The organism is Clostridium sp. UBA7339 (assembly GCF_002470865.1).
GTDB classification, from domain to species: domain Bacteria; phylum Bacillota; class Clostridia; order Clostridiales; family Clostridiaceae; genus Clostridium_J; species Clostridium_J sulfidigenes.
The window spans coordinates 57,672-115,342 of sequence record NZ_DKPI01000003.1 but is presented as its reverse complement, the minus strand read 5'-3'; the positions used below and the strand labels follow the sequence as shown (position 1 = coordinate 115,342).

The 57,671-nt window shown below is 29.8% G+C and carries 49 protein-coding genes, 2 tRNA genes and 1 other annotated feature (2 of these 52 cut by a window edge); of the genes, 9 read left to right on the top strand and 42 right to left on the bottom strand.

Features of this window, described 5'->3' with window-relative positions; genetic code table 11:
* The 21 genes from nudC to B2S02_RS00715 all read right to left on the bottom strand — a co-directional run.
* Positions 1 to 748, bottom strand: the 5' portion of a protein-coding gene (nudC, locus tag B2S02_RS00815; RefSeq protein WP_346876171.1) for an NAD(+) diphosphatase. The gene continues 59 nt to the left of window position 1, outside the view; 748 of the gene's 807 nt are visible here — the first part of the coding sequence; it begins with the start codon at positions 746 to 748; its stop codon lies off the left edge, out of view.
* 126 nt (positions 749 to 874) lie between these two features.
* Positions 875 to 950: transfer RNA gene (locus B2S02_RS00810), tRNA-Lys, on the bottom strand.
* 221 nt (positions 951 to 1,171) lie between these two features.
* A tRNA-Lys gene (locus tag B2S02_RS00805) sits at positions 1,172 to 1,247 on the bottom strand.
* Positions 1,248 to 1,374: 127 nt separating this feature from the next.
* Positions 1,375 to 2,511: an alanine/ornithine racemase family PLP-dependent enzyme gene (locus B2S02_RS00800; RefSeq protein ID WP_346848071.1), complete on the bottom strand. Its 1,137-nt coding sequence runs from the start codon at positions 2,509 to 2,511 to the stop codon at positions 1,375 to 1,377.
* Between the two features lie 233 nt (positions 2,512 to 2,744).
* The gene (locus tag B2S02_RS00795; RefSeq protein WP_346848070.1) at positions 2,745 to 4,214 is read right to left on the bottom strand and encodes a PLP-dependent aminotransferase family protein; all 1,470 of its coding nucleotides are present in this window, start codon (positions 4,212 to 4,214) and stop codon (positions 2,745 to 2,747) included.
* Between the two features lie 137 nt (positions 4,215 to 4,351).
* Entirely contained in the window at positions 4,352 to 4,810 is a 459-nt protein-coding gene (locus tag B2S02_RS00790; protein ID WP_346848069.1) for a hypothetical protein, read from the bottom strand.
* 271 nt (positions 4,811 to 5,081) lie between these two features.
* Complete coding sequence (locus B2S02_RS00785) at positions 5,082 to 6,260, bottom strand: O-antigen ligase family protein (protein WP_346848068.1); 1,179 nt, start codon at positions 6,258 to 6,260, stop codon at positions 5,082 to 5,084.
* 572 nt (positions 6,261 to 6,832) lie between these two features.
* Positions 6,833 to 8,077, bottom strand: coding sequence for a phosphoribosylamine--glycine ligase (purD, locus tag B2S02_RS00780; RefSeq protein ID WP_346848067.1), 1,245 nt, complete (start codon positions 8,075 to 8,077; stop codon positions 6,833 to 6,835).
* Positions 8,078 to 8,107: 30 nt separating this feature from the next.
* A complete protein-coding gene (purH, locus tag B2S02_RS00775; protein WP_346848219.1) occupies positions 8,108 to 9,625 on the bottom strand; it encodes a bifunctional phosphoribosylaminoimidazolecarboxamide formyltransferase/IMP cyclohydrolase in 1,518 nt (505 codons plus the stop codon).
* Positions 9,626 to 9,629: 4 nt separating this feature from the next.
* Positions 9,630 to 10,244 carry a phosphoribosylglycinamide formyltransferase gene (gene purN, locus B2S02_RS00770; RefSeq protein ID WP_346880249.1) on the bottom strand — a complete coding sequence of 205 codons (615 nt, stop codon included), beginning with the start codon at positions 10,242 to 10,244 and terminating at the stop codon, positions 9,630 to 9,632.
* A complete protein-coding gene (purM, locus tag B2S02_RS00765) occupies positions 10,232 to 11,230 on the bottom strand; it encodes a phosphoribosylformylglycinamidine cyclo-ligase (protein WP_346880248.1) in 999 nt (332 codons plus the stop codon). Before purM ends, purN begins: the two co-directional genes overlap by 13 nt.
* Before the next feature lie 16 nt (positions 11,231 to 11,246).
* On the bottom strand, positions 11,247 to 12,671 hold the full coding sequence (gene purF / locus B2S02_RS00760) for an amidophosphoribosyltransferase (RefSeq protein WP_035132922.1): 1,425 nt from the start codon (positions 12,669 to 12,671) through the stop codon (positions 11,247 to 11,249).
* Between the two features lie 39 nt (positions 12,672 to 12,710).
* Positions 12,711 to 13,412: a phosphoribosylaminoimidazolesuccinocarboxamide synthase gene (gene purC / locus B2S02_RS00755; RefSeq protein WP_035132920.1), complete on the bottom strand. Its 702-nt coding sequence runs from the start codon at positions 13,410 to 13,412 to the stop codon at positions 12,711 to 12,713.
* Positions 13,412 to 13,891, bottom strand: a complete 480-nt coding sequence (purE, locus tag B2S02_RS00750) for a 5-(carboxyamino)imidazole ribonucleotide mutase (protein ID WP_346880247.1) — start codon at positions 13,889 to 13,891, stop codon at positions 13,412 to 13,414. The genes purC and purE overlap by 1 nt, the downstream gene beginning before the upstream one ends.
* A gap of 26 nt (positions 13,892 to 13,917) precedes the next feature.
* On the bottom strand, positions 13,918 to 17,688 hold the full coding sequence (locus B2S02_RS00745) for a phosphoribosylformylglycinamidine synthase (protein WP_346920138.1): 3,771 nt from the start codon (positions 17,686 to 17,688) through the stop codon (positions 13,918 to 13,920).
* 257 nt (positions 17,689 to 17,945) lie between these two features.
* A complete protein-coding gene (locus B2S02_RS00740; protein ID WP_346848061.1) occupies positions 17,946 to 18,893 on the bottom strand; it encodes an ROK family protein in 948 nt (315 codons plus the stop codon).
* Between the two features lie 95 nt (positions 18,894 to 18,988).
* Positions 18,989 to 19,747, bottom strand: a complete 759-nt coding sequence (locus B2S02_RS00735; RefSeq protein ID WP_346848060.1) for a YdcF family protein — start codon at positions 19,745 to 19,747, stop codon at positions 18,989 to 18,991.
* A complete protein-coding gene (locus B2S02_RS00730) occupies positions 19,740 to 20,195 on the bottom strand; it encodes a VanZ family protein (RefSeq protein WP_346877468.1) in 456 nt (151 codons plus the stop codon). The genes B2S02_RS00735 and B2S02_RS00730 overlap by 8 nt, the downstream gene beginning before the upstream one ends.
* A 21-nt stretch (positions 20,196 to 20,216) precedes the next feature.
* Positions 20,217 to 21,614 (bottom strand): Sapep family Mn(2+)-dependent dipeptidase, encoded by a 1,398-nt coding sequence (locus tag B2S02_RS00725; protein WP_346878793.1) that lies wholly within the window; start codon positions 21,612 to 21,614, stop codon positions 20,217 to 20,219.
* Between the two features lie 481 nt (positions 21,615 to 22,095).
* On the bottom strand, positions 22,096 to 23,745 hold the full coding sequence (locus tag B2S02_RS00720) for a carbon starvation protein A (protein WP_346920137.1): 1,650 nt from the start codon (positions 23,743 to 23,745) through the stop codon (positions 22,096 to 22,098).
* 94 nt (positions 23,746 to 23,839) lie between these two features.
* Complete coding sequence (locus tag B2S02_RS00715; RefSeq protein ID WP_346878792.1) at positions 23,840 to 24,352, bottom strand: hypothetical protein; 513 nt, start codon at positions 24,350 to 24,352, stop codon at positions 23,840 to 23,842.
* Positions 24,353 to 24,600: 248 nt separating this feature from the next.
* Here B2S02_RS00715 and B2S02_RS00710 point away from each other — a divergent pair, with 248 nt between their 5' ends.
* From B2S02_RS00710 to B2S02_RS00700, 3 genes are all read left to right on the top strand, one after another.
* Positions 24,601 to 25,836: an aminopeptidase gene (locus B2S02_RS00710; RefSeq protein ID WP_346848056.1), complete on the top strand. Its 1,236-nt coding sequence runs from the start codon at positions 24,601 to 24,603 to the stop codon at positions 25,834 to 25,836.
* 236 nt (positions 25,837 to 26,072) lie between these two features.
* Entirely contained in the window at positions 26,073 to 26,777 is a 705-nt protein-coding gene (locus tag B2S02_RS00705; protein ID WP_346848055.1) for a response regulator transcription factor, read from the top strand.
* Between the two features lie 14 nt (positions 26,778 to 26,791).
* Complete coding sequence (locus B2S02_RS00700; RefSeq protein ID WP_346848054.1) at positions 26,792 to 28,615, top strand: HAMP domain-containing sensor histidine kinase; 1,824 nt, start codon at positions 26,792 to 26,794, stop codon at positions 28,613 to 28,615.
* Between the two features lie 61 nt (positions 28,616 to 28,676).
* On the opposite strand, the gene B2S02_RS00695 is transcribed toward B2S02_RS00700, so the two are convergent.
* Positions 28,677 to 29,174, bottom strand: a complete 498-nt coding sequence (locus B2S02_RS00695; RefSeq protein ID WP_346848053.1) for a metal-dependent transcriptional regulator — start codon at positions 29,172 to 29,174, stop codon at positions 28,677 to 28,679.
* Positions 29,175 to 29,491: 317 nt separating this feature from the next.
* Here B2S02_RS00695 and B2S02_RS00690 point away from each other — a divergent pair, with 317 nt between their 5' ends.
* Positions 29,492 to 29,758, top strand: coding sequence for a FeoA family protein (locus B2S02_RS00690; protein ID WP_346848052.1), 267 nt, complete (start codon positions 29,492 to 29,494; stop codon positions 29,756 to 29,758).
* Between the two features lie 209 nt (positions 29,759 to 29,967).
* A complete protein-coding gene (feoB, locus tag B2S02_RS00685) occupies positions 29,968 to 32,127 on the top strand; it encodes a ferrous iron transport protein B (protein ID WP_346848051.1) in 2,160 nt (719 codons plus the stop codon).
* Between the two features lie 61 nt (positions 32,128 to 32,188).
* On the opposite strand, the gene B2S02_RS00680 is transcribed toward feoB, so the two are convergent.
* From B2S02_RS00680 to B2S02_RS00585, 20 genes are all read right to left on the bottom strand, one after another.
* Entirely contained in the window at positions 32,189 to 32,815 is a 627-nt protein-coding gene (locus B2S02_RS00680; RefSeq protein WP_346848050.1) for a DUF3793 family protein, read from the bottom strand.
* Between the two features lie 13 nt (positions 32,816 to 32,828).
* The gene (locus B2S02_RS00675; RefSeq protein WP_346848049.1) at positions 32,829 to 33,242 is read right to left on the bottom strand and encodes a flavodoxin; all 414 of its coding nucleotides are present in this window, start codon (positions 33,240 to 33,242) and stop codon (positions 32,829 to 32,831) included.
* A gap of 256 nt (positions 33,243 to 33,498) precedes the next feature.
* A complete protein-coding gene (locus B2S02_RS00670) occupies positions 33,499 to 35,109 on the bottom strand; it encodes a CTP synthase (RefSeq protein ID WP_346848048.1) in 1,611 nt (536 codons plus the stop codon).
* Positions 35,110 to 35,502: 393 nt separating this feature from the next.
* The gene (asnA, locus tag B2S02_RS00665) at positions 35,503 to 36,510 is read right to left on the bottom strand and encodes an aspartate--ammonia ligase (protein ID WP_346848217.1); all 1,008 of its coding nucleotides are present in this window, start codon (positions 36,508 to 36,510) and stop codon (positions 35,503 to 35,505) included.
* A 124-nt stretch (positions 36,511 to 36,634) separates the two neighbouring features.
* Positions 36,635 to 36,900: a binding site (T-box leader), on the bottom strand.
* Positions 36,901 to 37,019: 119 nt separating this feature from the next.
* Positions 37,020 to 38,711 carry a peptide ABC transporter substrate-binding protein gene (locus B2S02_RS00660; RefSeq protein ID WP_346848047.1) on the bottom strand — a complete coding sequence of 564 codons (1,692 nt, stop codon included), beginning with the start codon at positions 38,709 to 38,711 and terminating at the stop codon, positions 37,020 to 37,022.
* 34 nt (positions 38,712 to 38,745) lie between these two features.
* Positions 38,746 to 39,723 carry a dipeptide ABC transporter ATP-binding protein gene (locus tag B2S02_RS00655; protein WP_346848046.1) on the bottom strand — a complete coding sequence of 326 codons (978 nt, stop codon included), beginning with the start codon at positions 39,721 to 39,723 and terminating at the stop codon, positions 38,746 to 38,748.
* Positions 39,716 to 40,732 (bottom strand): ABC transporter ATP-binding protein, encoded by a 1,017-nt coding sequence (locus B2S02_RS00650; protein ID WP_346877460.1) that lies wholly within the window; start codon positions 40,730 to 40,732, stop codon positions 39,716 to 39,718. Before B2S02_RS00650 ends, B2S02_RS00655 begins: the two co-directional genes overlap by 8 nt.
* 11 nt (positions 40,733 to 40,743) lie before the next feature.
* Positions 40,744 to 41,682, bottom strand: a complete 939-nt coding sequence (locus tag B2S02_RS00645; RefSeq protein ID WP_346848044.1) for an ABC transporter permease — start codon at positions 41,680 to 41,682, stop codon at positions 40,744 to 40,746.
* Positions 41,683 to 41,693: 11 nt separating this feature from the next.
* Positions 41,694 to 42,623 (bottom strand): ABC transporter permease, encoded by a 930-nt coding sequence (locus B2S02_RS00640; protein WP_346920136.1) that lies wholly within the window; start codon positions 42,621 to 42,623, stop codon positions 41,694 to 41,696.
* Between the two features lie 313 nt (positions 42,624 to 42,936).
* Positions 42,937 to 44,181 (bottom strand): metal-dependent hydrolase family protein, encoded by a 1,245-nt coding sequence (locus tag B2S02_RS00635; protein ID WP_346920135.1) that lies wholly within the window; start codon positions 44,179 to 44,181, stop codon positions 42,937 to 42,939.
* 214 nt (positions 44,182 to 44,395) lie between these two features.
* Positions 44,396 to 45,262, bottom strand: coding sequence for an SDR family oxidoreductase (locus B2S02_RS00630; protein ID WP_346878789.1), 867 nt, complete (start codon positions 45,260 to 45,262; stop codon positions 44,396 to 44,398).
* Positions 45,263 to 45,328: 66 nt separating this feature from the next.
* On the bottom strand, positions 45,329 to 45,532 hold the full coding sequence (locus B2S02_RS00625; protein ID WP_346877457.1) for a heavy metal-associated domain-containing protein: 204 nt from the start codon (positions 45,530 to 45,532) through the stop codon (positions 45,329 to 45,331).
* 164 nt (positions 45,533 to 45,696) lie between these two features.
* Positions 45,697 to 45,885: a DUF1858 domain-containing protein gene (locus tag B2S02_RS00620; RefSeq protein WP_346920134.1), complete on the bottom strand. Its 189-nt coding sequence runs from the start codon at positions 45,883 to 45,885 to the stop codon at positions 45,697 to 45,699.
* Between the two features lie 102 nt (positions 45,886 to 45,987).
* Entirely contained in the window at positions 45,988 to 46,887 is a 900-nt protein-coding gene (gene rocF, locus B2S02_RS00615) for an arginase (RefSeq protein ID WP_346878788.1), read from the bottom strand.
* A gap of 449 nt (positions 46,888 to 47,336) precedes the next feature.
* Entirely contained in the window at positions 47,337 to 47,621 is a 285-nt protein-coding gene (locus tag B2S02_RS00610; protein WP_346848037.1) for a putative quinol monooxygenase, read from the bottom strand.
* Between the two features lie 246 nt (positions 47,622 to 47,867).
* Positions 47,868 to 48,803, bottom strand: coding sequence for a carbamate kinase (gene arcC, locus B2S02_RS00605; protein WP_346848036.1), 936 nt, complete (start codon positions 48,801 to 48,803; stop codon positions 47,868 to 47,870).
* 148 nt (positions 48,804 to 48,951) lie between these two features.
* Entirely contained in the window at positions 48,952 to 49,947 is a 996-nt protein-coding gene (argF, locus tag B2S02_RS00600) for an ornithine carbamoyltransferase (RefSeq protein WP_346877456.1), read from the bottom strand.
* Between the two features lie 159 nt (positions 49,948 to 50,106).
* The gene (gene arcA, locus B2S02_RS00595) at positions 50,107 to 51,339 is read right to left on the bottom strand and encodes an arginine deiminase (RefSeq protein WP_346848216.1); all 1,233 of its coding nucleotides are present in this window, start codon (positions 51,337 to 51,339) and stop codon (positions 50,107 to 50,109) included.
* A gap of 128 nt (positions 51,340 to 51,467) precedes the next feature.
* On the bottom strand, positions 51,468 to 52,658 hold the full coding sequence (locus tag B2S02_RS00590) for a MerR family transcriptional regulator (protein ID WP_346848034.1): 1,191 nt from the start codon (positions 52,656 to 52,658) through the stop codon (positions 51,468 to 51,470).
* Between the two features lie 262 nt (positions 52,659 to 52,920).
* Positions 52,921 to 53,946: a low specificity L-threonine aldolase gene (locus tag B2S02_RS00585; RefSeq protein WP_346920133.1), complete on the bottom strand. Its 1,026-nt coding sequence runs from the start codon at positions 53,944 to 53,946 to the stop codon at positions 52,921 to 52,923.
* 238 nt (positions 53,947 to 54,184) lie between these two features.
* On the opposite strand from B2S02_RS00585, the gene B2S02_RS00580 reads away from it, so the two are divergent.
* The 4 genes from B2S02_RS00580 to B2S02_RS00565 form a co-directional block, all read left to right on the top strand.
* A complete protein-coding gene (locus B2S02_RS00580; RefSeq protein ID WP_346920132.1) occupies positions 54,185 to 55,045 on the top strand; it encodes a metallophosphoesterase in 861 nt (286 codons plus the stop codon).
* A gap of 141 nt (positions 55,046 to 55,186) precedes the next feature.
* Positions 55,187 to 56,650: a UDP-N-acetylmuramoyl-L-alanyl-D-glutamate--2,6-diaminopimelate ligase gene (locus B2S02_RS00575; protein WP_346920131.1), complete on the top strand. Its 1,464-nt coding sequence runs from the start codon at positions 55,187 to 55,189 to the stop codon at positions 56,648 to 56,650.
* 109 nt (positions 56,651 to 56,759) lie between these two features.
* Positions 56,760 to 57,551, top strand: coding sequence for an SDR family NAD(P)-dependent oxidoreductase (locus B2S02_RS00570; protein ID WP_346920130.1), 792 nt, complete (start codon positions 56,760 to 56,762; stop codon positions 57,549 to 57,551).
* A gap of 17 nt (positions 57,552 to 57,568) precedes the next feature.
* Positions 57,569 to 57,671, top strand: the 5' end (the start) of a protein-coding gene (locus B2S02_RS00565) for a hypothetical protein (RefSeq protein WP_346920129.1). The gene runs 203 nt beyond the window's last position; 103 of the gene's 306 nt are visible here — the first part of the coding sequence; the start codon lies at positions 57,569 to 57,571; its stop codon lies off the right edge, out of view.

The window sequence follows — 57,671 nt, the reverse complement described above, 5'->3', positions numbered from 1 at the left end:
TTCCAGGAATACTAGGTAAGTTATTTACCTCAAACCAGTTTGCCTCTTCAATTTCAACTCCATCAACCTTTATTTCACCCTTATCATATTCTGCTGTGAACCCTACCATAAGAGAATTAGGAAATGGCCATGGTTGATTACCAAAATATTTTATATTTTTAACTTCTATTCCCACTTCCTCCATTACTTCCCTCTCTACACATTCCTCTAATGTTTCACCAGGTTCCAAAAACCCTGCTAAAACACTATAAAAATTATGTTTTGACTTAGCATTTTTAGCAAGAAGTAATTTACCATCTTTAACTATAGCAACTATTATAGCAGGACTTATTCTAGGGTAGCTTATAAAACCACACTGTGGACATATTTTCCCATATTCATTTAGTATAGTATTAGTACTATTACCACAAACACCACAATATTGATGGGTTCTATCCCAATTCATGATTTGAATAGCACGTCCTGCTTCTATATATATTTCATCAGAAACTTGTCCATATAAGTTTCTTAAGGTTATAAATTTCATACCCAAAGGTTCTGTATACTCTTTTGATACCTCTACAGAGTAACATTTACCACAACTTCTAGTTCCTAGATCTTGAACTCTTACTGGATTAATATTAACTGATTCTAAATCTTTAAATCTTGGTATAAAAATTTTATCCTCTTTTTCTTCTACTAATAATTCATTTTGTCTAAATATAAACCAAATAGGAGCATTAGTTTTTTCTGTTGATAAATGATTCATTATTTTTCCTTCTTTCATTTTGTATAAAATCTATATTAACCTTAATATATTTTATTAATTAAGTCTATACTATTTTTTAGTTTAAAATGTAAAATACCTCGTAATACTTATTAGTACTACGAGGTATGGTGCGCCATCAGGGGTTCGAACCCTGGACCCCTTGATTAAGAGTCAAGTGCTCTGCCAGCTGAGCTAATGGCACATGTCCTTGTCACAAATATTATTATACAACCCACTGTAAGTTTTGTAAAGTATTTTATTAAAATACATTAAATAAATATTTATCATTTAATGTAAAAAAATATAAACCAATTCAGTTTATACTTAAATAGATTAATTTAATCATATTAATTATTTTACGAGCTACTTTTTTCAAAAAAATTTTTATTAAAAAGAAACAACACTCTACAGTGTTGTTTCCCTTGGTGCGCCATCAGGGGTTCGAACCCTGGACCCCCTGATTAAGAGTCAGGTGCTCTGCCAACTGAGCTAATGGCACATGTCCTTGTCACAAATATTATTATATTAATATTATTTAATTTTGTAAATAATTATAGGTATATACAATAGATTTCAAAATATCTATTGTATATACCTATATTGTATTTAAACATCCTTTATCTTCATTATATAAATTTCTTATTTACATCCCTTGATCCACTTAGATATAATAAGTGTGGATAATATATATTGAATTCTATAACATCACCAACTTTATAATTTGTCTTACAGTCTTCTATATCTATAATTAAATGGTCACTACTAGCACCAATTACCTCTATATTTTTATCTATAGGTATTAAAGTATCTACAGAAACAAAATCCTGCTTACCTATTGCCAATAATGCACGTCTTCTTTCACCTCTATCTTCATAGGTGGGCTTATTCCCAAATGCATCTATAAATATTTCACCAATTGGATGAGATGGCTTATTTTTAACTTCCACTACCTGAGCTTTTAGCACAAAGGCATCTTGATGTAACATGGACATATCATACTCCCAAAAATCATCTAAATCCTTAGCAACTAATATTCCTTCTCCAATTCTTAAATTATTAATTTTACTTGGTATTTTTCCATCCCAAATTAAAGTTAACGAAGAAGTAGCTCCTCCTGAAACCACATCCAATTCTCTTCCAATCAAAGCTTCTATTTTTTCTGCCACATTACATAATTTACCTAAATTCTCTTCTGTAGGTTTCACAGAACCATAGCATCCTAAATTTGTCCCTATACCATAAAGTTTTACATTAGTTAATTCTTTCTCTACATATAAGGCTAAGTTTATGAACTCTTTTTCATCTACAATACCTTCCCTTAAATCACCTAAATCCATCATTAAAATAACTTTGTGATTCTTGTTTTTGTATTTACACTCTTCGTTTATTTTCTTTAAAGTTTCAATTTCAGAGTTTAAACTTATATCCACATATTCCACTAATTGTTTTATTTCATTATGCATAGGTATTCTTATAAGCATAACAGGTTTTTTTATACCTTGTTTTTTCATCTCTATAACTTGATTTATTCTAGATGTAGCAAGATACTCACATCCTGCCTTATCCATCTCTGAAACTATCTGTGGCATAGCATGTACAACTTTAACTACTCCTGCTACAGAAATTCCTTGATTCTTACATAAATCCACTACATATTTAGTATTATCATATACCTTTTTTAAATCTATCTCTAGTAGCGGAAATTCTTCCAGCTCCTCTATTTCTTTTATATGGATATCATTAATCAAAGTGTTTTCTAACATAGTATCCTCTCCAGTCCCCTAATATAAAGATACCTAATTTAAATTAGTTTTATTTAACAGCTGCTATCTTGTTTATATTATAAGAAAATTCACTCAATACTTCTCCATCCATATTAATTAAAATAAACCCAACCAAAAACTACTCATAACACAACCATATAATTATGTTATGAGTAATTAAACAAATACAATTCTAAATTTAGTTGATTGCTTAATCGCTCTAAACAGAGTTCTTACCTTCTAACTAATTCTTTAATAAGCAATGATAGTTTTAATAAACCTTCCTCTAGCTCTTCTATAGGTGCATATGAAAAAGATATTCTCAAAGAATTGTTAAAATTAGCATCATATATATATCCAGGATACAATAAAATTCCCATTTTACATGCTTCATCAAAAAGCTTATACATACCTATTTTATACTTTAAAGTAATCCAAACATAATAACCCCCTGAGGGTATTTCCCAAGTAGCTATATCCTTGAAGTATCTATTTAAAGCATTTATTGTTACATCTCTTCTTATAGTTAATTGACTTCTTATCTCTTTTAAATGATTTTCATACAACCCCGTTTCTAGCCACTTACCCACAGTAAGTTGTGATAAAGAGCTAGAACCATAATCAGTTTGCATCTTTATATCACCTAATCGTTCAATTACTGGTTCTGGTCCCACAATCCACCCAATTCTTAATCCTGGACATAATGTCTTTGATACACTCCCTACATATAATACCAATCCATTAGTGTCTATACTCTTAATAGGGTCCGGTGGTGGAGCGTCAATCCAAAGCTCCCTATATACATCATCTTCAATAATAGGTAACTTCTCTTTCTGACAAACCTTTATCAACTCTTTTCTTCTTTTTTCTGACATGACTATAGAAGTAGGATTTTGAAAATTTGGTATAGTATATAGTATAGATGGAACATGTTTTTTTATGTAATCTGGAATTAAATTAGCCATAACTCCTTCATTATCCATAGGTATCCCACTTCTTCTCATATCTAATGACTGAAATATTTGAAGTGAGTACATATAAGAAGGATTTTCTAACAATACAGTAGAACCCTTTTGCAATAATCCCATAGAAATTAGCTGCATTGCTTGCAAAGCTCCAGAAACAATAAGTATAGAACCTGGTGATGCATATATGCCAATTGTCTTTAAATAATTACTTACTTGCTGCCTAAGATACATAGTTCCACTGGGACTTTCATATCCTAAATTATCCATATCCCTTGCTACTTCATTTAATATTATTTTCATATCTTCTTTTGGAAATAATTCTGATGATGGTTCTCCAGTGCTCAATCGTATATAATCTTCTCTAAACTCAAGGGTATTGATTTTCTTAATAGTCTTAACATTAGGGATATGAATGCCTTCATCAATATAGGACTTCCAATCTGGTTGTATATTAGATAATAAAGGTGATACATTATTTACTATTTTAGTTCCACCCTTTCCCTTACCCTCTAAGATTCCTTCTGCCTTTAACTCATCTATAGCTGAAACAATAGTACTTCTATTTACATTAAAAATTTTAGCTAATTCTCGTTGCGTAGGAATCATGAATCCGACTTGCCATTCTCCTCCATTTATTTTCTCCTTAAAGTACTCTACAATTTGAATATATAGAGGCTTATTTATGTTTTTATCCGGCTTCCAATCTATATTTATTATATTTATCTCTCCCTTCAAGATAATAATATACTATTAAATATATTTGCTTATCTATTTAATATATTAACCTAAATATTTCTTCTTTTATAGTCCTTTATAAAAATAGAGCTTAATTATCAGATGATAACTAAGCTCTTATAAATTTAATTTTTCTATTAGGATTGCATTTCTATCTCTTTCTCCTCTAAGTAAGTACATATGGCTCTGAAATCATCTATCCAATGAATTTTTGCAAGTTCTCGCAAATCTAGAATTATACCTGTACTTTTATGTTTGATATACTCCATATTATAGATTTCCGTTTCTACAAAATTATTTATATAACTATATATACATGGAACAAATTTATCCCAATTCTGTTCAAAATATTTAGTTTTTGCATAACATAATCTATTTATATGAAATATTATCCCTATAGGCGTACTCTTCGTGGCTAGTTTATGACTAAAATATTCTTGATTAGGGTATTTTGGCTCTACTCTTTCCCAATATAAGTTTTCATTGGGATGTAAATTGAATTTATCAATTATTTTGCACTTTTCTTCCCCCAACTCTTCTCTCATCAACTTTTCTCTAATAGGCTGTTCCAGCTCTTTTAAATACTTTAGATTCATAATGTAATGCCCCCTATTAAAACCTTGTTATAAATTTCTTAATTTCATTTTATTGCTTTATATAGCAATTTACCAATACTAATTATTGATAAGTATAATAATACTTATTGGTAATATTAATACAACAATATAAATTAATCTATTATACTAATTACATATATAATTTTAATAAATGAAAATCCTGTACTTAGCCTTTACTTAAGCTCTAATATATAAAAAAAGCTTTTATGAGAATAAACTTCTTCATAAAAGCTTTTACAAAACTTAATAACTATACAGCTATACTTCTTCTTTTTGAAAACACACTAACACTTTCTTTTGCTAGAGCCGTGACTATAGATGATGATCCAATAAATAGTATTCCTATTTGTGGAGTTATTATTGTAAAATCAATTACTCCATGAACTAAAACAACTACTTGTATTGCCATAAGTAAAGCTACACTACTATATCCAGATTTATAAAGATATATTAAATCTTTATAGATATTTGCTCTTATATATAAGTAAATTAAAAGTCCGATTACTCCTAAAGAAGTTAATAATGATAGCCATATATTATGAGAATGATTAATAACAGAACTATATCTTGAATATTCATTACCATGCTCTATAGTTCCTAACATTCCCCAACCAATCAATGGTTTCTCATCTATCATCTTTAAAGATCCTAACCATATTTCTTCTCTAGTGTCAAAAGACCTCTCCATCTGATGACCAGTAATCTCTTGAGAAATATCAGATACTTTTGGAGGAGTAAAACCTACTATACCTATAACTAATAAAATAGATATAACAATTATTATATCACTCTTATTTCTTTTTACTTTCAATAGTAATAGGGAAACTAATCCAAATATTAATCCAATAAAAACCCCTCTTGAGCCAGTTAAACAAAGATTTATTAAAAATAGAGCTGTAGCACTATAATATGCCAACTTCACCTTAACACTTTTACTATTAGAAGCATAGTATATGGCCATTATCATCATAATAGCAAACCAATCTCCAGCTATGTTCGGATTTCCAAAAGTACTAAAAATTCTATGATTAGTTGAAACCTCCAATGGTACACCTAAAAATTTTTTCCACAGTTCCATTGGGAAATATGCAAAAGTAACCTTTTCTATAATTCCAACAATTCCCGAAAAAATTGAAAACTTAATTAAATAATTACATATTATTTCCAATTTTTCTTCTGTCTTGCAATAGTTTTGTAATACTACACTTATAGTAAAATATAAGAAAAAAACTATTGAAACAGCGGCAGACATAATACTTTTATTAAGAAGTCCAGCTAATAGAGACCAAAGAAACAAAAGAACCAATCCCATATTCCAACTATTTTTCTGTATTTCCTCTCTCATCTTTATAACTCTATAAGTAGTATATACTCCGGTAAATAATGCAGTATATGGAGACATAATAATTAATAATATTAAATTAAACATAATCTTCACCTTTATTTTTCTATTCTTCCATATATAATATGTTATTATCATCATGGAAATTATTTTATAGTTTTACATAATAATGTGTTCTTAAAATCCTCTATATATATCTTACACATTTTTACTAATTTTGTTAATACTTTTTACATATTTTGGTATATATTTTTTAACACATAAATTTTTAACACATAAATATACACATTGATTATAATACATTATGTACGAATTTATTTCAACATAAAAAACATATTGTAATAAATTCGTAAGAACTTCCTCACTGTATATTATAGGATTTAAAGTTACTTCATATACCTTAAATTAATAAAATTATACCCTTTTCTCTTTTCTCTTTTCTCTTTTCTCTTTTCTCTTTTCTCTTTTCTCTTTTCTTTAACTATTTTACAATCAAGACTACTCTATAAACTAGATTTTAAATAAATGTAGATTTACTTATGAAAACCATTTTCTGAAATTTTCACAAAGCCTATAAATATATAATATAGTGAGTATATAAATAAAAATGCTAAGGAGTAGCTATATTCCACCTCCTTAGCATTTTCTTATTTCAGTATTTATTTACCTATATCTTTTCTATAATACATTCCATTAAAATTTACTTGTAATATCCCTTTATAAGCCTTTTCTCTTGCCTCTTCTAGATTATCTCCAAGAGCTGTAACTCCTAAAACTCTACCACCATTAGTAATTAATTTATTATATATGGAATCAGCTCCAGCAATAAATACCTTTTCACTACAACTATCAACACCTGTAATTAACTCACCTTTTTCATATCTCCCCGGATATCCTTTCGAAGAGCCTATAACACAACAAGCTGTCTTATTTTTAAACTTAACTATATCATCACTAAGTTTTCCTTCTATTGCAGCTTCAATTATATCAATAAAATAACTCTCCATAAGAGGTAACACCACCTGTGTTTCTGGATCACCCATTCTAACATTATACTCTAAAAGATATACTCCTTTTTCGCAAATCATCAATCCAAAGAATATTATTCCTATATAGTCTAGATTTTCTTCCTGTATCCCCTTAAGCGTTGGCTTTAAAATATCCTCTTTAAAGGCTTTTAAAACACTTTCATTACAGTATGGGTTTGGAGCCACAGTTCCCATTCCACCTGTATTAGGTCCCTTATTATCCTCAAATATAGTTTTATGATCCTTAGATGATATAAATGGAATTATAGTATTTCCATCCGTAATACTTAATATTGAAGCTTCTACACCTGGTAAGAATTCTTCAATTATAATTTCCTTACCTGCTCCTCCAAAAGTATCATTAACCATGAAATCATTAATGGCTAAAATTCCTTCTTCCTTAGTTTCAGCTATAACAACGCCCTTACCTGCAGCAAGTCCATCAGCTTTTATAACTATTGGATATTCAGCCTTTTCCAAATACTCTAAAGCCTTCTTTGAATCTCTAAAAGCTTCATAAGCTGCAGTTTTAACTCCATATTTTTTCATAAATTCCTTAGCAAAGGTTTTGCTTCCTTCAAGAGTTGCTGCTTTCTTACTAGGTCCAAATATTTTTAGATTGTGACTTTTAAATAAATCTACTATACCATTACATAAGTATACTTCTGGTCCAACTACAGTTAAATCTATAGAGTTTTCTAAAGCAAAGTTTAGAAGTTTATCATTATCTGTTAAATTAATATTTTCACATTTATGTTCCATAGAAGTACCACCATTTCCTGGAGCACAATATATCTTTGAAACCTTATCACTCTCACCGAGCTTCCATGCTATAGCATGTTCTCTTCCACCATTTCCTATGACTAAAATTTTCATAAAATCACCTCCAGTTTAACTTATAGGATACTAATGTTTAAAATGTCTCATTCCTGATAAAATCATAGGTATGCCATACTCATTGCATGCCTCAATACTCTCATTGTCTCTCATAGATCCACCTGGCTGAATTATTCCTTTTATATTATGTTTACTAGCTTCATCTACACAATCTCTAAATGGGAAGAACCCATCAGAAGCAAGGATTACTCCATCTCCAGCTCTATCTATAGCTTGAGTTGTAGCCCAAATTCTATTAACTTGTCCACCAGCTATTCCCTTGGCCATACCATCCTTAACTACTACTATAGCATTGGACTTTACATATTTACAAACCTTCATTCCAAATATCATATCACTCATATGTTCCTTTGAAGGGTTTGCTTCTGTAACTACTTTTAATTCCTCATAAAGCTTTCTATCTACATCTTGTACTAATATACCTCCATCTACAGAAACAACTTCTTTTTTATCACTTGGTTTACTCATACATTTTATAACTCTTAGATTTTTCTTTGTTTTAAGTACTTCTAAAGCTTCTTCTTCGAACTCAGGCGCAATAACAATTTCTAAGAAAGTTTTTTTCATTTCTTCTGCTGCCTCTTTAGTTACTTTAGTATTAATAGCTACTATACCTCCAAAAATTGAAACATTATCACAACTATATGCTTTACTATAAGCATCTAAAGCAGAATCACCCACCGCAACTCCGCATGGTGTATTATGTTTTAAAGCACAACAGGTAATTTCTTCAAATTCATTTACTACTTTCCAAGCTATATCCATATCCTTTATATTATTGTAAGAAAGTGCCTTACCATTTAATATTACAATATTATTAAGCATTCCAGTTTTATTTGTGTTAGTAAATACAGAAGCTTCTTGATGAGGATTTTCTCCATATCTTAAATCTTCCATTTTTTCATAAGATAAGGATAAATACTTATTTGAATGCTTATCCTTATTCTCCATGTGGTTTAATAAGTATTCACATATTGCACTATCATAGGCTGTGGTTAAGTTAAATACCTTCATAGCAAGATATTTACGAGTTTCAAAGGAAACTTCTCCACTTTCCTTCATTTCCTCCATAACTATTTTATAATCTTCTACATCACTTATTACTACCACATCTTTAAAGTTTTTAGCAGCACTTCTAAGCATTGTTGGACCACCTATATCTATAAATTCTACTGTTTCTTCAAAGGTTAATCCCTCATTAGCTTTTTCAAAGAAAGGATATAGATTAACACAAACTAAATCTATAGTATCTATTTCTCTTTCTTTTAAAGTCTTCATGTGCTCCTCATTATCTCTAATAGCAAGGATACCTCCATGAACTACAGGGTGTAGTGTTTTTACTCTTCCATCTAACATTTCTGCTGCCTTTGTAACTTCTGCTACTTCTTTAACTTCTATGTTATTTTTCTTTAAAAGACTATAGGTACCACCAGTAGATATAACTTCTATCCCATGCTCTACTAAGAATTTTGTAAACTCTACAATTCCATTCTTATCATAAACACTTATTAAAGCTCTTTTCATAATTCCATTACTCCTTTATAATAACTTTTCTATCCTCTATAAAAAGCTTATGCTCACTCATAAGCTTTATAGCTAATGGCAAAGCTTTATGTTCTTCTTCTAATATTCTTTTTTGTAGCTTTTCTGGAGTGTCATCTGATTTTACATTTACTACATTCTGGATAATTATAGCTCCTGTATCTGTATTTTCATCTACAAAATGTACTGTACATCCACTAACTTTTACACCATAATCTATTGCAGCTTCATGAACTTTAATTCCATACATTCCTTTTCCACAAAAGCTTGGAATAAGTGAAGGATGAATATTAATTATTTTCTCTTTAAAACCATCTACTAAAGGAGATGATATAATTGATAAATATCCCGCAAGAACAATTAAATCCACCTTATCATTTAATACTTCATAAATTTTATTGCTTAGCTCTTTCTTATATATCTTTCTATCTAAGACTAAAGTATCAATATTGTGTGCTCTAGCTCTTTCTATTCCATAGGTTCCTTCTCTATCACTTATGACATACTTAATATTTACATCTTTTAAATATCCATTTTTAATGTTATCAATGATAGACTGGAGATTAGTTCCTCCACCAGAAACTAATACTGCTATATTAAGCAAACTCCTCCACCTCCAGTTTGTACTTTACCTATTTCATAAGCTTCTTCTCCAAGAGCTTTAAGTTCATTAATCACATCATTTTTAACTGAGCTATCTACCGCAAGAACCATACCTATTCCCATGTTAAATGTATTAAACATATGATACTCGTCTACGCCTTTATTAATTAAATATTGGAATATAGGTTGTCTTGGGAAAGAATCCTTTTTTATCTCTGCTGTAAAGTTATCTTTAAACATTCTTGGTACATTTTCATAAAATCCACCGCCAGTTATATGTGACATTCCATGGATATCAAATTTCTTCATAAGTGCTAATACTGGCTTAACATATATCTTTGTTGGTTCTAATAGAATTTCTCCTAAGGTTCTTCCTTCAAGGACTTCATCATAATTCTCAACAACTTTTCTTACAAGGGAATAGCCATTACTGTGTACACCAGAAGAAGTTATGCCTATAAGTGCATCCCCTTCTTTAATTTTACTTCCATCTATAATTTCATCTTCATCTACAATACCAACAGCAAATCCTGCAAGATCATAATCTCCTAAATTATACATTCCTGGCATTTCTGCTGTTTCTCCTCCAATAAGCGAAGCATAACTTTGTAGACATCCTTCACTAACACCTTTTACAATATCACTGGCTATTAGAGAATCTAATTTTCCACAAGCAATATAATCTAGGAAAAATAAAGGTTTAGCACCATGACATAGAATATCATTAACACACATAGCTACACAGTCTATCCCTACTGTATCAAATTTTTTAAGCTTGATTGCAATTTCAATCTTAGTCCCTACTCCATCAGTACCTGAAACTAGTACAGGTTTTTTATATCCTTCCGGTAGTTTTACCATTCCAGCAAAACTTCCAATCCCATTTAAAACCGATGAAGTTAAAGTTCTTGCTGTATATTCTTTCATAAGTTTTACCGCTTTATAACCTTCTTCTATATTAACCCCTGCATCTTTATATGTTATCATTCTATATCACTCCTTACTAAAATTTAACTGGTGCTGATATTGGATACTCTCCATCAAAACATCCACAACAAAATCCATGGTCACTATCAAGACATTCTAATAAGTTTTCTTTTGAAAGATAGACTAGACTATCTGCTCCAATAACTTCCCCTATTTCTTTTTCATTCATTTTCTCACCTATAAGCTGACTTCTATAAGGTATATCAATACCATAATAACAAGGATATTTAACCATAGGAGAGCAAACTCTAAAATGAACTTCTGAAGCCCCAGCTTCCTTAAGCATAGTTACCAATCTCTTACTTGTGGTTCCACGTACTATAGAATCATCTATTAAAACCACTCTTTTACCAAAAACATTTTCTTTTATCACATTAAGCTTTACATTTACAGAAGCTTCTCTCTCTTCTTGTGTTGGGGCTATAAAAGTTCTTCCAATGTACTTATTCTTAATAAGTGCCATATCTATAGGTATACCTGATGCCTTTGCATATCCCATTGCAGCTGACATTCCTGAATCTGGTACCCCAACTACTATATCAGCTTCCACAGGTGCCACTTCATAAAGCTTAATTCCTGCTTTATATCTAGAATTATTAACACTAATTCCATCTATAACACTATCTGGTCTTGCAAAATATATATATTCAAAAGAACAGGTGGCAAGCTTAGATTTTTCACCAAACTTTATGGATTTTACACCTTCTTCATTAATTACAACTACTTCACCAGGCTCAACATCTCTTATAAATTCAGCACCTGTAGCATTAAGTGCACAACTTTCTGATGCTAATACATAACTTTCATTTATTTTACCAAGGCATAGTGGTCTAATTCCATAAGGGTCTCTGACTCCTATTAACTCATTTTCAGTTAATATTACAATAGCAAAGGAACCTTTTATTGCTTGCATAGAATCAATTACACTTTGAAGTATACCTTTCTTAGCACCTCTAGAAATAAGGTTTATAATTACCTCAGTATCAGTAGATGTTTGAAACATACACCCTGATTCTTCTAACAGTTCTTTAATGATATCAGCATTAGTTAAATTTCCATTGTGAGCTATAGCAATGTTTCCTAGCTTAAATTTACCCATAAGTGGTTGAGCATTTTTTAATGAACTTCCGCCTGCTGTAGAATATCTTACATGCCCAATTGCACCATATCCCTTTAATTCCTTTAAGGTTTTCTTACTAAATATTTCAGATACAAGACCCATATCCTTATGGCAATTCATATCACTTCCATCAAAAGTTGCTATTCCTGCGCTTTCTTGACCTCTATGTTGAAGGGCATAAAGACCATAGTATGTCCTTTTTGCCACATCTAAATTATCCTTTTTACTATATATACCATATACCCCACACTCATCATGAAATTTATCTTCATCATAACACTCATATCCATCGTAACTAGAAGCCTTAAACTTAAAATCCATTACTGTTTCCTCCTAAATAATACTCTTGCCAATGATTAATTACTTAATTCTTTCAAGCACCTTTGTATATCCTTCTACTAAATCTCCTAGCTCTCTTCTAAATCTATCTTTATCAAGCTTTTCTCCTGTTTTAAGATCCCATAATCTACATGTATCTGGAGAAACTTCATCTGCTAGTAATATTTGTCCATTAAGTTTTCCAAATTCCAATTTAAAATCTACTAATTTTATATCTTGATTCAAGAAAAATTCAGTAAGTATTTTATTTACTTTAGAAGCTTGGTCATATATATAATCTAGTTCCTCTTTTGTAACTATTCCTAAGGCCATAGCATGATAGTCATTCATTAAAGGGTCTCCTAAATCATCATTTTTATAACTAATTTCAAGTACTGTATTCTTAAGCTCTGTACCCTCTTCAACCCCATATCTCTTAGCCATACTTCCAGCAGCTATATTTCTAACTATAACTTCTAGTGGAATTATATCTACCTTCTTACATATTTGTTCTCTATCGCTAATTTTTTCAACAAAGTGAGTCTTTATTCCTTTTTCTTTTAACATTTCAAAGATTATGGAACTGATAGTATTATTTAGTATTCCCTTTGAAGCTATTGATGCCTTCTTCTCACCATTAAAAGCTGTTGCATCATCCTTGTAGTAAACAAGTACTTCATCTTCCTTTTCAGTTTTAAATATTCTCTTTGCTTTTCCTTCATAAATAAAATTTTTCATATCCATTATAATTCTACCCCCGCTTCATTTTCTTTTATAAAATTTTCTTTCATATTTTTTCTATATTCCTTTAACTTATGTTTAATTTCTGGGTACTTTACTGAAAGCATTTGTACTGCCATCATTCCACCGTTATAACTATTATTTATTCCTACAGTAGCCACTGGAATTGATTTTGGCATCTGTACTATTGAATAAAGAGAGTCCACGCCATTTATAGCTGCATTTATTGGAACCCCTATTACTGGTATAATAGTTTTTGAAGCTATAACTCCTGGAAGATGAGCTGCTAACCCTGCTCCAGCTATAATTGCTTCACAGCCTTCTTCCTCTAACTTTTTTAAAACCTCTGTTAATTTTTCTGGCACCCTATGAGCTGACAACACATGAGCTTGGAAAGGGATATTAAATTCTCTTAAGCATTTCGCTGCACCTCTCATTACCTCTGTGTCTGATTTACTTCCAAATATAATTGCTACCTTCATTTAATTCTCCTCCACATCTACAAATCTTATTTAAAATACTTAACTCCACTCTGGAAGATTTTCATATCATGTTCACCTAATACATTTTTAATAACACCATTTCCTACTCTCTCGCTATGAGCCATCTTTCCAAATACTCTTCCATCTATACTTGTGATTCCTTCAATTGCATATATAGATCCATTTGGATTAAAGTTTATATCATAGGTTGGATTACCACTATTATCTACATACTGAGTTGCAACCTGACCATTTTTAAATAATTCTCTTACCACATTTTCATTAGCAACAAATCTTCCTTCACCATGAGAAATTGGAACTTTATAAATTTCACCTTCATTACACTCACTAAGCCATGGTGATTTATTACTCACTATTTTAGTATTTACCATTGTACTTTGGTGACTTCCAATTAAATTATGGGTTAAAGTTGGACTATCTTCAGCAATATCTCTTATTTCTCCATAAGGTACAAGTCCTAGTTTTATAAGAGCTTGGAATCCATTGCAAATTCCTAGCATCAAGCCATCTCTATTGTTTAATAACTCCATAACAGCATTATTAACTCTTTCATTTCTAAATATGGCATTTATAAACTTACCTGAACCATCTGGCTCATCTCCCGCTGAAAATCCTCCAGGTAACATAATTATTTGAGATTCTTTTATACTTTTCTCCATATTCAATATAGATTGCCCTATATGTTCAGGAGATAAATTATTAAATATAACAGTTTCAACCAATGCTCCTGCTTTTAAGAAAGCCCTCTCACAATCATATTCACAGTTTGTTCCAGGGAAAATCGGAATAAGTACCTTAGGTTTTGCAATCTTAATCATTGGTGATACTTTTAAATTTTCATCTCTTTTGCTTCTATCAAATAAAATTTCGTCCTTCATTTCAAGATGATTTATTCTATCTTTTCCGTAGTTTTTATTGAAAATTTCTTCAAGGCCATCTTCATATGAACTAGCTAACTTATTTAAGTTAATTTTTTCATTTACTCTTACTATTGCATGTTTTTCTATTGTATCTCCAAGATAAATTATGTTTTCATTATCCATATTAAAATTCTGGTTAACTTCTAGTATGATAGATCCATACCCAAATCCTTGAAGCTGCTCCATAGATACTTTCTCATTTAACTCAATACCTATATTATTTCCAAAGCACATTTTAGAAATAGCTTCTAAAGCACCACCATAATTTATACTTCCACTTGCTAAAATTTTTCTTGACTTTATTAGTTCACTTACCAATCTATAGTTATTATTTAACACTTTAAAATCTGGAGTAAAATCTTCCTTTATAGGCGCATTTATAACTATAACTTTACTTCCAACTTTCTTAAAGTCATTACTTATTGTATTGTCTATGTTTCCTGTAGTCACAGCAAAACTTATTAATGTAGGTGGAACCTTTAGGTCTTTAAATGTTCCAGACATACTATCCTTGCCACCTATTGCTGCTATTTCTAAATTGTGCTGTGCATATAGTCCACCAAGTAATGCTGCAAATGGTTTTCCCCACTTTTTAGGGTCATCTCCTAACTTTTCAAAATACTCTTGGAAAGAAAGGTAAGTTCCATTTATATCTCCACCTAAAGCTACTAGTTTAGTAATACTCTCTACCACTGCATATAATGCTCCATGGAAGGGACTCCATTTCGAAATTTTAGGATTATAACCATGCGCCATTAAAGCTGTAGTAGTAGTCTCTCCATTTTCCACTGGTATCTTAAATACCATCCCATCCACTTGAGTTCTTTGAGTTTCTCCTCCATATGGCATTAATACTGTATTTCCTCCTATGGTGGAGTCAAATATATTCATAAGACCCCTTTGTGACATCACATTTAAGTCCTTAGACAATTCTTCAAAGGCTTCCTTTAGTGATAACTTAATATTTTTCTTGTTAAAGTAGTTATCTTCTTCTTTGGGTGCAGTAACCTGAACCTTACCATAAGTACTAACACCGTTTGTATCTAAGAAATCTCTCTTTAGATTAACTATTTCTGTTCCTTGCCATGTAATAATCATGGATTTTTCTTCAGTTACCATTGCCACTACTGTAGCTTCTAAATTTTCTTCCTCACAAAGAGTTATAAATTTCTTTACATCTTTTTGTGAAACCACTACAGCCATTCTTTCTTGTGACTCTGATATAGCTAATTCAGTTCCATCTAAACCTTCATATTTTTTCTTAACTTTATCTAAGTTAATTTTAATTCCATCAGCAAGTTCTCCAATTGCTACAGAAACTCCACCAGCGCCAAAATCATTACATCTCTTTATCAATGTTGTAACTTCATTTTTTCTAAATAATCTCTGGATTTTTCTCTCTGTAGGTGCATTCCCCTTTTGAACTTCTGAACTACAGTTGTCAATGGATTTTTCATTGTGCTCCTTAGATGATCCTGAGGCTCCACCAATTCCATCTCTTCCTGTTCTTCCTCCAAGTAATATTACTACATCTCCTGGAGTTGGTACTTCTCTAATAACATTTTTTGCAGGAGCTGCTCCAAGCACTGCTCCCACTTCCATTCTCTTAGCTACATACCCTTCATCATAAATTTCTCTTACATATCCTGTAGCAAGTCCAATTTGATTTCCATAGCTACTATATCCTTTTGCTGCTTCCTTCGTAATCTTTCTTTGCGGAAGCTTCCCTACTAAAGTTTCCTTTATGGCTTTTCTTGGGTCTCCAGAACCAGTAATTCTCATAGCTCCAAATACATAACTTCTACCTGATAGTGGATCTCTTATAGCTCCTCCAAGACAAGTTGAGGAGCCTCCAAAAGGTTCAATTTCTGTTGGATGATTATGCGTTTCGTTTTTAAACATTAGAAGATACTTTTCTAGCTTACCATTAACATCCACATCGATAACTATACTACATGCATTTATCTCTTCAGATTGATCTAATTTTTCAAGTTTTCCATCTTTTCTTAGCTTCTTCATAGCTATAACTGCCATATCCATCAAAGTTATTGGCTTTTCTCTATCTTTATATACTTCTCTTCTGTAGTTCTTATATACTTCGAACCCTTTTTTAACAGGCTCTATATACTTTCCTTCCTCAAAATCTACATCTGTTAATACTCTTTGAAAAGTAGTATGTCTACAGTGATCTGACCAATAAGTATCTAATACTTTTATTTCTGTAATTGTAGGATTTCTATCTTCTCTTTTAAAGTAATTTCTTATAAGAACTATATCTCCAATACTTAAAGATAACCCTTTTTCCTTTAAAAAATTCTGCAATTCACTTTCATTCATATTTATAAATCCATCTATTATCTCTACCTCTGATGGCAATTGTTGATCTTCCATTATAATTTCTTTTTTCTTTAGTGAACTTTCCTTAGAATCTACAGAATTTATATAATAACTCTTTATTTTTTTAATTTCTTCTTTGGTAACCTCTCCATATAAAGCTATTACTTTCGCTGTCTTAACTTGTGGAGCTTCCTTTTGTGTAATTAGTTGAATACATTGAGCTGCTGAATCAGCCCTTTGATCATACTGGCCTTCATGGTATTCAACTACAAAGTAATTACTTCCTTCTAAATCTATATTTTCCTCATATATATTATCGGTATTCTTTTCACTTAATACCGTATATTTTATTGCTTCCAACTCTTCATTTGTAATACCACAAATATCATATTTATTTATTAACCTTATATCATTTATGCTTTTTATTGATAATAAGTTTTTAACTTCTCTTAATAATTCTTGTGCATCCTTATTAAATTCTGATTTTTTTTCAACATAAATGGTGAATATTTTATTCATTTAACGTATCCCCCTTTAATATATACGAACATTATATAATATAATACATTTATTATTCGTCTTTATTTATATAATAATACAAACTTCAAAAAAAATAAACCTTTATTTGAAAATTTCATATTTTTTTTATATGTGCTATACATATAATTCAATTTTAGATTTTTTCGAAATATTTTATGGATAAATTGTGAATGAAATTAAAAGCACCTATGGAATACTATTTATATCCATAAATGCTTTTATTATATATATATTTTTTATCTATATTTACACAGAGAAGCTGCTCCTATAATACCACCATCATTTCCAATGCCAGATAATAAAATTTTCCCTACATCCATACCTTTATAATAAGTTATTTGAGATACTTTTTCCCTTAACATAGAAATAAAATACTCTCCTGCAGCTGATAAACCACCTCCTATTACAAAAACTTCAGGATCTACTATAGAAATAATATTCATAATTCCTATAGCTAAATAATTTGTCATTCTACCAATTACTTTACAAGCTACCTTGTCTCCTGCCTTAGCTTGGTCAAATATAACTTTTCCATCAATACTATTTAAATTACCTTTAACTTCAGTCATAATAGCTGAATCATTTCCTTCTTCAATCAGTTTTCTTGCATGCTTTATTATAGCTGTAGATGAGGAAAAGGTTTCTAAACATCCATTTCTCCCACAATTGCAATCATAATAATTTTCTCCCACTATCATATGCCCAATTTCAGAGCCTATTCCGTGGAACCCATCATATACATGTCCATTAATTATTATGCCTCCACCAATACCGGTTCCTAAGGTTAGTAAAACTCCCGTATGATAGCCTTTCATAGCTCCAACTACCAATTCAGCTACTCCAGCTACAGTAGCATCATTACCTACGAAAACCGGAATACTTAATTTCTCCTCAATAGCACTCTTGATATCTACATTATTCCACCTGAGATTTACACAATCAATTATGATTTGGCTTTTAGGATCCACTATTCCAGGTATACCTATTCCTATACCCTGTATATGAGATTTAGGTATATTATTAACATTTATAGTCTTAGAAATCAATGCTATTATATCTTCAATAATGTCATTGAATCCGTTTTCCCTTTTAGTAGGAATTGAATCTTTGTATATTAACTTATTATCACTATCCACAATACCAATTCCTACGTTAGTTCCCCCTAAATCTATTCCTATATACATATAAATCGCCTCCTATAGATCCTAATATACATATTATTAAATTAATTACGTTAATATTTTTCAATAATAAAATCAACATACAGTACTGTTTAACTTTATTTTATATAATGATAAATTAACTCCTTTACATAAGCAAAACTTTCTCTCACATAAAAATTCAATGATGTAATTATTTCATTTTTAGCACTATAACAATATATCTTTAATCCCGTATTAATTCCTATGTACTTAGCTCTAAACATGTGGAATCTATTGGTTATTAAGGTAACACTTATATTGTCCTTTTCTTTACTTTTATTCTCCATTATTACTTTTGAAAACTTAAAATTCTCATAGGTATTAGTAGACTTTTCTTCCATTATAATATTATTCTCATCTACTCCATTACTTACTAAATATCTCTTCATAGCAAGAGCTTCAGTGATATCCTCATCTTTACCCATGCCGCCACTAACTATAATAGGTATATTATCATGGATTTTATTATATTCTATAGCTTTATCTAGTCTAAAACGTAAAGATTTAGATATTTGTTCCTTATTTATTCCAGCTCCTAATACTAAAACATAATCTGTAATACGGTCATCCTCAATAGTGCCAGTATATATAATTAATCCTTCTAATACACAAAAAAATATAAGACCTATAGAAACAATTACAGTTAATACTTTTCCTGAGGAATTTTCTGTAAGGTTATTTTTTAAAATCCAATGAGTTATATAACTCAATATAGCTACTATTAGCCAGAACCCTGCAAAGGCTATATGGAAGTTAAATATCTTTAAAATACAATAATATATAATAGCAAACCATCCTATGTACACAAACATATGGTATAATTTAAACTTATTCATAAAATTGTCCTCTTTTCACTATTTTTATATGGGTAGCCATATAATTTACTATAAAGAATGTAACTACACCACTAAAATCAATTAGTACATCTCTTACTTCAGAGCTCCTACCTATAATAAAACTCTGCAAAAACTCATCGCTTAAAGCCACTAATATACAAGATAATAGAATAAAAGAGTTATTTTTCTTTTTATTGAAAGCTCCACAGGTGATTGTAACTAAACCACCCAAAATGAAATATTCTGTAAAATGAGCTCCCTTCCTAACTATCACAGTCAATACTTCCCCCTTAGATTCATCTAATTTTAAAGTACTTAATATAACATTTACTATTTTAGAGCTAGAACTTGAAGATTCCACCGCCGGTTGAGATGACATATAAAATATAAAGCTAATCCAGAAAATAGTTATAAGCAATAGTATGTTTTTTTTCTTAATATCCTCCACCCCTTTCAACAATTTTAAATTTTATTTCAATAGTTCATATATAGCCATAGCATATATTTCTACTAAATCCATAAATTCATCCAAAGTAATAAATTCATCAACTCCATAATCTAACCCCTTATTTTTAGGAAGTATAGGTCCAAAGGATACCAGGTTACTCAAGACTCTTGCATAGGTTCCTTTTGAACTTACGTAAGGCTGTGATTCTTCATCACCAGTAACTTCTCTATAAGCCTTCATAAGTTTTTTTACTACAAAGCTATCCTTAGAAAAGGAAACTGACCTTAGGTGACTTAGATTTTTTATTTCAAGAGAAGAATACTTAAAACCATCTTTAACTAATTCTAATACATCACTATATACATATGATATAGGATAGTTGATATTAACCTTTATATCAACTCTATCACTAGTTAAATTTATGGTGCTCACATTAAAAGTAAAGTTACCAGAATCTTCATCTTGTAATTTACAATTTATTTTTTCTCCATTGTATGAAGTAGAAATTAATCTATTATATTCATGAACAAATTCTCTTTTATCAATAAATTCCTCAAAATTCTCAAGAAACTTAAGTCCATAGGATATGGCATTTACTCCTTTATCCGGGTTGTTACTATCAGCTTCCTTACCTATAAATTCTATATTCATAAGTTTATTTTGACTTATAGTTTTATATTTTATGTTTTGAAGTTTTGAAAACCTTTTTAGCTCCGTTTCAATTTTATCTTTAAATATATCTTCACAACTAAGTATAATACTAATTTTAGACGGTACAGTATCTATACTTTGTCCTCCAACTATTTGTACTATATTGATAGGCGCATCAAAGCCACCTGAAAATTCCATATGAAGATCAAAATTCATTATACCCTTTTCTCCATATATAACAGGAAATACACCGTCTGGGGTAAACCCTATATCTGGAGCTACTTCATATTCCTTATAATAATTTATGCTTTTTATTCCAGTCTCCTTATCCGCCCCCACAATCATTCTAATTTTTTTTCCTTCTGGAATTAAATCTTCATCCTTTAAGAATTTCATAGCGTATAGACAAGCTATTAAAGGTGCCTTTGCCTTTACAATACCTCGTCCATATATCTTACCATCATAAATTTCTCCTGAAAATGGGGGTTTTGTCCACCCTGCTCCTTCTTCGTTCACATCTACATGACATAAAACACCAATTGTATAATCACCACATCCAGCATCTACTTGACCACAGTATCCGCAAAAGCTTTGACTTTTAAATCCCATATCTTTAGCTTTGTCTAACACAAACCTAAGACTCTTGTGAACTTCTTCCCCGAAAGGCATATTAGGCTTTTTATGAGAAGCTACACTTCTTATTTTTACCAATTCTATCAAATCTTTTATAATCTGCTCTTTATTTTCATCTATATGTTCCTTAAACATAAATAACTTTAGAAGTTTGTACCAATAAGTACTGTACTTACTAAAGTTCACCTCCTTATATTTGAAAAACTTTTATACCTTAAATAAACTGATTTCTTAGCTTCTCCGAAGCTTAGAAATCGTTATCCAGGGACATACCAACTCTTAACTCTCACTTTTAAAAAGAGGGAGTACTAGAACTGGTAGTCATCGGATAAATCCATTGTAAACTTATTCATTCCATTAATGAATTGTGTTAGTAATTTGTCGTTATATATATCCTATTAAATTCATTATTCATATTTATTTATAACATAAATATTCTCCAGATGAAATACTCTTATGCAACTCTTACGTAATTTCACAACAAAATTTTATTATATATGTATATCGTTACATAATAAATATTCTATTATACCATAATAAAAGAGTCTATTAATTAATTCATAAATAGGCTCTTTTACTGTAGATATTACTTTTTATTTTCTATAAAATATGCTAACTACTTTAATATAGTCTTATTAACATTTTTCTTTGAATTATTATTTCGTATTAATGTGTTATACGCTTCTATTATTAAGACTATAGCAAGAATAAATAGTATTAGTGCAATTATACCTAATATATAATTGGGAGTTGATGAGAAAATATAATCTTTAATTAATAGACCTAAAGCAGATAATGTTACAATAAACATTAATACCATGGGTATAATTGTAACTAAAGCTTTCTTTCCACTCTTAGTAAGCCATGCTGTTATTGCTAAAAGTGCAAGAGCTGCTAAAAGTTGATTAGCGGATCCGAATATTGGCCATATCTTATTATATCCATAAAGGATTAAACCAAAGGAAGCTAAAACAGTTATTCCAGTTGATACATACATGTTTTTGCTTATAATATTCTTTTTACCACCTTTTCCCTCACATAACTCTTGTAAAATATATCTTCCAATCCTAGTAGCTGTATCTAAGCTTGTAAGAGCAAAAGCTGAAAAGCACAAAGTAACAAACACTATACCTACTTGTTGAGGTATTCCGAATCCACTCATAAAATTAGCAACACCATTTGCAAATATAACAGCAGGTGTACCTTCTGCTTTGGTTACATAGCCTACAGCTATGAGAGCTATAACAGCTACTATACCTTCAATTAACATAGAACCATATCCTATAAGTTTAGCATCCGGCTCTTCTCTATCAATCTGTTTAGATGTGGTGCTTGAGCTCACAAGAGAATGGAAACCTGAAATAGCACCACAAGCAACAGTTACAAACAAGAATGGGAATAGAGTTTTTCCACCCATATTAAACCCATTAAAAGCAGCTAATTCCATAGCAGGTCTTTTTATTACTATTCCAAGCAGAGCACCTATAATGATTCCGTATAGTAGGAATGAGCATAAATAATCTCTTGGTTGTAATAATAACCAAACAGGTAATGTAGATGCTAAGAAAATATATATTAGTAATAATATTTGCCATCCAAGCTTTGACAACTTAATAATTGGAAATATATATCCTATATAAATACAAATTAATAATAGCACTATCCCTATTACTGAAGCTACTGATAACTTAGCACCTTTTTTGAACACACTAAATCCAAAAATCACTGCTAATACAATAAATAGCATAGATGCTGTTCCAGCTTGAGCTCCCATCAAATTTTCTGGAATAGCAGGATCATAAGCAAAGGTAGATGCACAAATATCTGTAAAAGCTGCTACTACCAATACAATTGTGACCCATCCAAATATATTAAATAATTTTTTTCCTTTCTCTCCAATGTTTACTTTAATAACTTCACCTATTGTTTTCCCATCATGCCTTACAGATGCAACTAATGATCCAAAATCATGAACTCCGCCTATAAAGATACTTCCTATGATTATCCACAATAATACAGGTAACCATCCAAATATAGCCGCTTGGATAGGTCCTGTGATTGGACCTGCTCCAGCTATAGATGAAAAATGGTGTCCAAGTAATACCTTTGAATTTGTTGGACAATAGTCTACATCATCCCTTAGTGTATGTGCTGGAGTTTTTCTTTTGGGATCAATCCCAAATTTTTTAGCAAGAAAGGCTCCATAAGTCACATAGGCTACAATGAATATAGCTATGCAAATTAATAATAAAGCTAATGAATTCATACCAAAACCCCCTTTATATTTAAAACAAGGTCATAAAATTATAAACCTTATTTTTAACTAAGTTATATTAAACAAAGAAAATGCCGATTATAGATTAATTTATATTAACCTTATCGAAGGATAAACTGTCAATTATATCTTTAGATATTTTATTATGATATATTTCACCGTTATTCAAATCTACTACAATAAGCCTTAAAATACTCCATCCATAAAAACTCATTCTATAATTCTTAGTATAATTAAATCTTTTAATTTTTCTCATAATATCTTCATCATTTATGTTTTTAGTCACAAGTATTCCAGTTATGTAGGTAGTTTTATGATTCTTGTGTGGATTAACTATACTTACCGTGCATTTCTTAAGATAATTTATAAAATCATCTAAAAATTTCTCATCAACTCTATCTTCACTGACTACCAAACAATGTTCATTACACTCATATTCATCAATTATTTTATTTTCAGAAATAAAGCTTCTTCCAAATTTCATATTCCAAATTCCATAAATATCTATCCTTTTATTCATTAGGCTCTTATTTATTTCTAAATGAAAATTATTAGAAAATACTTTTGCAAGATGATTTAAATAAATTAATTTATCCATATATCCTCCTAAAATATGTTATACTTATTTTTATGCTGATTTTTAGTGATTTATAATAATTATGAAAAATAAATGTAAATATTTCAAAATTATATTTATAATATCTTTTTAACATAAAAACCTATACTATAAAATAATTTTGTATAGAAATTTAATAGTTTTACATATATAATAAAAATGATTAATAATTTACTTTATTAGAATAATTTAAAATTATTACGCAATTATTAAGGAGATGATCTGAGTATATGAAAATAAATGATGAGTTATTAAAAAAATATGCAAAACTTAGTGTATCAATCGGTGTAAACGTACAACCTAATCAAATTCTTGTTATAAAATCACCTGTAGAATGCGTTAATTTCACGAGAATGATTGTTGACGAGGCCTATAAAATTGGCGCAAAAGAAGTTGTTGTTCATTGGAGTGATGAAGAATGTGCTAAACTCAAATATCTCAACTCCCCTATAGATGTTTTTGAATCATATCCAGATTGGATGAAAGAATCCATGCTCACCTATGCTAAAGATGGAGCTTGCTTTTTAAGTATAAGTGCATCAAATCCTGAACTACTAAAAGATGTAGATCCTAAAAAAATTGTAGCTTCACAAAAATCCTCTAGCATAGCTACAAGAGAATTTAGCGAAAGACTTATGAGTAATAAAAATTCTTGGTCTATAATAGCTCTACCAACTAAAGGTTGGGCAACTAAAGTATTCCCTAATCTTTCTGAGGATGAAGCAATAAATAAACTATGGGGAAACATATTTAATATAGTACGTGTGGATCAAGAAAATCCAGTTAAAGCTTGGGAGGATCACAAGAAAAATTTAATTAAAAAAATAAACTACCTTAATGAGAAAAATTTTAAATATCTTCACTACACCAACTCTCTAGGTACAGACTTAAATTTAGAGCTTGTGGATAATCACCTATGGATAGGTGGTGCAGAATACACTCCAGAGGGAATAGAATTTATTGCAAATATGCCTACAGAAGAAATCTTTTCAATGCCAAAGAAAACAGGAGTTAATGGTAAGGTCTTTAGCTCAAAACCTCTAAACTATGGTGGCAACCTAATTAATAACTTCTCTCTTACCTTTAAAGATGGTAGAGTTGTTGATTTTGAAGCTAAAGAAGGCTATGAGTCCTTAAAGTCATTAATTGAAACTGATGAAGGATCTCATTTCCTTGGAGAAGTTGCTTTAGTTCCATTTAACTCTCCTATTTCAAATTCCAATATAGTTTTCTTTAACACTCTATATGACGAAAATGCTTCATGTCACTTAGCCTTAGGTAAAGCATATAACTTATGTGTGAAAGATGGATCAAACAAAACTACTGAAGAAGTGTTAGCTCTAGGCGGCAATGACTCTTTGACTCATGTTGACTTCATGATAGGAACCTCTGATTTAAATATTACTGGAATTGGCTTTGATGGTTCAAAATCCCCTATATTTGTAAATGGTAATTGGGCTATATAATTATTAAATATCACTATATAAATTTAATCTCATATATATGTTTTTATTATCAACTTCAATGTAACTTATAGATAATTTATTAAGTTAAAATTATCTATGAGTTATTCTTTTTTTAGTTAAAATTATAGTTATTATAATTAGTAATAAAGTTTTAATACTTTTTGTGTATTTATGTTGTAAAATATTAATTGTAAATCATAAAAAATGTTTAAAAATAAAAGGTGGTGCTCAATAGTATGTCAAATTTCAATATTTTAGTAGTAGATGATGAAGTTGAAATATGTAATGCTATAGAAATATATTTAAAGCGTGAAGGCTTAAACGTGTTAAAGGCTTACGATGGAATTGAAGCTCTTCAAATTTTAGAAGAAGAAAAGATTCATTTAATATTATTAGATGTAATGATGCCAAAACTTGATGGTATAAAGACATGTTTAAGAATTAGAGAAAATAGAAATATACCTATAATAATTCTGTCTGCTAAATCTGAAAATCTTGATAAGATTATTGGATTAAATAGTGGTGCTGATGATTATATAACTAAACCTTTTAATCATCTTGAACTTATAGCTAGGGTTAAATCTCAACTAAGAAGATATGAAAAACCTCTTGATATAGAAAATGTAAATTTAAAAGATAAAATTATAATTAAAGACTTAATTATTGATACAACCCTAAAATCTGTAACCCTAAGGGATGAGCCTGTAAAACTGACAGCTACAGAATATGGAATATTACTATTACTAGCTTCTAATAACGGTAAAGTTTTTTCTATAAAAGAAATATATGAAAATGTATGGAAAGCTCCATTTTACCATAGTGAGAATACAGTAACTGTTCACATTAGAAGAATGCGTGAAAAAATTGAAATTAATTCTAAAGATCCAGAATATATAAAAGTTGTCTGGGGAGTTGGATATAAAATTGAAAATCCTAGTTAAAGGAGGGTTAAACCTTGACTTCTACTATTAAAAAATTAATTAAAAAATGGATTAATGCCTCTAACGAAAATATAAATTTAATTGAAATACTGATAGTTTTTATTATAGGTATAACTGTTCTTCCAAAATTTCTTCAAATAACTCTATCTGATTATGATAATTATACCAATAGATATAGTTTTTATGGAACTGCTATTATTAACGAAAAAACTTTTAAGAATGAGATGTTACAAAATGATGTCATCAATTTCAGAGAAAATTTACTAAGTGTTACAGAAGGATTTTCAAAAATTCTCTATTGTAAAACTGATAATGATGCAAAAGTTATACAAAACTCCTTAGAAACTTCTCTTATTGGTGATATTGGAGTTTTACTGATTGATAAAACTAATAATAGGTGGTTTTCTAATAGAAATTGGTTTTCAGATTATCCCTTCAATGAACTTCCACCTAAAGATGCATTAATAAAATTATCTAAAGAAGATGATGTGGTAGTTTATAGTTCTAATAATTTATCCCATTATTCAGCTCCAAGAGGTTACTACAATGGTGCATATACCTCTCCTAATGCTGAATTAGAGGAACTTTACTTTATTCGTGGTGCTAAATATAGTAGTATGGCAAACTTCATAAGACTTAGATTTTATTTTTCTATTCCTCTATTAATTATATTTATGATTTTGTTAACTAAACAATTTTTCTGTATTAAAATTTTTGGAATAAAAAAATATATACGTATTTTTAACAATTTACTTATTTTTAGGCTAATAAAATCTATTAATATTTTTTTTGTAAGTATTAAGGATGTATTTAAAAACTTATTTTTCGATACTACACTATTAGGACTTTTTATATTTTGGGTAATGTATTTTCCACTATCCTATGTGTTTAATTCTAATGATTACTTTTTTTACTTCAACAGGAATCTTAATAGTTTCCTTATAAAATCAACTTTTTTTATAATTATAGCAAGTACATGTGTTAGATATTTAGAGAGCATAAATAATAAGAATAATTTAATCAAATATCTTAAAAAAATTGAAGATGGAGATATGGATGTAGATATAAATGCTAAAAATCTTGGTAATTTATCCAACTTAGCAATGGAAATAAACAATTTAAAGGTAAGCTATAACAAGAAAGTTGAAGAAGGAATTCGAAGTGAGAAGTTAAAAACTGAACTTATAACTAATGTATCCCACGATTTAAAAACCCCATTAACTTCCATAGTAAATTATGTAGATATACTTAAAGATGAATCCCTTGATAAAAGCGAAATAAAGGATTATGTTACCATTCTAGATAATAAATCAACTAAACTTAAAAAGCTTGTTGAAGACTTATTTGAAATGTCAAAAATGAACTCTGGACAAATTATTTTAAATAAAAGCGATGTAGATATTGTAGAACTAATTCATCAGAGTCTAGGAGAACTAAGCTTTTTAGGTGAAAATAAGAGTCTTACCTTTAAAGTAATTGGAAATAAAGATTGTCACCTACACCTAGATGGTGCTAGAATTTCAAGAGTTATGGATAACTTAATATGCAATGCTATAAAATATTCACTTGAAAACTCTAGAATTTATCTTGAAGTTATTGAATGTGAAAAAGAATGTGAGATAATAGTAAAAAATATATCAAAATATGATTTAGATTTTAATGAAGATGATATTCTTGAACGATTTGTTAGAGGCGATAAATCTAGAAATTCTACAATAGATGGTTCTGGTTTAGGCCTTGCTATTTCTAAAACTATAGTAGAACTCCATAAAGGTACTCTTAAAGTGAAATGTGACGGAGACTTATTTAAGGTAATAATTAAACTTCCTAAATCTTAAAATATAAAATTAGATAAACTTTACAAAGCTACCTTAAAGCTATAGCGTTTAGGTAGCTTTTTTATATTTCCTCAATATCTTCATTCTTATAGTACTTTTCTCTAAATGTTCTATACTCATCTAAAATATTTTTATTATCTTCTATAAAGCAATTAAATATATTTAAATTCTCTACAGTATCACTACCTACCACATGCTCAATTAACTCTGTTTCTATGAGTATATCACTATCAGAGCCTAAAAATTTCAAAAACTTTTCTATTGTATTATGTCTGCATAAAAGATATTTACCTACCTTTATACCAAGAGCAGTAAGTCTTATAATTCCATACTTTTCATAATCAATCAAACCTAGCTTACCGAGCTTCTGCATCATCTTGGAGGCTGAAGAATCCCTAACATTTAGCATTGCAGACAGCTTATTAAGTCTTATATAATCCTCCCCTTCCATAGTGCATCTATAAAGCATCTCTACATAATCTTCCATGGATGCAGTGATTAATCTATCATCAAATAGCTTCTGTTCATATGCTCTAACTGTATAAAATTTTTTATCCACTTACTTTATCCTCCATATTCTATAAATTATATTTTGTTCCTTAACAAATTTTCAACCTTCCATTTCTATTACATATTTATTTAGATTATAAACACTAAAATATAAATAATTAAAAACTATTAAATATTTCTACTTTATTTTTAAAATAGTATTTTTAAAATAGTATCATGAATATATAAATAATCATATGTTAGAGTAGGGAAAGATTTTTTCCCTACTCTAACTAGTTAAATATATGATTAATTAAAAATAATTAGAAGTACTATAACTTACTTAATTAATTATAAATACAAAAAGTTTAAAAGGAGATTAACAGTATGAATAAAAATTCAAATGTTTATATAGAGTCATCTAGAATATTACCCTTAACAGATTTATCTATGGGCAAAAAATGCAAAGTAAAAACTCTTACCTCTAGTGGATCTATAAGACGCAGAATGCTTGATCTTGGACTTATATCCAATACAGAAATAGAAGTTCTTAATCAAAGTCCTTCTGGTGATCCTGTAGCTTATTTAATTCGTGGAGCAGTAATTGCAATTCGTAAAGAAGATGCTTCTAACATATTAGTTGAAGCACTTTAATGTGGTAAGCCTACTAAAGCATTTCATTATAAGAATAAAAATATATTAGTTTTATTCTTATTTGCAAAACATTATAGGCTTCAGATAGAATAGTAACTTCATCTGAAGCCTATTACTAGACATTATGTAACACAATCTATGCTTACCCTAAACTTTTCATAATTATATAAGATTAAATAATACAATAATTTATTATAGGAGGTTTTTTAATGGGATTAACTAATCAATCTACCGGAGTTAGCGCTTTAGAAAAAGAACTTAATATAGATCGTGCTTCCCCCTCAGATAAAATAATTGCTCTAGCTGGTAATCCCAATGTAGGCAAGAGCACAATTTTTAATAGCTTAACTGGACTTAACCAACACACTGGAAATTGGCCTGGAAAGACAGTATCCAATGCACAAGGAAGATATACTCACAAGGATAAATCCTTTATACTAGTTGATATACCTGGAACCTACTCTCTTATGGCTAACTCTGTAGAAGAAGAGGTTGCTAGAGACTTTATCTGTTTCGGTAATCCTGATGCCACTATAGTTATCCTTGATGCTACTTGTCTAGAAAGAAACTTAAACTTAGCACTTCAAACTATAGAAATAACTAACAATGTAGTAATATGTGTAAACCTACTAGATGAAGCTAAAAGAAAAGGAATTAATGTAGACTTAACAAAACTTTCCTTACTTCTCGGTGTTCCTACTGTAGGTACTAGCGCTACCACAGGATATGGTCTTAAAGAATTAATGGATATAGTATATAATCTCACAAATAATGAAGTGCCTATAAATCCTATTAAAATTAAGTATGATAAAGTTTTAGAAGATTCTATCTCACTAATAGAACCAGAAGTAAAAATAGCTCTAAAAAATATAGCTTCTAAAATTAACCCTAGATGGATTTCTTTAAAATTATTAGAAAATGACCCTAGTCTAATTCAATCCTTGAATAAATATTTAAATATTAACATGCTAAATAATGAAATAATTAAAAAAAAGATAATAGAAGCAACTAATCTTTTAACTACTTATAACATAACGGGAGAACATTTTAGGGATATATTAGTAACTACTTTAGTAAGTAAAGCCGAAAAAATCAGCATGAAAGTGGTTACAAAAGAGAATTATAAATATAATATTACTGATAGAAAAATTGATAGAATTCTTACATCTAAAATATATGGAATACCTATAATGATTTTACTTTTATGTGTTGTTTTTTGGATAACAATTACAGGTGCTAATTACCCTTCATCCCTTTTATCTACTGCACTCTTCTGGATTGAAGATAGACTTAGTGTATTTTTACTAGGTTTAGGTGCACCCTGGTGGCTAGAAGGTGTTCTAATAAAAGGAATTTACAGAACCTTAGCCTGGGTTATTGCTGTAATGCTTCCTCCAATGGCTATTTTTTTCCCATTATTCACACTTCTTGAAGATTTAGGATATTTACCTAGAATAGCGTTTAATTTAGATAACTTCTTTAAAAAAAGCTGTGCATGCGGAAAACAAGCTCTTACTATGTGCATGGGATTTGGCTGTAATGCAGCAGGAATAATTGGATGCAGAATTATAGACTCCCCTCGAGAAAGGCTAATTGCAATTATTACAAATAATTTTGTACCTTGTAATGGACGTTTTCCAACTTTAATTGCTATAATCACCATGTTCTTTGCTGGCACTTTTGTTGGACCATCACAATCTATTATATCTTCATTAATTCTAACATGTGTAATCCTATTAGGAGTATTTATGACCCTAATGATATCCAAAATTCTATCTAAAACTATACTTAAAGGAGTACCATCATCCTTTACTCTAGAACTTCCCCCTTATAGAAAACCACAAGTGGGGAAAATAATAATCCGCTCTATATTGGATAGAACTCTATTCGTTTTAGGTAGAGCAGTTGTTGTAGCAGCACCTGCTGGATTAGTTCTTTGGATAATGGCTAATATTACAATTGGAAACTTTAGTCTACTAGCTCATTGTGCTAATTTTTTAAATCCCTTCGCCAATTTAATAGGCTTAGATGGTTATATATTAATGGCATTTATACTTGGTTTTCCTGCTAATGAAATTGTAATTCCTATTATTATTATGAGTTATACAGCCACTGGAAGTTTATTGGAATTTGATAGTTTAATTCAACTAAGACAACTTCTAACTTCAAATGGTTGGACATGGCTCACAGCATTAAATGTAATGTTATTTTCTTTAATGCACTGGCCATGTAGTACAACTTGTTTAACTATAAAAAAGGAAACTCAAAGCTTTAAATGGACCGCCATTTCCTTTGCAATTCCTACCATAACAGGTATTGTAATTTGTTTTACGATAACAACTCTAGTTCGAATTCTAGGCCTTGCTTAAACATTTAAATAAAAAAACAGAGTTTACACACTCTGTTTTTTTATTCATCTCTACTTTTGCCTTACCCATAAAAACTAAAATTATTTTCTATACTTTGCACTAAAGTACTTCCTTCAATTCCTTTAAATATAGAATTTACTGTATATTCTTTAACCTGATCATAAGATTGAAAAATTCTTTGAGCTGAAATACAGTCATTATACACTTTCCAATATCCACACAATAAACACTTCTTATCATTACAGTTAATAAAATCTTTCACGTCATTAATTGGTATTCCTAAAAAAATACCTAATTCATGTGGACAGTTAAATTCTTTATATCTATTTTTTAACACATTTAAATATTCTATAATAGTTCCATTTTCTGAATAGCCTAGACCTATTAAAAACTCTTTATTTTCTTCTTTCCCTATATATTTTTCAAGTAACCGCTGATTATAAATTAATACTACAATTGAATCATCAGATTCTCTTAGTTCTATAAAGTCAAGACCTATACTTTGAATAAACGCTTTTCCCATTGAACCCCAGTTGCTATATAAATTTCTATTATATTTTTTAAAAGTAATAGTAGCAGCTGGTTTAACCTTTGCAATCACCAATGAAGTATTATAAATTAAAAAGTTTTTAATATATTCTTCACCATTCATAGATTCTAACTTATTATAAAATTCTAAACATGTCATTTTCATTACCTACCTATAAAAGTGTTATTTTTTTACCAAAATTTATACATTCATCTTCATCTTCTGGTTCGCCACAAATTATTAAACAGTCCTCTTTTATTTCACATCCATAAGAAAGCATTCTATCTTCCCAATCTCTCATCCACTTTCCATCTCCCCAACCATAGGATCCAAATAAAACAACTTTCTTTTTAGATATTTTTGAAGATATCTCTTCAATAAAAGGTTCAAACTCAGATTCTTCTAATACTTCATCTCCCATAGATGGGCATCCTAATACTATTACATTTTCATCATCAAAGATGCTACTGTTAGCATTAGCAACATTGATTACTTCTGCATTTTTTCCTTCTTCTCTGATTCCTTTAGCAATTAATTCTGCCATTTTCTCTGTATTACCTGTACCTGACCAATAAACTATTTTCATAACACATCCTCCTTAATTGAAAATTATTCTCAATTAAATAATATCGGATCTTCGCGGTATTGTCAATAGTTTTTGATAATTATTCTCAATTGAATAGTAACAAATAAATCATAATCCTATTATGCTTGTATATGTATGGTTTTATACTTATTAAAGCTCTTTAAATAAATAATAAAAGGCATCTTTCTATTGAACTGCTATCAAATTTATAGATATCAGTTAATATTCTAGAAAAATGCTTCTTTTATTATTTATATTATTTACTTTCCTTATCTCTAATTGCAGCTCTTATAAATCCTTTGAATAAAGGATGAGGATTATTAGGTCTTGATTTCAATTCTGGATGAAATTGCACTGATACATACCACGGATGATCTTTTATTTCAACAATTTCTACCAATCTATCATCGGGGCTTGTCCCAGTAATATTCATACCTTTCTCTACTAATTCTTCTCTAAACTTATTATTAAATTCATACCTATGTCTATGTCTTTCATTTACCAATATTTCATCATATTCACTAGCCACTATTGAATTTTTGTCTAGTTTACATGGATATAAACCAAGTCTCATAGTACCACCTAAGTTTTCAATTTCTTGTTGATCTGCCATTAAATCTATTACTGGATATTTTGTATTTGGGTCAATCTCAGAGCTATTAGCTCCTTCATATCCAAGTACATTTCTAGCAAATTCTATAACTGAACATTGCATACCTAAACATATCCCAAATAAAGGTTTTTTATTCTCCCTTGCCCACCTTATAGCTTCAATCTTGCCTTCTATTCCTCTATCTCCAAATCCCCCTGGTACTAATATCCCATTCACATCAGAAAAAATTTCATCCGAATTATATCTTGCTACCTCTTCTGCATTTATCCATTTCATTTCTATTATGCAATCATTAGCATATCCACCATGACTTAAAGCCTCAACTACAGAGATATACGCATCATGTAGTTCTACATATTTACCAACTAAAGCAATCTTAATTTTCTCATTTAAATTTTTAATTTTATTAACCATATTAATCCATTGTGAATTATCAATATCCGTACATTCTAAATTTAATCTTTCACATACTAACCTATCTAGACCTTCCTTATGTAACATTAAAGGTACTTCATATAAGTACTCTGCATCTAGATTTTGTATTACATTTTTACCTTCTAAATTACAAAACAAACCTATTTTTGCCTTCAATTCATCTGATATTTCCTTTTCAGCTCTACAAACTATTAAGTCTGGTTGAATTCCTATACTTCTTAATTCTTTAACCGAATGTTGAGTTGGCTTTGTTTTTAATTCACCAGCTTTTCCTAGATAAGGTACTAAAGTCACATGTATAAAACACACATTTTCCTTACCTACTTCATACTGAATTTGTCTTATAGCTTCCAAAAATGGTAAGGATTCAATATCTCCTACAGTACCACCAATTTCAGTTATTACCACATCTACTGCCTTTTCCTTTGTTACCCTACATATTCTTTCTTTTATCTCATTAGTTATATGAGGTATTACTTGAACAGTTCCACCTAAATACTCTCCTCTTCTTTCTTTAGATATGACTGACCAATAAATTTTACCAGTAGTAACATTGCTACTTTTGCTCAAATTTTCGTCAATAAATCTTTCGTAATGTCCTAAATCTAAATCAGTTTCAGCACCATCATCAGTAACAAATACTTCTCCATGTTGATATGGACTCATTGTTCCTGGATCTACATTTAGGTATGGATCAAACTTCTGTATTGTAACATTTAATCCCCTATTTTTTAAAAGTCTACCTAAAGATGCTGCTGTAATACCCTTTCCTAAGGATGAAACTACTCCACCTGTTACAAAAATATACTTACTATTCATGTTATCTTCTCCCATACAATTTATTTTTATATTTTATTAATTTACTATTGACTTTTAATCTCTACATTTGTATAATAAGAATTACCCCATAAATAATATGGGGTAGTCTGTACTTTTAACATAGAATTTATATTACCACACTTCCATATATATGGCTAGTGTTTTTTGTCATTTTATATATTTAATTTAATAATTAAATATATAAAATTATTGTTAGTATAAATCTAACTAATTTACATATTAATATGTGAGGCTATCTTAGAATAATAAAAAACATTCTAAGATAGCCTCACTTTTAACTATTTTTTAAATTAAAACACACTTTAATAATTAAATTTATTATGATTCATTTCTTCATCATATAAAAATTAAATATACAAATCCACTTATGAATTAAAGTAAATTTATATTATTTTCCTTACAAATTTTTATATTTTTTTCATCCCATGTAGTAGCTTGAACTTCACCAATATGAGCTTTGTTTAAAAAAAACATGCATATTCTTGATTGACCTATTCCTCCTCCAATTGTATATGGAAGTTCTCCTGCTAATAATCTCTTATGAAAATCTAGACGTCTTCTGTTATCATTACCTGATACTGTTAATTGATAATCAAGGGCTTTTTCATCTACTCTTATTCCCATTGATGAAAGTTCTACAGCCCTATCTAATAAAGGATACCAAAATAATATATCTCCATTTAAATTCCAATCATCATAATCCGGACTCCTACCATCATGCTTTTCTCCCGATTTTAACGCTCCACCTATTTTCATTATAAATACAGCGCCAAACTCCCTACAAATTTCATCTTCTCTTTCCTTAGAAGTAAAGTTTGGATAAATGTCTTCTAGCTCCTGAGTAGTTATAAAATGTATTTCATTTGGTAAAGGATTTTCTACCTTCATTAAATTTTTATCAACAAATTCTTGAGTTTTCTTAAATACCTTATAGATTTTTCTTACAATATCTTTTAAATATTCTTCATTTCTATCTTCTTTTTTTATTACCTTTTCCCAATCCCATTGGTCTACATAAACTGAATGTAAATTGTCTAGTTCTTCATCTCTTCTTATAGCATTCATATCTGTATATAATCCATCTCCAACTTGGAAGTTGTATCTATGAAGACTCATTCTTTTCCATTTTGCTAAGGAGTGTACTATTTCAACATTTTTTCCTGTAGCCAGCAAGTCAAATACTACCGGTCTCTCAACTCCGTTTAAATTATCATTTAATCCACTTTGAGAGTCCACAAACAGTGGAGCTGAAACTCTAGTCAAGCTAAGATTTTCTGATAAAGTTCTTTCAAAAAAATCTTTTATCTTCTTTATGTGTACTTCTGTTTCTATTAATGTGGCATTCGATTTATATCCTTTCGGAATAACAATCCCTTCTATCTTCATAATAATTCCTCCTTAGATTTTAAGTTTAAAGTTAAAGAGTTGATAAAGTTTTATGGGCCCATACTTTATCTTTTTTATTTATATATAATAAAAAAACTCTCATCCCTATATATAAATATAAAAGGACGAGAGTACTACTCACGTGTTACCACCTTAATTCATTGCTACTTTACAATAACAATCTCTTCAAGTACGTCAATTAATACAAATTGATTATACTCTAGCACTATATCGGGTGCAGATCCGGTACTGCCTACTGGTTGTTATCTTTCGGAGCACTGCTCAGAGATGTTATTCAAATCAACTTACTCTTCCACCTCTCAGCTTATGGGGAATTCTCTGTAAAGATACATTAATTTTACTTCTTCTCTTCAACGCTTTCTACATTTCATTTTTTTAAATAATATCACAATTAATTTATTTTGTAAAGCACTTTTAAAATGCTACCTCAAAATTTCTTTTGAGATAGCATTTTGATTTTAAAGTTCTTTTTATTTATTTAATTACTCTACATAAGCATCTCTAAATTCCATTTGTCCTAATGGTGATTTATAAGTTCCTTTAACATTTTTGTCTATACATAATACATTTGTATAATAGTATAGTGGTATAATTGGTGATTCATCCATTAAAATATCTTCTGCTTTGTGTAATAATTCTGTTCTCTTAGCATCATCTAACTCTACTTTAGCTTGAGCTATTAACTTATCATATTCTTTATTTGAATATCCTGCATTATTTTGTCCATTACCAGTTGTCCACATATCTAAGAATGTCATCGGATCATTATAATCTGCTATCCATCCATGTCTAGCCATAGAATATTGGAAATTATTCCTTGTATCTTGGAATACTGCCCACTCTTCATTTTTCAACTCTACATTAATTCCAAGATTTGTTTTCCACATATCTTGTACTGCTTGAGCTATATTTTGATGACCTTGATCTGTATTAAAAGTAAATGTTATTGTTGGTGCTCCTTCTCCATTTGGATATCCAGCTTCTTCTAGCAATTTCTTAGCTTCTTCAATATTTGCACCCTTTGATGAATAATCCTTTTGAAACTCTTTTCCTATTGAATCAAGAATACCTGCTGGAACATAGCTAGTTGCTGGTGCTTGACCACCTTGAGCTACCTTATCAACTATTAGTTGCCTATCTATAGCTAGTGATAAAGCTTTTCTGAACTTAGGATTACTTAATGCTTCAGCTGCTTTAGGGTCTACATCCTTAGCTTTGTCTGATACATTTATTACATAGAAGTACGTTCCTAAATAAGGATATATTTTTGCTGTTCCTTCATCTAGTAATGTAGGAATTTCAGCCTGAGGTGGTGATTCTATTACATCTATTTCTCCACTCTTAAAGGCATTTAAATAAGTTATTTGATCATCTATTAATTTTACTTCTAATGTTTCAAGTTTTACATTTTTAGCATCCCAATAATTTTCATTTTTTACAAATGTAATACTTTCTTTTTCTTTCCATTCAGACATCTTAAATGGTCCATTAGATATATATGTGTCTGGCTTTAATGTCCACTTTTCTTCATTTCCTTCTATAATATCTTTTCTAACTGGGAAATAAGTTGGAAAAGCTGCCAATGATAAGAAATATGGAACTGGAGATTCAAGAGTTACTTCTAAGGTGTTATCATCTATAACCTTTACACCTACATCCTCTGCTGTAGCAACCTTACCTCCTACTTTTTCCTGATTATAGTATGCAGCTCCATTTTTTATATAGAAAAGTTGATATGCATATTCTGCTGCCACTTTAGGATTTAATGCTCTCTTCCATGCATATTCAAAATCCCCAGCTACTACCGGTTTTCCATCTGACCATTTAGCATCCTTCCTTAAATGGAAAGTATATACAGTTCCATCGTCAGATACTTCATACTTTTCAGCAGTACCTGGTACTATTTTAGAATTTTCATCCTCTCTCATTAACCCTTCAAAAGCATTGTGAATTATTGTTGAACCATCTACTGCTGAATTTAGTTGTGGATCAATAGTTTTAGGATCTGCACCTAAATTATATACTATTTTTTGTTCTACTGTTTCTTCTACCACAGGCGTATTGCTATCACCAGGTTTTTCTCCTTCATTTCCTTTAGTCTTAGTACATCCTAAAAGTAATGTACCTGTCATTATTGCAGTCATTATCAGTGCCATTATTCTAGTTTTCTTCATTCATTGACCTCCTTATTAAATTAATTAATTTATTTTAAAATAAATGACAAGCTACGCAATGGCCAGGAGATACTTCCTTTAAAATTGGCTCCTCTTCACCACAAATTTGTTTTGCATATTTACATCTAGATTTAAATCTACATCCTGGTGGAGGATCAATTGGAGATGGAATATCTCCCTCTAAAATTATTCTTTGTCTTCTTTTAGCTTCATCCGGATCAGGAATTGGAATTGCAGATAGTAATGCATTGGTATAGGGATGTATTGGTTTACTATATACCTCATTACTCTCTGCTATTTCAACTAGTTTTCCTAAGTACATTATTCCAACTCTATTGGATATATGCTTAACCATGGATAAATCATGAGCTATAAACAAGTAAGTTAGGCCAAAGTCATTTTGCAAATCCTCAATCATATTAATTATCTGAGCTTGTATGGATACATCTAGAGCAGAAATAGGTTCATCACAAACAATAAACTCTGGATTAACTGCAAGAGCTCTTGCTATTCCGATTCTTTGTCTTTGACCTCCTGAAAACTCATGTGGATAACGATTTAAATGATTTTGATCAAGACCTACCTTATCTAAAAAATACTTTACTTTTTCTTCTCTTTCTTTGCCTTTACATATTTTATAAATATCTAATGGTTCACCGATAATATCTCCAACGGTTAGCCGTGGATTAAGTGATGCATAAGGGTCTTGAAATATCATCTGCATCTTTTTTCTATAAGATAGCATCTGCTTATTAGTTAGCTTACCAATCTCTTCATTATCATAAAATATCTCTCCAGCAGTAGGATTATATAATTTTAATAGAGTCCTACCTAAAGTTGTTTTACCACATCCCGATTCTCCTACTAGGCCTAAAGTCTCTCCTTTTTTTATTTGAAGAGATACCCCATCAACAGCCTTTAATATTCCTTTATTCTTACTAAAAATTGATTTCTTAGTATTGAAATATTTACATAGATTTTTTATTTCTATTAGTTTCTCCATGCTACTCATCTTCCTTCCTCCTCTTCAATGGAGTTTCAACCTTTGGTGCCCTATTATCATTTAACCAACAAGCAGATTTATGTCCTGGAGTTATTTCATAATATTTAGGTCTATGCTCTTTACATACTTCCATAGAATATTTACATCTAACATAAAATGGACATCCCTTTGGAGGTTTAAATAAATCTGGTGGTTGACCATCTATAGGTCTTAGTCTTTCTCTTACCAAGGTATTAGGATTAGGAACACTTTCCATAAGACCCCAAGTATATGGATGTTTAGAATTATAGAATATATCCTTTACAGTTCCTTGCTCTATAATAAGACCTCCATACATTACATTCACATTATCACAAATATCTGCAACAACTCCCAAATCATGTGTAATAAGAATTATAGATGTATTTAGTTTTTCCTTTATATCCTTCATTATCTCTAAAATTTGTGCTTGTATCGTAACATCTAGTGCAGTAGTTGGTTCATCCGCTATCAATAGCTTTGGATTACAAGTTAATGCCATAGCTATCATAACCCTTTGTCTCATACCCCCAGAAAACTCATGTGGATATTGCTTCATTCTGCTTTCAGGACTAGGTATACCAACTAAGTGTAATAATTCTACAGCTTTTTTATGTGCTTCTTCTTTAGTCATCTTCTTATGGATTCTAAGTGGCTCCATAATTTGATTTCCTATAGTCATAAGCGGATTCAAAGAAGTCATAGGATCTTGGAAAATCATGGATATATCATTCCCTCTTATGGTAGACATATCTTCCTCACTGATAGATACTATATCCTTATCTTCAAATCTTACTTTCCCCTCTTTTACTTTACCATTATCATCTAAAAGCCTCATAATAGACATCATTGTAACACTTTTTCCACTACCAGATTCTCCAACTATACCCATAACCTCACCATGTTCTAGATTAAATGAAACTCCCCCTACAGCTTGCACTTCTCCAAATTGAGTATAGAAAGATGTTTTTAAATTATTTACTTCTAACAAATTACTCATCCTTCCACCACCTACTTTTTAATCTTTGGATCTAGAGCATCTCTAAGCCCATCACCAAGCATATTAAATGAAAAAATTGTTATACATATAGCCAACGTCGGAAATAAAAGCTGATACGGATATAATCTTAAAGTAGATAAAGCATCACTAGCTAAAGTTCCCCATGATGCAAGTGGTGGTACTAATCCTAATCCAATAAAACTTAAAAAAGCTTCTGAAAATATTGCAGTTGGTATTTGCAGTGTAAGAGTTACTATAATTGGACCTAAACAATTTGGAATTAGATGTTTAAATAGTATTCTCTTACCTTGAGCTCCTAAAGTTTTAGCAGCTAAAATAAATTCTTGTTGTTTAAGCTGAAGTATTTCTGCCCTAACAATTCTAGCCATACCTATCCAATAAGAAATAGCCAATGCTACAATAATATTGAATAAACCACCTTTTTCAAGAATGACCATTAATAGTATTACATATATTGTCATAGGTATAGAAGATATTATATCTACAATTCTCATCATAATATTATCTACCCATCCACCTATAAGTCCAGCAATTCCACCATATACTATACCTATAACCAAATTAAGTATAGATGCCACAAAACCAATTATTAAAGAATATCTAGCACCATACATAACCCTTACAAACAAATCTCTTCCTAGTGAATCTGTTCCAAACCAATGCTCTGCAGACGGTCCTTGGTTAGTAAGCATTAAGTTATTTGTCGTATAATCATGTTTAGAAAACCAAGGAATAAATATAGCTCCTAGAGTTATAAGAATAACAAAGATAAGCCCTACTATTGCTAACTTATTTTTTTTAAGTTTTCTCCACGAATCTTTCCAATAAGATACACTTGGCCTATTTATTGTATCCTTTTGTTTACTACCTTCATCTACAAAGACAAAATCCTTTTCTAAAATTTCATTAATTTCTTCATTAAATTCCATAACATCACCTCCTACGCTTCAACATTTTCTAATTTAATTCTTGGATCTATAATTACATACATAATATCCACAATTAAATTACATAGTATAAGAAGTGTACTATAGAATATAGTTACTCCAAGTATAGTTGTATAATCTCTATTTGTTATTGTAGTTACAAACTCTCTTCCAAGTCCAGGTATAGCAAATATCTTTTCTACTACAAAGCTACCAGTTAATATTCCTGCAATCAATGGACCTACGTAGGTTACTATAGGGATTAATGTATTTCTAAGAGCATGTTTAAACATAATTCTTCTACCATTAACTCCTTTTGCCTTTGCAGTTCTAATATAATCTGATTTCAAAACTTCTAAAAGTTTAGATCTTGTAAGTCTAGATATAAATGCTATGGAATATCCAGCTAGAGCTACTGATGGTAAAATATAACTCTTTAAGTCATCTAACCCTGTTATTGGAACTAAGCTTAGTTTAACTCCAAATACATACATCAATAATGTAGCTATAACAAAGCTTGGCAATGTAACTCCCAGTGTAGCAAGTACCATACATATTGAATCTGGCCACTTATTATATTTAAGAGCAGCAATTATCCCTAAAAGTATTCCAAAAATTAAGGAAATTGCCACAGCTACTCCACCAAGTTTAGCAGATGCCGGGAAAGAATAACCTATTATTTCTTGTACTTCTCTTCCTTTGTATCTCATACTTGGACCTAGATCCCCCTTAAGCAAGTCCTTTAAATACATAGAATATTGCTCACCTAAAGATTTATCTAATCCATATTTTGCTTCTAAACTAGCCTTTATTTCTGGTGGTAGTGGCTTTTCACCATCAAAAGGTCCACCAGGCATTAATCTCATTAAAAAAAATGTCGCAGTGATAACTATAAATATAGTTACTACACTTATACCTAGTCTTTTTAGAATGTATTTAATCAAATTCTCACCCCCCATTTTTTATATGATATATATATATTGATTTATTCTCTCAATATTCCATTAATTTTTGTTTAATCCATTACTTTTTAATGATAAATTAATAACAATCTTCATATATATCTATATTTCACTATTTCTTAATGGGTTAATGTGCTTTGTTGCTCAATAAAGCTAAGTAATTATATTTTTCAAAAAAAAGAAAAGCGCCTTAAAATTTTGCACTCTTTAAGATATTTATTCACATTTCATTAAGGAAATGATGCTTAAACATCAATTTAAGATCTAGTGTATTTTAAGACAACTCTTTAAACTATTAATTTATATTTTTCTTTACAAAGGTACCTTCCTTCATAATTATCTGCATGTTACCACTTCTTATATCATGAATATCCTTTAATGGATTTCCATTCAATACAATAATATCAGCAAACTTACCTAACTCCAAAGTGCCTGTTATATCATCAATTTTTAGCATTTCTGCTCCATTTTTTGTAGCTGCTAAAATTACCTCCATATTGGTAAGTCCAGCTTTACAAAGAGTATACATTTCAGTTATTGCATATTCTCCATAGGGAGTTAAGCTACTACAGAAGGAATCTGAACCTACTGTTATTCTTATTCCCTTTTTATTTGCATTTCTTAGATTACTTATTATACGATTTAGCTCCTTTTCAGCTACTGTCTCTCCCTCATAATCATCTAAAATTTTTCTATAGGGAGGCTCGTACACTGTAAACCATTGATAGAAGAATTGAAGGGTTGGACAAAAGCTTATATTCTTTTCCTTCATTATTTCTAAACATTCTTCATTTAATTCCTGACCATGGATTATAGCAGAAACTCCTGCCTTACATGAATTTAAAGCTCCTTCATAACCTTCAGCATGAGACCAAACCGGTAATCCAACCATATTGCATTCATCTACCACAGCTTGTATTTCCTCCATACAATAGTGAGATGCTGCTTTGGCATCATGTCTCCATATACCTCCTCCAGTAGACCATATTTTTATAGCATCAGGATTTTCACGTATTCGTTTTCTGATAGACTTACGCAATTCCCAAGGTCCATCAACTCTTTCTGCCCATGGATGTGAATCTTCATTATAGTTCAATGGTAAATTATGTGAATCTCCATGTCCTGAAGTTCTACAAAATCCTAAACCTGTTGCAACTATACGTGGTCCTGGTATTATTCCTTCTTCAATCATATTTCTAAGATGAATTCCAGAACGAGAAATTTCACCTACGGATGTTAGTCCATGCTCCAAAGCTTCTCTAGCTTGAGCAACAGCTACTATTGTCTTTTGTATCACAGGCTCTAATACCCACTCTGTATCACTATCTGTTCTATTTCCGCTAAAATGTAGATGAGAATCTATAAGCCCTGGCATAATAGTTTTTCCTGATATATCTATTATTTCATAATTCTCTTCTATTTCTTTCATCACTCCAGCATAAGTAATTTTCTTATTTTCAACAAGAACTAAGGAATTTTCTACAGGTTCAGTTCCTGATCCATCTATCAATAGTCCTCCTATAAATGCTATACTTCTCATATTTTACCCCCCAAAAATTATTCACATTATTATGGCTTCACTTTGATATACTCCAATAGTTTGCCTCAACTCATTATTATACCATATATGTAAAATTAAACAGTGTTAATTTTATGTTTTTTATAATTTATTTCATGAAAATAAAATGAGTAGACAATAATTACATTATCTACTCATGGTCTAACTAAGTAACTTAATTTAATTATATAAATTATTAACTAGTTATAAATTGACCACCATTTATATGAATAGTTTCTCCAGTTATAAATGAAGCCCCATCTCCAGCTAAGAATACATAGCTCTCTGCAATTTCAACAGGCTGACCTGCTCTTTTAAACAAGGTATTACTGCCGAAAGTAGATACCTTATCACTATGAAAGGATGATGGTATAAGTGGCGTCCATACTGGACCTGGTGCCACTGCATTTACCCTTATTCCTCTTGTAGCCAATGACTTTGATAAACTTCTAGTTAGGGCTGTTAAAGCTCCTTTAGTACAAGAATAATCTATTAAAGTTTCATTTCCTTCATAGGCTGTTACAGAAGTTGTATATATTATTGAATCCCCCTTCTTCATATGAAAGAGTACTTCTTTTGTTAAATAGAAAGCTCCAAAGAAGTTTGTATCAAAGGTTTTATGTAATTGCTTACTAGTTATCTCATTAATTTGTTGACACTCATGTTGTTCTGCAGAATTTGATACAAAAATATTTATAACTCCATACTTTTGTACTACTTTTTTTATAGCTTCCTTGCAGAAGTCTTCATTACCAATATCTCCAGAGATGAGCAAACACTCTCCTCCTCTTTCTTCAATAAGACTTTTTGTTTCCTTAGCATCTTCATGTTCATTTAAATAAATTATACATACCTTTGCTCCTTCTTTTGCATATAGTATAGAAATAGCCCTTCCTATACCACTATCTCCCCCTGTAATTAAAGCTACTTTGCCCTTTAATCTGTCTGAAGTTTTATGATAATCATCTATTTCATAGATAGGTTTTGGTTCCATTTCACTTTCAATGCCTGGCTGTATACTTTGATGTTGAGGCTTAAACCCAATTGGAAAATTGTAGTCCATTTTAACACTCCTTATCTATATATAGAAATTAATATTTTAACTCCATTACTCTTGCTCTATCTTTTTTTACTTTACTATATACCCTGTATGAGAAATACAGTCCTTAATTTCTTCTGGAGTTGCTGGACTGTTATAATTTACTTCCACTGTACCTCTTGCTATATCAACACAGACCTGTTGTACACCATTAATTTTATCTAAAGAATTATTTAACTTAGTTCTACTTTCTGAATTTACTAATCCTGAAACATTATAATGTACTGATTTCATTTTAATTTACCTCCAATTATTAGTTTTCTAATATATTATCTTTTAAAAGAGCAATTTTTATGCATAGAAATAATAATTCTAAACTATACACCTTTCATTTTTGTAAATTAATCTATAAAAAAAGACACTACCTATGTAGCGTCTTTAAATCTTATATTTTATTCCTAAATAGCTTGGAGTTTACTTAATAAGTCATCTATTTTTAATCCGTGAACCATACATGCTTCTTCAAGAGTTTCCGCTTGTGCTGAAGGACATCCAACACAACCCATACCAAAACTCATTAAAACTTCTGCTGCTTTCCCATTTTGTCTTATTACTTCCCCAATAGTCATTTCCTTTGTTACTTGCATAACTATTACCTCCATTTTTATTTTGATTAACTTAGATATAAATATATATCATTAAACATAGTATACTACATTTCTACAGATTTAATTATTTAATTTTTATATCTATATTAATTCACCTATTTTTTTTATTAATGCCATACAACTTTTTAACGTAGTATCAGTATCATCTAAACATGGATTAAATTCTACAAAATCCATAGATTTAACTAATCTAGTATTAAATATACTAGTTAATAACTTCTCTGCATCATTTATATTAAATCCATTTGGAACTGGAGTTCCCGTTCCTTTTATTAATTTTGGATCTACAGAATCTATATCAAAGCTAATATGAATATTATTTATTCCTCGTGCTTTTAAACCTTCCAAAAGCTCCTTACACACTTTATCTACACCTATTTCTCTTACTTTATCCATAGTCCAAACAGTTAAATTTTTATCTTTAATTAATTGAAGTTCACCTTCATCTAAATCTCTTGCTCCAATTATAAATACATTTTCCTTTTTAACTTTTATACCATTAAAATATAAAGTTGTTAAAGATTCATCTCCAAAACCCATTGATGCAGCTAATGGCATACCATGAACATTTCCTGTAGGACTTGTCTCAAAGGTATTTATATCTCCATGAGCATCAATCCATATTACAGCTAAATCTCCCTGGAAATATCTACTTGAACCAGCAACACTTCCCATAGCTAAAGCATGATCTCCACCTAAAGTTATAGGAAAACCTCCACCGCATAGGGAACTATAAACTGAATTAGCTAAATTCTCAGTTACTTCTATAATTTCATTAATGTATTTTGCATTTACTCCGGCCGCAAAAGGTTGCTTATCCTTTGTATTATTAACATAAATATTACCTAAATCATATACCTTATTTTTATGATTTTCTAATAATTTTTTAATTCCATTTTCTCTTAATTCATCTGGTCCATTTTCTACCCCTGCTCTATCACATCCATAATAAAGAGGTACTCCAATTAAGTTAATATCCATATAAATCCCCTCCGTTAAAATGCCACTTATGTTATATTAGCATTCAGTCAAATTTTACTTTCAAATCCCTATTTCTATTATGTATCTATCTAATATAACGTAGAAATTTATCAGCAATTATTACTTTATTCCAAAACTAATAAAATTACAATAGAAAACTAATATTTATTTTATCGAATATATATATTTTTATATAATAACTGTTATAATATTCACTGTTCTAATGGATAATTATGTGGTTAACTTAAAGGTTTTATAATATATGTAATAAACTTCATTTCATTTTAAAGAATATTTTATAAAAATTTCAATATATTAAACTTTTCATATATTCCATTGCCTGTTATTAAAATATGTATTTTTATACATACATCAAGTTATAATTTAGGAATACTTTCTCAAATATAATAAAGCCTATTTCAATATTATCTTTGAAATAGGCTTTCTATCTATATTTTTTTATAAAGAGTTATTTCTGTTTCTCCCTCTTGAAGTTTAGCGAGTTCTGGTACAAGATTAGTAAAATGTATTGTATTGTTATGTAACTTTATTGCTTCTTCACTCTCCCAAACCTCAATGAATGCAACTACATCACTATTTCTTAAATCTTCGTAAAGATCATACTCTATACATCCAGTTTCTTTCCTACTTTCTTCTATAAGTTTATTGGCTAAATTTTTAAATTCTTCTTTCTTATCTTTTTTTATAGTCTTTTTTGCTACAATAGTAATCATATTCATATACCTCCAATATAAATTATTTTAGTTAATGTTCACCATAATATTTTCCCTACATGCTTTAAGCTTCATAGATTTTAACCTTCACTGAATATAAAAATATAAAAATATAAAAATAGTTAAACACCCTATAAAAGAATTATATCACCTTTACTAAAATTTACATATAAAAATGAGGACTTAAAACAGCTTTCACAGATGCTTTAAATCCTCACACTCTAGTTTTACCCAGATAAAATTCGATTATTTTTCTATTATAGTTCCTGTTATACCATGTAAAGCTTCTTTAGCTTTTTCTAGTGAAGTTATTAAAGCTTTACCATTATTACTAAATTTAACATAGTCCATACATGCTTCTACCTTAGGTAGCATTGAACCTTTAGCAAAATGGCCTTCTTGTATATATTTACCAGCCTCTTCTAGATTAACTTCTGATAGTTCTTCTTGATTTGGTTTATTAAAGTTTATACAAACTCTATCAACAGCTGTTAAAATAACTAGCATTTCTGCATCTAAATCTTTTGCAAGTTTTGCGCTTGATTTATCTTTATCTATAACTGCTGCAACACCTCTAAGAGATCCATCAGATTCCTCTACTACAGGAATACCACCACCACCAACAGTAATAACTATAGTTCCTTGTTCAACTAATTGTTTAACTGTTTCAAGCTCTACAATTTTTTGCGGCTGTGGAGATGCAACTACTCTTCTATATCCTCTACCTGCATCTTCTACAAATGTAAATCCTTTTTCTGCAGCTATCTTTTCTGCTTCTTCCTTACTATAGAACATTCCTACTGGTTTACTTAAGTTTTTAAAAGCTTCATCATTTTCATCAACTACAACTTGAGTAACTACAGTTGCAACATTTTTTCTAATTCCTCTAGATATAAGCTCTGTTCTAATAGATTGTTGTAAGTGATATCCAATATATCCTTGACTCATGGCACCACATTCTGCAAAAGGCATTAATGGAGTATTTGCTCCATTATTTGCTGCAAATTCCATGGCTAAGTTTATCATTCCAACCTGTGGACCATTACCATGGCCAACAATTACATTATAGCCTTCTTCTACTAAATCAACGATGGTTTTTGCTGTATGCTTAACTAAATCTAATTGTTCTTCAGCTGTTTTTCCTAAGGCGTTTCCCCCTAAAGCTATTACTAGTTCCTTCATTTAATTCACCCCATATATAATTTAAATATAAAATATGTTGAGACTACTATATTTTTATCTATGCCTTAAATATAATATTTTATTGTTTAGCTAATTAAATAATAGGTTAAACCCCTTCCTTTCTTAATTTTAAGAAGGGGTTTAATTATTATAGCCCTATAGTTGCAGCCATAACTGCTTTAATTGTATGCATTCTATTTTCAGCTTCATCAAATACTACAGATTGTTTTGACTCAAATACCTCATCAGTAACTTCCATTTCTGTCATTCCAAATTTTTCTCCCATTTCTTTTCCTACTACAGTTTTTAAATCGTGGAATGCTGGTAGACAGTGCATGAATATAGCTTCTGGTTTAGCATTTTCCATTGCAGTTCTATTCACTTGATATGGTCTTAGCTCTTTTATTCTTGCTTCCCAAACTTCATCTGGTTCTCCCATAGATACCCAAACATCTGTATAGATAACATCTGCATTTTTTGTTCCAACCATAACATCTTCAGTTAATGTTACAGTACATCCATTTTCCTTTGCAATTTCCTTGCAAGTTTCAACTAGCTCCTCAGCTGGGAATAATTCTTTAGGTGCACAAGCTGTAAAATTTAAACCCATTTTTGCACAAGCAACCATTAAAGAGTTACCCATATTATTTCTGGCATCACCCATATATACAAAGTTAATTCCTTTTAATCTTCCAAACTTCTCTTCTATAGTCAATAAGTCTGCAAGCATTTGAGTTGGATGGAATTCAGTTGTTAATCCATTCCAAACTGGAACTCCTGCATAAGCTGCTAATTCTTCAACTATTTCTTGATCAAAACCTCTATATTCTATACCATCATACATTCTACCTAATACTCTAGCTGTATCTGCAATAGATTCCTTTTTACCCATTTGAGAACCTGTAGGTCCTAAATAAGTAACACCCATACCTAAATCCATAGCTCCTACCTCAAAGGAACATCTTGTTCTAGTAGAATCCTTAGCAAATAATATTGCAACATTCTTTCCCTCTAAATTTTTATGAGGTACTCCAGCTCTCTTTAAATTTTTGAAGTCCTTAGATAAGTCTAATAAATATCTAATTTCCTCTGGTGTAAAATCTAATAATTTTAAAAATGAACGTCCTCTTAAATTAATTGCCATTGTTATACTCCCCCTAATATGTTGTTTTTTATATAATTTTATTTTATTCTTCTTCAGTATTTAATTATTGGATACTTAAAGAAGATTTTTTATTTTACAAATATATTATATTTTTATTTAATTTAAAATACACAATAAATGTTGGTTATATTTGTGTTATTAAACCTCACGAATCAAAGGCATAGACATACACCTAGGGCCTCCACGTCCCCTTGATAATTCAGATGATGGTATAACATGAGTTTTTATCCCATACTCTTCCAATATCTTGTTAGTTACATAATTCCTTGAATATACAATAACTTCACCTGGTCTTATACATAAAGTATTAGAGCCATCATTCCATTGCTCTCTTTGTGAAATTACATAATCTCCTCCACCACATCGAATTAACTTTACATCACATTCTAAATATTTCGACAATACCTCTTGTAATGTCATACTTTCCTTAGTAATTTTCACTTTTCCATTTTCCCCTTTAGTTAATTCAAATATTTCAAGAGGTCCTTCTATTTGTGGGTGAATAGTGAATTTATCATAATCAACTTGAGTAAATACTGTATCTAGGTGCATATATGCTCTAGTCTTTGGTATTTTAAATGCTAATACAGTTTCAATTTTGCTATCTGGTGTTTCAAAGAATATTCTCTCTGATATTTTTTCAATTGCCTGTGGAGCTGTCCTTTGAGATATTCCAATTGCAAGAACCTTTTCAGATATATTAAGAATATCTCCCCCCTCTATATTATAATCAAAATCTCTGTCATAAAGCCTATTAGTTCCCTTAAAATCAGGATGATATTTAAATATAAAGTGTGCATATATAGTTTCCCTATTTCTTGTTTCAGAATACATCCTATTTAAGCTTATTGAATTTCCAATGGATGCAAAGGGATCTCTCGTAAAATAAAGATTTGGCATTGGATCTGTAATAAATGGATATGCCTCATTTAAAAAATCCTCTAAATGCCTTGCTTTTGCTTTCTTCAATTCTGACTTACTAATTCCAGCCATAGTCTTTCTAATTAACTCTTCATTGCAATTAAAACTAATTAAATAGTTATATAATTCTTCTTTAACTTGTTCACTCTCTACTTTAGCTTCTTTTATGAACATTTTAATAAATTCATCTTTAACATCTGGGTCTTCCATTACTTTTGCTGCCAATTCATGTAAATATACAACTTCTACTCCATTGTCTCTTAAAACCTGTGCAAAGGCATCATGTTCTTCCTGTGCTACTTTTAAATAAGGAATATCATCAAATAATAATCTCTCCAGATATTCCGGTGTTAAATTCTCAATTTCTGCACCAGGCCTATGCAACAAGACTTTTTTTAATGGTTTAATTTCGCTTGTAACATTTATTCCCATAATTCTTTCCTTTCTTATACAACATTTTGTTAATTAAAAATACTTTATTTAAATTAACAATTTTTTATTTATAATATCAATATCCCATAACCTAAGTAATAAATTAAATTATGTAATATTGTTTTACACAAGTAAAAGTTTACACTCTATTTATTTTTAGCCTTGAACAAACCTAAACTATTGGTTATAAAAATTTCTCCATTTTTATCAATTATTTTTTTTATATAACCTTCAAATTCTTTTTTCTTAGAATCAATAATGTCTAATATATTTCCAGGTATAGAATAGATATATTCTAATATATTATTGGTGTCATTAACTATAAGCTTATCATCATACAAAACTTTCTCTACTGTATTAAAATACTTACTAAGTATTTTTTCCCCATTCTCTAATCCAAATTTACAAGATAACTTATCTTCATATATGCGTATATTACTACTAAAGCTTAACATTAATTCTTGTAACTCCCTTAAATGATTACTTCCAATAGTAGAACAGTATACTACTCCATTAGGTTTAATAACTCTTTTTATCTCAGCTAGAGCTAAATCTATATCTTTCATAAAAAATAATATATGATTAGCAATTACTACATCAAAACTATTATCATCAAAGGGTAATGATGTTAAATCAGTTATTATAAAATTAAACCTTTTAGAATTATCTCGTAAATTTAACTTTGCTTCATTTATCATATCTTCACATATCTCTGTTAGCGTAACCTCTATACTCTCATGTAGATTGTCCATATTTTTAGCCCATAGAACTCCATTACCACAACCTATTTCTAAAACCTTATCCTTCTTTTTGATTTTCATATTATCAAATACCCATGGATACCAACCATACCTATTTGTTGAGAATCTATCCATTAACTTCACACCTTCATTTAAATTAGATGCATCTCTACTACGTTGCAGTAATTCCTTCTCACTCTCTAAAGATTTTATTACATCAATAGCCTCTTCCCATTTCATATTAGAGTTCTCATTCATACTAAATTCAGCTGTTTCTATAGCATTTAATACTACCTTCATATTATTCATCTTATTTTTAATAATACTTTTCTGAAGTTTCAGAGAATTCATCATATCTTCTTTCTTATAATCACAATTTTCTGTGCTTATAATTTCATCTAAGGATAATCCCAGGTACTTTAAAGCTAAGATTTTTTTTAATTTTATAAAATCTTCATCAGAGTAATATCTATATCCTAGGTTATTAGTATATGATGGCTTAAGAATTCCTTTGCTATCATAATATCTAATAGTTCTAATGGTAACTCCTGCTTTCTTTGCAAATTCCCCAGTGGTATAAAATTCATCACTATTCATATTTATCCCTCCAAAGCAATCGTATACCTTACCCTATATTAATATAATAGAAGGTTACGTAAGGTAACTGTCAATACCTTTTTATGAATTTTATTACATTTATACAACATACTTAGTGCTGTATGTAATAATTGTATCATAATTTTGCATAATATTCTTACTTTTTTACTCAACTTCAAACTATCTATCTAATACTTATATTGTTATAAAAGTAAAAAGACAGAATTGACTAGTTAAATCTAGTTTTCTATCTTTTTATATATTAATTATATAATTTCACATCAGCTATAAACTCCAATACTTTTTCCTCATTTGTTGCCCAAGATGTGACAAGACGAATAGCTGAATTCTCTTTATCAATTTTTTCCCAAATCAAAAATAAGTACTTTTTTTCAAGACTATTAATTAATTTATTAGGAAGTATAGGAAAGACTTGATTACTAGATGAATTTATCATAAAACTGTAACCAGCATCTACAATGCCCTTTTTAAGAATTTGTGCCATATTATTAGCGTGAGTTGCTAAATCAAAATATAGATTATCCTTAAATAATTCTTCAAATTGAATTCCTAGTATTCTTCCCTTTGCAAGTAGAGCTCCCTTTTGTTTAATATGGTATCTGAAATCCTTTTTTAAAGTATCTCTACATATTACAAGAGCTTCTCCTATTAAAGCTCCTCCTTTGGTTCCACCTATATAAAAGGCATCTACTAATTGAGCCAATTCATAGATTTTCATATTGTTTTCATTAGAACATAGTGCAGAGCCTAATCGTGCACCATCAACATAGAGATATAAATCGTATTTTTTACACACTTCACTTAACTCTTCTACCTCTTCCCTTTTATATATTGTTCCTATTTCTGTAGAGTTAGAAATATATACAAGTTTTGGCTTTACCATATGTTCATCTGTGTGCTCTTCTATTACAGCTTCTATATTTTTTCTGGTTAATTTTCCATCTTCTACGTCTACAGAAATAACCTTATGCCCTGTAGCCTCAATGGCTCCAGTTTCATGAACTAGCACGTGACCAGTATTTGCTGCAATTACCGCTTCATGAGGTCTTAAGAATGCTGATAAAGCAGTAAGATTAGTTTGAGTTCCTCCAACTAAAAGATGAACATCTGCATCTTCTCTTCTTATTATTTTCTTAATTAACCTAATAGCTCTTGCTGTAAATATATCTTCTCCATAACCTTCACTCTGCTCCATATTACACTTGATTAATGCCTCTAATATTCTTGGATGTGCTCCTTCACTATAGTCATTTTTAAAGCTATACATAATAATATTACCTCCATTTTTTCATATTCTATCATTTTGCCATAGAAATATCAATAAAGGCTAAATAGACTTATGAAAGGAGTTCTTATTATAATTTTGCACTTATTACATATATGTTAAATATTGTGCATTTGTCTTTAGTAAAGAAATATATTTGTGTATACTATAAATAAATTAATTTTAAAATTGCTATTTAATATAATAGGACATGCTAATAATTAATATAAGGATGTGTAATATGAATATAAAAAAATTAATAATTGTAATGATTTTACTCATAGTTATTATAACTTTCTGTTATTGGCAAAATAATAATATAGTTGTAACTAATATAGATTACGTAAACTCAAAAATTCCTAGTAGTTTTAATGGTTATAAAATTCTTCAAATTTCAGATTTACATAATAAAGAATTTGGAGCTAATCAAAAAAATCTAATATCCTTAACTAAAGAAATTAACCCGGATATAATTGTAATTACTGGTGATTTAATTGATAGCCGAAGAACAAATAAAGATAATATGAATATAGCTACTTCCTACATTAAATCAGCTGTAGATATAGCTCCCGTATACTATGTATCTGGAAATCATGAATCAAGATCAGATTTATATGAAGAATTAAAAATCATCTTTGAAGAGTATGGTGTCATAAATATGGATAACACTCATAAAAATATACAGTTAAATGGTGTTACTATTTCTCTTTTAGGACTAGCAGACATATGCTTTAATCCTATAGATAATTACGAGTACCCTAACTCTCCTTTTAGCTTTGATGAAATATTGAGAAATTTAAAAATTGAAAGTAAAAATAATTTTACTATTCTACTTTCTCATAGACCCGAGCTAATTACACTTTATACCAAAGAAAATATAGATTTAGTATTTTCCGGTCATGCCCATGGTGGACAAATTCGCCTTCCATTTTTAGGTGGAATTATTGCACCAGATCAAGGTTTTTTTCCAAAATATACTAGTGAAATCCACAGATTAAACTCTACATCTTTAGTAATTAGTAGAGGGCTTGGTAACAGCCTAGCTCCTCAAAGAATATTTAATTATCCTGAATTAGTAGTTGTAACTTTATCAAATGAATAAACTATTTTACATCATTGATTTTTTAATAAGCACTTTTTGCATTGTTTTAAGCAATATAAACACTATTTATAGGAAATCTACTCCGTATAATAAGAATATACGAATTTATTTATGAGTTTATTTAATTGCGGAGGAATAATTATGAAGTTATATAAATTGCTTAATCAAATTAGTTACACCTTAATAAATGGATATGTGGATATAGACATCGAAAACGTAAGTTATGATTCTAGAGAGATAAAACCAAACTCTTTATTTATATGTATAAATGGTAATAATATTGATAGTCATAATCTTATAGATGAAGCGGTTAAAAATGGTGCTATTGCCATATTAGTAGAGAAAGATATTACTTATTCAAATAATGATATAGTTACGATAAAAGTGAAAGATACTAGAATTTCTTTGGCTAATATATGTAATATATTTTATAAGGAGCCCTCAAAAGGAATAGAACTTGTAGGAGTAACAGGAACAAATGGGAAAACTACAATTACACATTATATTAAAGATGTATTAGAATCCACTGGAAAAACTGTAGGTGTCATCGGTACCTTAGGCTTCAAACTTACCAATGAAAAAGTAAATATTAGCAAAACTACTCCAACTACTCCTGAAGCTTTGGAACTTCAAAAAGCCTTTAGAGAATTTAAAGATAATAATGCCAACAGTGTCATAATAGAAGTTACTTCTTCTGCTCTAGCAAAACATAGAGTTGATTTTTGTGATTTTGATATAGGAATATTTACTAACCTATCTCAAGATCATTTAGATGAACATGGTACTATGGAAGCCTATAAAAGAGAAAAAATGAAGTTATTTTACAAATGTAAATTAGGAATTATTAATATCGATGACAATGTTTCAAAAGAAATAATAAAAGAAGCTCCATGTAAAATACTAACTTACGGAATAGAAAATCCAGCTGATATCCAAGCTACTGATGTAATATATAGAAGTAATTCTGTTAGTTTTAAAGTGAATTTTAAAAAAACTTGCAATGAAATTAATATAAAGATTCCCGGTAAATTTACCGTATACAATGTATTAGCTACAATAGCTGCATGCTATTCTCTAGGAATGAGCATTGAGAACATTATAACACTACTCCCCAATATTAACCCTGTTCCTGGTAGAATTGAATTGATAAAAAACAACTTAAATAAAAATATAATAGTAGATTATGCTCATACTCCAGATGCTTTGGAGAAACTCCTCATTATGGCAAGAGAAATAACCTGTGGACGAATTATTACTGTCTTTGGTTGTGGTGGAGATAGAGATACAACCAAGCGTGGGATTATGGGTAAAATAGCTGGCTCTTTATCAGATTATTGTATAATTACTTCTGATAATCCTAGAACTGAAAATCCAAGATTAATCATTGATGATATAGAATTAGGAATGTTATCTACAATAACTCCTTATGAAAAAATTATTAATAGAAAAAATGCTATAGAAAAAGGATTAAAAATACTAAAAGATGATGATTTGCTTATAATTGCTGGAAAAGGTCATGAAAACTATCAAATTATAGGTAAAAGAAAATTTCATTTTGATGATAGAGAAGTTGTTATAAATGCTACTAAAAACTTTTTAAAATAAGACAATATATTATTGATTAATGGCTTATGGATAAATTTCCATAAGTCATTATTTGTATAAGAAGAATTATAAGTGAAATAAAACACATACTAACCTAGAGGTGATAATATTGAAACACATATTAATAACTGGTTGTGGTTCTGGTCTTGGACGTAAAGCAGCTATAACCTTGGCCAGTAGAGGTCACTATGTTTATGCAACCACTCATACCAATGAACAGGCATACAAATTAAATATGTTAAATAGAAAATGGAAACTTCCCATTGAAAGCTTTAAGTTAGATGTATTATGTAAAGAGGATAGAGAAAAAGTAAGAAACTTACCTATAGACGTACTAATAAATAATGCTGCCATAGGAGATTCTGGCTCCGTAGCTGAGATAGATGTAAACAGATTTAGGGCTACTTTTGAAACCAATGTGTTTTGTCCTATAGAATTGACTCAGATTGTTTTAAAAGGAATGATAAAAAGAAGAAAGGGAAGAATTATATTTCTTTCTTCCTTAACTGGTCGCATGGCTATACCATTTTTATCTCCCTACTGTTCTACTAAATTCGCCCTTGAATCCATTGGGTATTGTTTAAATAAAGAACTTAAGCAACTTCCAAGAGTGAATATTCCTATAATCTTAATTGAACCTGGTTCCTATGCTACAGGTTTCAATCAATTAAATATAAGTAAACAGTTTAATTGGATGAAGGTAAGCTCATACTTTAAAAATAGAATAAATAAATTACAGAGGAAACAATATCTATACTTTAAACTAACTGAATCATCTAATTTGGATAGCATAGTCATGAAATATGTATCTGCTACAGAAGAACCTTACCCTAAATTTAGATACATAGCTCCTTGTGTTCAAGGATGTGTTGTAAAAGCTAAAAACATATTAAAAAACTAATTATAAGGAGGCCCATAATGAATAGCAAATATAACAATAACTTTGAAGAAATTCTATTTAAGCCAAAAGATATTATTTCTTCTATGGATGATGATTTAGACTATGTAACTACTTTAAATA

Bases quoted from the DNA above. Each gene is read 5' to 3' on its own strand.
- B2S02_RS00800 (WP_346848071.1), bottom strand. From the start codon at position 2,511: ATGTTAGAAAACACTTTGATTAATGATATCCATATAAAAGAAATAGAG.
- B2S02_RS00790 (WP_346848069.1), bottom strand. From the start codon at position 4,810: ATGAATCTAAAGTATTTAAAAGAGCTGGAACAGCCTATTAGAGAAAAG.
- B2S02_RS00785 (WP_346848068.1), bottom strand. From the start codon at position 6,260: ATGTTTAATTTAATATTATTAATTATTATGTCTCCATATACTGCATTA.
- purD (WP_346848067.1), bottom strand. From the start codon at position 8,077: ATGAAAATTTTAGTCATAGGAAATGGTGGAAGAGAACATGCTATAGCA.
- purM (WP_346880248.1), bottom strand. From the start codon at position 11,230: ATGATAACATATAAAGATGCAGGGGTTAATATAGAAGAAGGTTATAAA.
- purF (WP_035132922.1), bottom strand. From the start codon at position 12,671: ATGGATTTTAAGTTTAAGGCTTCTAGTTACGATGGATATGAGTGTTAT.
- purC (WP_035132920.1), bottom strand. From the start codon at position 13,412: ATGGATATGAAAAATTTTATTTATGAAGGAAAAGCAAAGAGAATATTT.
- purE (WP_346880247.1), bottom strand. From the start codon at position 13,891: ATGAAGGTAGCAATTATATTTGGAAGTAAATCAGACACAGAGGTAATG.
- B2S02_RS00745 (WP_346920138.1), bottom strand. From the start codon at position 17,688: ATGAATAAAATATTCACCATTTATGTTGAAAAAAAATCAGAATTTAAT.
- B2S02_RS00740 (WP_346848061.1), bottom strand. From the start codon at position 18,893: ATGTATATAGGAATAGATTTAGGGGGAACTAACGTAGGAATTGGTATT.
- B2S02_RS00735 (WP_346848060.1), bottom strand. From the start codon at position 19,747: ATGAATAAGTTTAAATTATACCATATGTTTGTGTACATAGGATGGTTT.
- B2S02_RS00725 (WP_346878793.1), bottom strand. From the start codon at position 21,614: ATGTTTAAGGAACATATAGATGAAAATAAAGAGCAGATTATAAAAGAT.
- B2S02_RS00720 (WP_346920137.1), bottom strand. From the start codon at position 23,745: ATGAATTCATTAGCTTTATTATTAATTTGCATAGCTATATTCATTGTA.
- B2S02_RS00715 (WP_346878792.1), bottom strand. From the start codon at position 24,352: ATGGATAAATTAATTTATTTAAATCATCTTGCAAAAGTATTTTCTAAT.
- B2S02_RS00710 (WP_346848056.1), top strand. From the start codon at position 24,601: ATGAAAATAAATGATGAGTTATTAAAAAAATATGCAAAACTTAGTGTA.
- B2S02_RS00705 (WP_346848055.1), top strand. From the start codon at position 26,073: ATGTCAAATTTCAATATTTTAGTAGTAGATGATGAAGTTGAAATATGT.
- B2S02_RS00690 (WP_346848052.1), top strand. From the start codon at position 29,492: ATGAATAAAAATTCAAATGTTTATATAGAGTCATCTAGAATATTACCC.
- feoB (WP_346848051.1), top strand. From the start codon at position 29,968: ATGGGATTAACTAATCAATCTACCGGAGTTAGCGCTTTAGAAAAAGAA.
- B2S02_RS00680 (WP_346848050.1), bottom strand. From the start codon at position 32,815: ATGACATGTTTAGAATTTTATAATAAGTTAGAATCTATGAATGGTGAA.
- B2S02_RS00675 (WP_346848049.1), bottom strand. From the start codon at position 33,242: ATGAAAATAGTTTATTGGTCAGGTACAGGTAATACAGAGAAAATGGCA.
- B2S02_RS00670 (WP_346848048.1), bottom strand. From the start codon at position 35,109: ATGAATAGTAAGTATATTTTTGTAACAGGTGGAGTAGTTTCATCCTTA.
- B2S02_RS00660 (WP_346848047.1), bottom strand. From the start codon at position 38,711: ATGAAGAAAACTAGAATAATGGCACTGATAATGACTGCAATAATGACA.
- B2S02_RS00655 (WP_346848046.1), bottom strand. From the start codon at position 39,723: ATGAGTAGCATGGAGAAACTAATAGAAATAAAAAATCTATGTAAATAT.
- B2S02_RS00650 (WP_346877460.1), bottom strand. From the start codon at position 40,732: ATGAGTAATTTGTTAGAAGTAAATAATTTAAAAACATCTTTCTATACT.
- B2S02_RS00645 (WP_346848044.1), bottom strand. From the start codon at position 41,682: ATGGAATTTAATGAAGAAATTAATGAAATTTTAGAAAAGGATTTTGTC.
- B2S02_RS00635 (WP_346920135.1), bottom strand. From the start codon at position 44,181: ATGAGAAGTATAGCATTTATAGGAGGACTATTGATAGATGGATCAGGA.
- B2S02_RS00630 (WP_346878789.1), bottom strand. From the start codon at position 45,262: ATGGACTACAATTTTCCAATTGGGTTTAAGCCTCAACATCAAAGTATA.
- B2S02_RS00625 (WP_346877457.1), bottom strand. From the start codon at position 45,532: ATGAAATCAGTACATTATAATGTTTCAGGATTAGTAAATTCAGAAAGT.
- B2S02_RS00620 (WP_346920134.1), bottom strand. From the start codon at position 45,885: ATGCAAGTAACAAAGGAAATGACTATTGGGGAAGTAATAAGACAAAAT.
- rocF (WP_346878788.1), bottom strand. From the start codon at position 46,887: ATGGATATTAACTTAATTGGAGTACCTCTTTATTATGGATGTGATAGA.
- B2S02_RS00610 (WP_346848037.1), bottom strand. From the start codon at position 47,621: ATGATTACTATTGTAGCAAAAAAGACTATAAAAAAAGATAAGAAAGAA.
- arcC (WP_346848036.1), bottom strand. From the start codon at position 48,803: ATGAAGGAACTAGTAATAGCTTTAGGGGGAAACGCCTTAGGAAAAACA.
- argF (WP_346877456.1), bottom strand. From the start codon at position 49,947: ATGGCAATTAATTTAAGAGGACGTTCATTTTTAAAATTATTAGATTTT.
- B2S02_RS00590 (WP_346848034.1), bottom strand. From the start codon at position 52,658: ATGAATAGTGATGAATTTTATACCACTGGGGAATTTGCAAAGAAAGCA.
- B2S02_RS00585 (WP_346920133.1), bottom strand. From the start codon at position 53,946: ATGTATAGCTTTAAAAATGACTATAGTGAAGGAGCACATCCAAGAATA.
- B2S02_RS00580 (WP_346920132.1), top strand. From the start codon at position 54,185: ATGAATATAAAAAAATTAATAATTGTAATGATTTTACTCATAGTTATT.
- B2S02_RS00575 (WP_346920131.1), top strand. From the start codon at position 55,187: ATGAAGTTATATAAATTGCTTAATCAAATTAGTTACACCTTAATAAAT.